At 71.1% G+C, this 57671-nt stretch carries 46 protein-coding genes (1 of these 46 cut by a window edge); 17 read left to right on the top strand and 29 right to left on the bottom strand.

Annotated elements, in window-relative coordinates; all coding sequences use genetic code 11:
- Positions 1-196: 196 nt before the first annotated feature.
- Positions 197-1204: a stage II sporulation protein M gene (locus ACTWOL_RS14785; RefSeq protein ID WP_474297155.1), complete on the bottom strand. Its 1008-nt coding sequence runs from the start codon at positions 1202-1204 to the stop codon at positions 197-199.
- Positions 1205-1390: 186 nt separating this feature from the next.
- Here ACTWOL_RS14785 and ACTWOL_RS14790 point away from each other — a divergent pair, with 186 nt between their 5' ends.
- The gene (locus ACTWOL_RS14790) at positions 1391-2392 is read left to right on the top strand and encodes an RDD family protein (RefSeq protein WP_474297156.1); all 1002 of its coding nucleotides are present in this window, start codon (positions 1391-1393) and stop codon (positions 2390-2392) included.
- A 27-nt stretch (positions 2393-2419) separates the two neighbouring features.
- On the opposite strand, the gene ACTWOL_RS14795 is transcribed toward ACTWOL_RS14790, so the two are convergent.
- The 8 genes from ACTWOL_RS14795 to ACTWOL_RS14830 all read right to left on the bottom strand — a co-directional run bounded on the left by ACTWOL_RS14795 (position 2420) and on the right by ACTWOL_RS14830 (position 11146).
- Positions 2420-3034 (bottom strand): hypothetical protein, encoded by a 615-nt coding sequence (locus tag ACTWOL_RS14795; RefSeq protein WP_474297157.1) that lies wholly within the window; start codon positions 3032-3034, stop codon positions 2420-2422.
- A 100-nt stretch (positions 3035-3134) separates the two neighbouring features.
- On the bottom strand, positions 3135-4592 hold the full coding sequence (gene ahcY / locus ACTWOL_RS14800) for an adenosylhomocysteinase (protein ID WP_474297158.1): 1458 nt from the start codon (positions 4590-4592) through the stop codon (positions 3135-3137).
- A gap of 546 nt (positions 4593-5138) precedes the next feature.
- Positions 5139-6116 carry a cation diffusion facilitator family transporter gene (locus ACTWOL_RS14805; RefSeq protein ID WP_474297159.1) on the bottom strand — a complete coding sequence of 326 codons (978 nt, stop codon included), beginning with the start codon at positions 6114-6116 and terminating at the stop codon, positions 5139-5141.
- Between the two features lie 100 nt (positions 6117-6216).
- Positions 6217-7368, bottom strand: coding sequence for a mannose-6-phosphate isomerase, class I (gene manA / locus ACTWOL_RS14810; RefSeq protein ID WP_474297160.1), 1152 nt, complete (start codon positions 7366-7368; stop codon positions 6217-6219).
- Between the two features lie 257 nt (positions 7369-7625).
- Positions 7626-8765 (bottom strand): SIS domain-containing protein, encoded by a 1140-nt coding sequence (locus ACTWOL_RS14815; protein ID WP_474297161.1) that lies wholly within the window; start codon positions 8763-8765, stop codon positions 7626-7628.
- A 42-nt stretch (positions 8766-8807) separates the two neighbouring features.
- A complete protein-coding gene (locus ACTWOL_RS14820) occupies positions 8808-8990 on the bottom strand; it encodes a Trm112 family protein (protein ID WP_474297162.1) in 183 nt (60 codons plus the stop codon).
- Positions 8991-9257: 267 nt separating this feature from the next.
- Entirely contained in the window at positions 9258-10634 is a 1377-nt protein-coding gene (locus ACTWOL_RS14825) for a phosphomannomutase/phosphoglucomutase (protein WP_474297163.1), read from the bottom strand.
- Positions 10635-10768: 134 nt separating this feature from the next.
- Positions 10769-11146 (bottom strand): DUF3499 domain-containing protein, encoded by a 378-nt coding sequence (locus tag ACTWOL_RS14830; protein ID WP_474297164.1) that lies wholly within the window; start codon positions 11144-11146, stop codon positions 10769-10771.
- Positions 11147-11568: 422 nt separating this feature from the next.
- Between ACTWOL_RS14830 and ACTWOL_RS14835 the strand changes: the two genes are divergently transcribed.
- Positions 11569-11928, top strand: a complete 360-nt coding sequence (locus tag ACTWOL_RS14835; RefSeq protein WP_474297165.1) for a metallopeptidase family protein — start codon at positions 11569-11571, stop codon at positions 11926-11928.
- 87 nt (positions 11929-12015) lie between these two features.
- Here the strand turns inward: ACTWOL_RS14835 and ACTWOL_RS14840 are convergent, their stop codons facing one another.
- From ACTWOL_RS14840 to ACTWOL_RS14850, 3 genes are all read right to left on the bottom strand, one after another.
- On the bottom strand, positions 12016-13635 hold the full coding sequence (locus ACTWOL_RS14840; RefSeq protein ID WP_474297166.1) for a DUF5719 family protein: 1620 nt from the start codon (positions 13633-13635) through the stop codon (positions 12016-12018).
- Positions 13632-17435 carry a glycosyltransferase gene (locus tag ACTWOL_RS14845; RefSeq protein WP_474297167.1) on the bottom strand — a complete coding sequence of 1268 codons (3804 nt, stop codon included), beginning with the start codon at positions 17433-17435 and terminating at the stop codon, positions 13632-13634. The genes ACTWOL_RS14840 and ACTWOL_RS14845 overlap by 4 nt, the downstream gene beginning before the upstream one ends.
- A gap of 249 nt (positions 17436-17684) precedes the next feature.
- Positions 17685-17948: a WhiB family transcriptional regulator gene (locus ACTWOL_RS14850; protein ID WP_077974550.1), complete on the bottom strand. Its 264-nt coding sequence runs from the start codon at positions 17946-17948 to the stop codon at positions 17685-17687.
- Between the two features lie 679 nt (positions 17949-18627).
- Here ACTWOL_RS14850 and ACTWOL_RS14855 point away from each other — a divergent pair.
- From ACTWOL_RS14855 to ACTWOL_RS14865, 3 genes are all read left to right on the top strand, one after another.
- A complete protein-coding gene (locus tag ACTWOL_RS14855) occupies positions 18628-19128 on the top strand; it encodes a cysteine dioxygenase (protein ID WP_474297168.1) in 501 nt (166 codons plus the stop codon).
- Between the two features lie 80 nt (positions 19129-19208).
- Positions 19209-20189 (top strand): 2-phospho-L-lactate transferase, encoded by a 981-nt coding sequence (gene cofD, locus ACTWOL_RS14860; protein WP_474297169.1) that lies wholly within the window; start codon positions 19209-19211, stop codon positions 20187-20189.
- Positions 20186-21505 (top strand): coenzyme F420-0:L-glutamate ligase, encoded by a 1320-nt coding sequence (locus ACTWOL_RS14865; RefSeq protein ID WP_474297170.1) that lies wholly within the window; start codon positions 20186-20188, stop codon positions 21503-21505. The genes cofD and ACTWOL_RS14865 overlap by 4 nt, the downstream gene beginning before the upstream one ends.
- Positions 21506-21579: 74 nt before the next feature.
- Here ACTWOL_RS14865 and ACTWOL_RS14870 read toward each other — a convergent pair whose 3' ends face one another.
- From ACTWOL_RS14870 to ACTWOL_RS14880, 3 genes are all read right to left on the bottom strand, one after another.
- Positions 21580-22599, bottom strand: coding sequence for a DNA-3-methyladenine glycosylase family protein (locus tag ACTWOL_RS14870; protein WP_474297171.1), 1020 nt, complete (start codon positions 22597-22599; stop codon positions 21580-21582).
- A gap of 168 nt (positions 22600-22767) precedes the next feature.
- Positions 22768-23859, bottom strand: a complete 1092-nt coding sequence (gene manB, locus ACTWOL_RS14875) for a mannose-1-phosphate guanylyltransferase (protein ID WP_474297172.1) — start codon at positions 23857-23859, stop codon at positions 22768-22770.
- Positions 23860-23957: 98 nt separating this feature from the next.
- Positions 23958-26012 (bottom strand): peptidoglycan recognition protein family protein, encoded by a 2055-nt coding sequence (locus ACTWOL_RS14880; protein ID WP_474297173.1) that lies wholly within the window; start codon positions 26010-26012, stop codon positions 23958-23960.
- A gap of 127 nt (positions 26013-26139) precedes the next feature.
- On the opposite strand from ACTWOL_RS14880, the gene ACTWOL_RS14885 reads away from it, so the two are divergent.
- From ACTWOL_RS14885 to ACTWOL_RS14900, 4 genes are all read left to right on the top strand, one after another.
- Positions 26140-26892: a TIGR03089 family protein gene (locus tag ACTWOL_RS14885; RefSeq protein ID WP_474297174.1), complete on the top strand. Its 753-nt coding sequence runs from the start codon at positions 26140-26142 to the stop codon at positions 26890-26892.
- Between the two features lie 139 nt (positions 26893-27031).
- Positions 27032-28612, top strand: coding sequence for an LCP family protein (locus ACTWOL_RS14890; RefSeq protein WP_474297175.1), 1581 nt, complete (start codon positions 27032-27034; stop codon positions 28610-28612).
- 245 nt (positions 28613-28857) lie between these two features.
- The gene (locus ACTWOL_RS14895; RefSeq protein WP_474297176.1) at positions 28858-30615 is read left to right on the top strand and encodes an LCP family protein; all 1758 of its coding nucleotides are present in this window, start codon (positions 28858-28860) and stop codon (positions 30613-30615) included.
- Positions 30616-30669: 54 nt separating this feature from the next.
- Positions 30670-32358: an LCP family protein gene (locus ACTWOL_RS14900; RefSeq protein WP_474297177.1), complete on the top strand. Its 1689-nt coding sequence runs from the start codon at positions 30670-30672 to the stop codon at positions 32356-32358.
- 197 nt (positions 32359-32555) lie between these two features.
- Here ACTWOL_RS14900 and ACTWOL_RS14905 read toward each other — a convergent pair whose 3' ends face one another.
- Positions 32556-33596 carry a glycosyltransferase family 2 protein gene (locus ACTWOL_RS14905; RefSeq protein ID WP_474297178.1) on the bottom strand — a complete coding sequence of 347 codons (1041 nt, stop codon included), beginning with the start codon at positions 33594-33596 and terminating at the stop codon, positions 32556-32558.
- Between the two features lie 184 nt (positions 33597-33780).
- Between ACTWOL_RS14905 and ACTWOL_RS14910 the strand changes: the two genes are divergently transcribed.
- On the top strand, positions 33781-35274 hold the full coding sequence (locus ACTWOL_RS14910; protein WP_474297179.1) for an LCP family protein: 1494 nt from the start codon (positions 33781-33783) through the stop codon (positions 35272-35274).
- Between the two features lie 271 nt (positions 35275-35545).
- Here the strand turns inward: ACTWOL_RS14910 and ACTWOL_RS14915 are convergent, their stop codons facing one another.
- Positions 35546-36094: an acyl-CoA thioesterase gene (locus ACTWOL_RS14915; RefSeq protein WP_474297180.1), complete on the bottom strand. Its 549-nt coding sequence runs from the start codon at positions 36092-36094 to the stop codon at positions 35546-35548.
- Between the two features lie 119 nt (positions 36095-36213).
- On the opposite strand from ACTWOL_RS14915, the gene ACTWOL_RS14920 reads away from it, so the two are divergent.
- Complete coding sequence (locus ACTWOL_RS14920) at positions 36214-37473, top strand: LCP family protein (RefSeq protein ID WP_474297181.1); 1260 nt, start codon at positions 36214-36216, stop codon at positions 37471-37473.
- Positions 37474-37566: 93 nt separating this feature from the next.
- On the opposite strand, the gene ACTWOL_RS14925 is transcribed toward ACTWOL_RS14920, so the two are convergent.
- Both ACTWOL_RS14925 and ACTWOL_RS14930 read right to left on the bottom strand, forming a co-directional pair.
- The gene (locus tag ACTWOL_RS14925) at positions 37567-38856 is read right to left on the bottom strand and encodes a hypothetical protein (protein ID WP_474297182.1); all 1290 of its coding nucleotides are present in this window, start codon (positions 38854-38856) and stop codon (positions 37567-37569) included.
- Positions 38857-39028: 172 nt separating this feature from the next.
- Positions 39029-39850: a hypothetical protein gene (locus ACTWOL_RS14930; RefSeq protein ID WP_474297183.1), complete on the bottom strand. Its 822-nt coding sequence runs from the start codon at positions 39848-39850 to the stop codon at positions 39029-39031.
- Positions 39851-40229: 379 nt separating this feature from the next.
- Here ACTWOL_RS14930 and ACTWOL_RS14935 point away from each other — a divergent pair, with 379 nt between their 5' ends.
- The gene (locus ACTWOL_RS14935; RefSeq protein WP_474297184.1) at positions 40230-40889 is read left to right on the top strand and encodes an RNA polymerase sigma factor; all 660 of its coding nucleotides are present in this window, start codon (positions 40230-40232) and stop codon (positions 40887-40889) included.
- Positions 40886-41758: a hypothetical protein gene (locus tag ACTWOL_RS14940; RefSeq protein WP_474297185.1), complete on the top strand. Its 873-nt coding sequence runs from the start codon at positions 40886-40888 to the stop codon at positions 41756-41758. The genes ACTWOL_RS14935 and ACTWOL_RS14940 overlap by 4 nt, the downstream gene beginning before the upstream one ends.
- A 258-nt stretch (positions 41759-42016) precedes the next feature.
- Here ACTWOL_RS14940 and ACTWOL_RS14945 read toward each other — a convergent pair whose 3' ends face one another.
- On the bottom strand, positions 42017-43174 hold the full coding sequence (locus ACTWOL_RS14945; protein ID WP_474301165.1) for an acyl-CoA dehydrogenase family protein: 1158 nt from the start codon (positions 43172-43174) through the stop codon (positions 42017-42019).
- Between the two features lie 193 nt (positions 43175-43367).
- Here ACTWOL_RS14945 and ACTWOL_RS14950 point away from each other — a divergent pair, with 193 nt between their 5' ends.
- Positions 43368-44696 (top strand): UDP-glucose dehydrogenase family protein, encoded by a 1329-nt coding sequence (locus ACTWOL_RS14950; protein ID WP_474301166.1) that lies wholly within the window; start codon positions 43368-43370, stop codon positions 44694-44696.
- Between the two features lie 72 nt (positions 44697-44768).
- Here the strand turns inward: ACTWOL_RS14950 and ACTWOL_RS14955 are convergent, their stop codons facing one another.
- Positions 44769-45131, bottom strand: coding sequence for a VOC family protein (locus ACTWOL_RS14955; protein ID WP_474297186.1), 363 nt, complete (start codon positions 45129-45131; stop codon positions 44769-44771).
- A gap of 112 nt (positions 45132-45243) precedes the next feature.
- Here ACTWOL_RS14955 and ACTWOL_RS14960 point away from each other — a divergent pair, with 112 nt between their 5' ends.
- Positions 45244-45750, top strand: coding sequence for a CGNR zinc finger domain-containing protein (locus ACTWOL_RS14960; protein WP_474297187.1), 507 nt, complete (start codon positions 45244-45246; stop codon positions 45748-45750).
- Positions 45751-45874: 124 nt separating this feature from the next.
- On the opposite strand, the gene ACTWOL_RS14965 is transcribed toward ACTWOL_RS14960, so the two are convergent.
- The 3 genes from ACTWOL_RS14965 to ACTWOL_RS14975 are packed head-to-tail and all read right to left on the bottom strand — an operon-like array spanning position 45875 to position 48727.
- The gene (locus ACTWOL_RS14965; protein ID WP_474297188.1) at positions 45875-47062 is read right to left on the bottom strand and encodes a dipeptidase; all 1188 of its coding nucleotides are present in this window, start codon (positions 47060-47062) and stop codon (positions 45875-45877) included.
- 10 nt (positions 47063-47072) lie between these two features.
- Entirely contained in the window at positions 47073-47612 is a 540-nt protein-coding gene (purE, locus tag ACTWOL_RS14970) for a 5-(carboxyamino)imidazole ribonucleotide mutase (protein ID WP_474297189.1), read from the bottom strand.
- Positions 47609-48727: a 5-(carboxyamino)imidazole ribonucleotide synthase gene (locus tag ACTWOL_RS14975; protein ID WP_474301167.1), complete on the bottom strand. Its 1119-nt coding sequence runs from the start codon at positions 48725-48727 to the stop codon at positions 47609-47611. Before ACTWOL_RS14975 ends, purE begins: the two co-directional genes overlap by 4 nt.
- A 183-nt stretch (positions 48728-48910) precedes the next feature.
- Here ACTWOL_RS14975 and ACTWOL_RS14980 point away from each other — a divergent pair, with 183 nt between their 5' ends.
- Positions 48911-49420 carry a GtrA family protein gene (locus ACTWOL_RS14980; protein ID WP_474297190.1) on the top strand — a complete coding sequence of 170 codons (510 nt, stop codon included), beginning with the start codon at positions 48911-48913 and terminating at the stop codon, positions 49418-49420.
- A gap of 537 nt (positions 49421-49957) precedes the next feature.
- On the opposite strand, the gene ACTWOL_RS14985 is transcribed toward ACTWOL_RS14980, so the two are convergent.
- Together ACTWOL_RS14985 and ACTWOL_RS14990 are read right to left on the bottom strand one after the other, a co-directional pair.
- The gene (locus ACTWOL_RS14985) at positions 49958-51235 is read right to left on the bottom strand and encodes an ATP-binding protein (RefSeq protein ID WP_474297191.1); all 1278 of its coding nucleotides are present in this window, start codon (positions 51233-51235) and stop codon (positions 49958-49960) included.
- A gap of 143 nt (positions 51236-51378) precedes the next feature.
- Positions 51379-52056, bottom strand: a complete 678-nt coding sequence (locus tag ACTWOL_RS14990) for a response regulator transcription factor (RefSeq protein WP_474297192.1) — start codon at positions 52054-52056, stop codon at positions 51379-51381.
- A gap of 485 nt (positions 52057-52541) precedes the next feature.
- On the opposite strand from ACTWOL_RS14990, the gene ACTWOL_RS14995 reads away from it, so the two are divergent.
- Entirely contained in the window at positions 52542-54047 is a 1506-nt protein-coding gene (locus ACTWOL_RS14995) for a peptide MFS transporter (protein WP_474297193.1), read from the top strand.
- Between the two features lie 75 nt (positions 54048-54122).
- On the opposite strand, the gene ACTWOL_RS15000 is transcribed toward ACTWOL_RS14995, so the two are convergent.
- The 3 genes in view from ACTWOL_RS15000 to ACTWOL_RS15010 are tightly spaced (at most 14 nt apart) and all read right to left on the bottom strand, a layout consistent with a single transcriptional unit that may run on beyond the window.
- Positions 54123-55517, bottom strand: coding sequence for a hypothetical protein (locus ACTWOL_RS15000; RefSeq protein WP_474297194.1), 1395 nt, complete (start codon positions 55515-55517; stop codon positions 54123-54125).
- Positions 55518-55531: 14 nt separating this feature from the next.
- Complete coding sequence (locus tag ACTWOL_RS15005) at positions 55532-56785, bottom strand: neocarzinostatin apoprotein domain-containing protein (protein ID WP_474297195.1); 1254 nt, start codon at positions 56783-56785, stop codon at positions 55532-55534.
- Positions 56782-57671: the 3' portion of a COG1470 family protein gene (locus tag ACTWOL_RS15010; protein WP_474297196.1), read on the bottom strand. Its footprint extends 100 nt past the window's final position; 890 of the gene's 990 nt are visible here — the last part of the coding sequence; its start codon lies beyond the right edge, outside the window; the stop codon is at positions 56782-56784. The genes ACTWOL_RS15005 and ACTWOL_RS15010 overlap by 4 nt, the downstream gene beginning before the upstream one ends.

Consider the following 57671-nt stretch of genomic DNA (forward strand, 5'->3'; position numbering starts at 1 on the left):
TCGTGATCCGAATAAGGAATCGAGTGGCTCCGATGGGAATCCCATTCCCGTCAGGAGCGAGAGAGATGCTACTCGTGATCCCGGAGGGACTCATCCACTCCGAGGCAACCGTTAAAATCTACCTCCCCAGTCGGGCCGTGTCAACGGTCCTCGTGGGCGAAGAGGAGACTAGCAGCTCAGAGGCGCCTTATGCACATCAGGCCGCCGTGGGGAGCTCGGCGCTCCGCTCGGACGCGTCGATGTCGCCGGCCTCGCCCGCGCGGGCAGCGCGGCCGCCGAGTACGTAGACGTACGCGAGGAAGGCCAGCTCGGCGAAGATCCCGATGGCGATCCGGGCCCAGGTCGGAAGCCCGGACGGGGTGACGAAGCCTTCGATCAGACCGGACACGAAGAGCACGAGCGCGAGACCCACGGCCATGCCGAGTGCCGCACGGCCCTGCTGGGCGAGCGCGGAGCGGCGGGAGCGGGGGCCGGGGTCGATGAGGGTCCAGCCGAGCCGGAGGCCGGTACCGGCGGCGACGAACACCGCGGTGAGTTCGAGCAGGCCGTGCGGGAGCACCAGCCCGAGGAACGTGTCGAGACGACCCGCGGAGGACATCAGGCCGATGCCGACACCGAGGTTGGCCATGTTGAGCAGCAGGATCCACACGACCGGCAGGCACAGGAAGGCGCCCAGGACCAGGCACATGGCGGCGGCCTGGGCGTTGTTCGTCCAGACCTGGGCCGCGAAGGACGCGGCCGGGTGGCTCGAGTAGTACGTCTCGTACTCGCCGCCTGGGCGCGTGAGCTGCCGTAGTTCCTCGGGAGCGGCAATGGCCGACTGGACTTCCGGGTGGGTGCCGATCCACCAGCCGATGATCGCGGCCATGACGATGGAAAGGACGGCCGTGGGCACCCACCAGTGGCGCGACCGGTAGACCGCGGCGGGGAATCCCGCGCTCAGGAAGCGGGCGGCGTCGCGCCATGAAGCGCGCCGGGTGCCCGTCACAGTGGCACGGGCACGCGCGACCAGCTGGGTGAGCCTGGAGGTGACCATGGGGTCGGGGGCGCTGGACTGGATGAGCGAGAGGTGCGTGGCGGTGCGCTGGTAGAGCGCCACGAGTTCGTCGGTCTCGGCCCCGGTGAGGTGACGCCCGCGCCTCAGGAGGTGGTCCAGCCGGTCCCACTCCGCACGATGGGTCATCACGAAGACGTCGAGATCCATGATCGGCTGCTGCTCCCGTGGCGATACCAGGCACTGGGTCCGTACGGACCATGCGAACGGACGGCTCGTACTCCTGCTCGTACTACTGCGGCGCTCTTCGGATCAGCTTGGCAGACTGGCGTACTGCGGGAGCGTGCAGGTCGGAGAACCGTCCTGGGCGGCAGAGGCCGAGGAGAGGGTGGGCGCGTGAGCGGGATTGTGACGGGGGACGCCGTCGTACTGGGGCTTCGCCCGGCGAAGCTGCCCAGTCGGGCGCTGGCGCTCGTGATCGATCTTGCTGTGGTCTGGGCGGTCTATCTGCTGATATCCATCGGCCTCGCGATTGTGACCGCCTCGCTGGACGAGGCCGCGGTCATGGCCGTGTCGATCGCGACGTTCCTGTTGGTGCTGGTGGGGGCGCCGATCGCGGTGGAGACGCTCAGCCACGGGCGTTCGCTCGGCAAGGTGGCGTGCGGGCTGAGGGTGGTGCGCGACGACGGCGGCCCGATCCGCTTCCGGCACGCACTGGTCCGGGGGGCCATGGGTGTCGTGGAGATCCTGATGACGTTCGGGGTCGTCGCGTGTATCGCGTCGCTCGTCTCCGCCCGGGGACGGCGTATCGGGGATGTGTTCGCCGGGACGCTGGTCGTCAGGGAGCGCGTGCCGGCGGCGTCCGTCGTTCCGGTGCCCCCGCCGCCGCCGTGGCTGGCCGGGCGGTTCACCGAGCTGGATCTGTCAGGGGTGCCGGACGATCTGTGGCTGGCGGTACGTCAGTACCTGACACGTATGCGTCAGCTCGATGCGGAGGTGGGCCGTTCGCTGGCGGAGCGGCTGGCCGCTGATCTGGCGGCCAGGACGGGAACGCCGGTTCCTGCCGGTGTGCCCGCGGCGGCCTATCTGGCTGCCGTGGTGAGTGAGCGCCAGGCACGGGACGTGCGGAGGGCGCATGCCGCCGTGGTGGGGGCCCCGGGGTTCGCGGGGACGACCGGGGCCGGAGGGATGTCGGAGCCCGGGCCTGTGGATCGCATGGCTGCGTGGGCTGCCCCGGTGGGACCTGCCGCCGCGAGCGGGGCCGTGGCGCAGTACGGAGCTTTCGGTCCGGCGGGTTCACCGCCGGACTCGTCCCGCGGTGAACAGCAGCCCGCTCCCGGCGCGGGACAGGGCGAGAAGACCTCGCCGCCCGCGACCGGGTTCGCTCCGCCTGTCTGAGTCCCCAAGGCGTCCCTCACGGCGGGGTCAGGGGAAGGCCGAGGGTGGGGTCTCGAGGTCCTCGAGCTCGATGCCGGGAGCGGACAGGACGACGTCCCCGGCTATGTGGACGGTGTGCTGCTCGCCGGTGTCCAGGGCGCTGACCTGGTACTCGTCCACGCGCAGGGGGCCACTGTCAGTGGTGTGCGCTTCACTCTTCACCAGGGCCCAGGACTGGTCGACGGTACGCGGGGCGAGTACCGGGTCCGTGAAGGCGACGAGCCGGACGCGGGTCGCGGGGGCACCGGGAGTGAGCCGGAGCAGCCGGGACGTCGCGACGAGGAAGGCGGGGGATGTGCCGGTGAAGGCGTGGGCGCGGACATTGCCCTCGGTGGCGTGTGTGCCGGTGGGATCGGTGCGGACCCAGGTCACGCCGTCGAGGGCGGCGCCGCGGACCTGCCAGCTCGAGGCATGGAGCTCGAGGCGAATAGGGCGGCCGAGTTCGTCGAGGGCCAGGTCGACGGAGCCCGCGTGGTCTCCGGAGGGAGTGGTCAGCTGCGAGACGTAGCGCCAGCCGGAAGGACCGGGCGCGCAGTGGAAGTGCTCGTCACCGAGGGGGGTGTGATCGTGCGGATCATGGAGCGAATAGCGGCCGCGAGGCATGGGGGTGTGTGAGTCCTCCGCGTGCAGGGCAGGCCCCCGGCACGGGGGTGCGGGGGCCTGCCTGGTGCGCTGGGCCTGCCGGCTGGTGACCGGCGGCTGATCAGTACCGGTAGTGGTCCGGCTTGTACGGGCCCTCGACCTTGACGCCGATGTACTCGGCCTGCTCCGGGCGCAGCGTCGTCAGCTTGACGCCGAGGGAGCCGAGGTGGAGGCGGGCGACCTTCTCATCGAGGTGCTTGGGCAGCACGTAGACGTCGGTCGGGTAGTCCTCCGGCTTCGTGAAGAGCTCGATCTGGGCCAGGGTCTGGTCGGCGAACGAGTTCGACATGACGAAGGACGGGTGGCCGGTCGCGTTGCCGAGGTTCAGCAGGCGGCCCTCGGAGAGGACGATCAGGACCTTGCCGTCGGCGAAGGTCCAGGTGTGCACCTGGGGCTTGACCTCGTCCTTGACGATGCCGGAGATCTTGGCGAGTCCGGCCATGTCGATCTCGTTGTCGAAGTGACCGATGTTGCCCACGATCGCCTGGTGCTTCATCTTGGCCATGTCCGAGGCCATGATGATGTCCTTGTTACCGGTCGTGGTGACGAAGATGTCGGCGGTCTCGACGACCTCGTCGAGGGTCGTGACCTGGTAGCCGTCCATCGCGGCCTGCAGCGCGCAGATCGGGTCGATCTCGGTGATGATGACCCGGGCGCCCTGGCCCCGCAGCGACTCCGCGCAGCCCTTGCCGACGTCGCCGTAGCCGCAGACCACAGCGGTCTTGCCGCCGATGAGGACGTCGGTGGCGCGGTTGATGCCGTCGATGAGGGAGTGGCGGCAGCCGTACTTGTTGTCGAACTTCGACTTGGTGACGGCGTCGTTCACGTTGATCGCCGGGAAGAGCAGGGTGCCCGCGGCCATCATCTCGTAGAGACGGTGGACTCCGGTGGTGGTCTCCTCGGTGACACCGCGGATCTCGGACGCGAGCTGCGTCCACTTCTGCGGCGACTCCTTCAGCGTGCGGTTCAGCAGGCGCAGGATGTGGCCGTACTCCTCGCTGTCCGCGGTGGAGGGGTCCGGGGCCTGGCCGGCCTTCTCGAACTCGACGCCCTTGTGGACCAGGAGCGTGGCGTCACCGCCGTCGTCCAGGATCATGTTCGGGCCGCCGGTGGGCGTGTTCGGCCAGGTCAGTGCCTGCTCCGTGCACCACCAGTACTCCTCCAGGGTCTCGCCCTTCCAGGCGAAGACGGGAACGCCCTGGGGCTTGTCGGCGGTTCCGTTCGGGCCGACGGCGATGGCCGCGGCGGCGTGGTCCTGGGTGGAGAAGATGTTGCAGGACGCCCAGCGCACCTCGGCGCCCAGAGCGACCAGGGTCTCGATGAGCACGGCCGTCTGCACGGTCATGTGCAGCGAGCCGGTGATACGGGCACCGGCCAGCGGCTGCGATGCGGCGTACTCCTTGCGGATGGACATCAGACCGGGCATCTCGTGCTCGGCCAGGGTGATCTCCTTGCGGCCGAATTCGGCGAGGGAGAGGTCGGCGACCTTGAAGTCCTGGCCGGCGGCGACAGTCGTCATTGCGAGCTGCTCCTCAGAGGGGTCGAGGGATGGTTGGGCTCGTTCGGGGCTTGCTGACAGCTGCGGTCGCGGTGGCGAAGCGGGTGCGCGTACGAACACACGCAAACCCGGCACGTGCAACGGACGTCCGCAGCGCAGTCCGTCGGAGGCCCTCTCTCCCTCGGCCGGTCCGCAGTCTCGGACCGCCCGACCGCCATCAGCAGCGACGTCTGGCTCTGGTCACGAATCTACACCGCTCGCCACTCAGGGCCACAGCCCGCCCATGGGCCTGTCCTGGCCGGAATGCATGCCGCCTACGTGTCCGAGCTCCGCACGGCATCGCGGAAAGGGCAGCGGGCGAAGGACGTCCCACCGGGTCCCGGGACCTCCCACGCGTCGGCCGAGCCGGGCCCCGCCCGGGCGAGGCGTGGGAGGCACACAGGAAGGCGGGAGGCGCACAGGAAGGTCGCTTGGGACGGCCCCCGGACCGCCGTGGTCAGGCCACAGCCGGCGGTCCGGGGGCCGTCCCGGCGGTTGCAGGTGGGTGCAGTGGGGTGCGGGTGGGTGTCAGTGACCGAGTTCAGGCCCCGGGCCGCCCGGGGATTTGGCCGGATCGGGGCCCGCCGCCGCTGCGGCCTCGCTGTAGAGGTCCGGCTCCACGTAGACGACCCTGGCGATCGGCACGGCGGCGCGGATGCGGTCCTCGGCGGCGTTGATGGCCGAGACGATCTCGGCGGCCGTGTTGTCGTCCCGTACGCCGACCTTGACCGCGACGAGGAGCTCCTCCGGGCCGAGGTGGAGCGTACGCATGTGGATGATGCGGGTGACGGACTTGCCGTCGACGACCGCGGCCTTGATCTTCTCGACCTCCTCCGCGCCGGCCGCCTCGCCGAGGAGCAGCGACTTGGTCTCGGCGGCGAGCACCAGGGCGATCAAGATCAGCAGGACGCCGATGCAGAGCGTGCCGATGCCGTCCCATACGCCGTCGCCCGTGAGGAGCGCGAAGCCGACACCGCCGAGCGCGAGGATCAGACCCACCAGTGCGCCGAGGTCCTCGAGGAGGACGACGGGCAGCTCGGGGGCCTTGGCGTGACGGACGAACGCCCTCCAGGAGCGGCCGCCGCGCAGCCCGTTGGACTCCTTGATGGCGGTGCGGAAGGAGAAGCTCTCGGCGATGATCGCGAAGACGAGCACGCCGATCGGCCAGTACCAGTCCTTGATCTCGTGCGGATGGACGATCTTCTCGTAGCCCTCGTAGACGGCGAACATGCCGCCGACCGAGAACAGGACGATCGAGACGAGGAAGGCGTAGATGTAGCGCTCGCGGCCGTAGCCGAACGGGTGCTGGGGCGTGGCCTCGCGCTGGGCCTTCTTTCCGCCGAGCAGCAGCAGTCCCTGGTTGCCCGAGTCGGCCACGGAGTGCACGCTCTCCGCGAGCATCGACGAGGAGCCGCTGAAGAGGAACGCCACGAACTTGGCTACCGCGATGGCGAGGTTCGCGGCGAGTGCCGCGACGATCGCCCTGGTTCCGCCTGACGCGCTCATGAGTGCGGGATGTCCTTCCTCGAGGCTCCTGATGTCCTGCGTGCCTGGCTGCGCCGCGGCACGGCGGGCCATTGTTGCAGCAGCCGGGGCGGAGGGGATCTCAGACCACCACAGTGGCACGGAAGACGGTGCCGGTACCGGACAGTTCGACCGTTTCGCCCGCCGGTACGAAGACGGACCCGCCGGGGGCGAGGGGGAGCTCGCCCGCCTGCGGCCGTCCGGCCGTCGCCAGGAGGATCTGCGGGGTGGCGGCGGTGACGACGGTGGGCGCCGCGCCCGGTGACAGCACGAAGCGGGACAGGCGGAACTCGTCGGCCGGGGTGTCGTACACCTCCTCGCCCGAGGGAGACGCTTCCGGGCGCAGCACGGCGGGGTCGGAGGCCTCGAAGCGGACGACGCGCAGGAGTTCGGGTACGTCCACGTGCTTGGGGGTGAGCCCGCACCGCAGGACGTTGTCGGAGTTGGCCATGATCTCGACCCCGAGTCCGGAGATGTACGCGTGCGGGACGCCGGCGCCGAGGTAGAGCGCCTCGCCCGGCTGCAGCACGACATGGTTGAGCAGTGTCGCGGCGATGACGCCGGGGTCGCCGGGGAAGTGGTGGGCCAGCGTGGCGTAGGGGGCGTAGGGGCCGCCGATGCGTGCTGCGGCGGTCGCGGCCTCGTGGACGGTGTCGGCGAGCTCGTCCCGGTCCGCGATGAGGACGGCGGTGAGGACCTCACGGAGGGCGGCGTCCTCGGGGTGGGCGTGCAGCAGGTCGACGTACGGCTTGAGGGAGTCGACGTCCAGGCCCGCGAGGAGGTCGGCGGCCTCGACCGGCGGACGGAAGCCGCACAGGCCGTCGAAGGGGGTGAGGGCGCAGATCAGTTCGGGCTTGTGGTTGTCGTCCTTGTAGTTGCGGTGCGGGGCGTCGAAGGGGATGCCGGCGCGCTCCTCGGCGGCGAAGCCCTCCTCGGCCTGAGCTCGGTCCGGGTGCACCTGGAGGGAGAGCGGGCTGCCGGCGGCGAGCAGCTTGAGAAGGAAGGGAAGGCGGGGGCCGAACCTCGTGGTGGCCGCCCGACCGAGTTCACGTACGGGATCGGCGGCGATGACATCGCTCAGCGCACCGCGGTCCGTGCCGGACGGCGCCCCCGGGTGGGCGCCCATCCACATCTCGGCCTGGGGTTCGCCGGTCGGCGCGACGCCGAGGAGGTCCGGGATGAGGGTCGTCGAACCCCAGGCATAGGGGCGCACGGTATTGGTGAGGCGGTCCATGGAGGGGGATCCTCGGCTCGGTACGTGGCTGGTACATGGCTTGCGGATGGCAGCGGGGTGGCGGATACCGCTCCGGCTGCCGGGGCGTTCGCGGTGCGGCCGGCACGGTGGGGGCGCACCGGACGCCGCCCGGGTGCGGGGTGCCGGTCCACTCACCGGGTTCGAGGACGCGAGTGGTACGGCACGACGGGGACGGGGGTGGGGCGACGACACGTCCGGGTCCGGGCGTCAGGTGGCGGACATACGGGTCCGGGGCGTCAGGCCTGGGCGCCGGCGCTGGTCGCGAGGGCCAGATAACCGGCGGCGAAGTCGGTGACGGCGAGCAGCTCGGCGAGGGTCTCCAGCTCACCACCCTCCTCGGGTTCCAGTTCGCTGATCGCCGTGTCATGGCTGAGCGCCAGCTCCCGGGCCGCGGGGGCCGCGGTGAGTCCGCCGTCGATACGGTCGCGCAGCAGCAGGACACGGGCACGCAGCGCCTGGGGCTCTTCGACCCGGTCGCGGAAGAAGTCCCCGGGGTCGGCCCCGGCGGCGAAGTCACCGGCCAGGAGGATGCCATGGGCCGGAAGCGCCTCGGGGAGCTCGGCGGAGAGTGCGGGAAGACCGGCGAGCTCGGCGAGTACCGCGGCGAAGCGGCGGCCGACCGGGGCTGCGGTGCCCTCCGTCCAGATCAGCGGAAGGGTGTCGGCGAGTTCGGCCGCGAGCGTCTTGGCGGGATTGCTGTACGTGGCGATGGCGGGCCCGCAGCGCTCGGCCATGCTGTCGAGCCGGTCGGCGACGCTCTGGAGCGCGTCGGGGGGTGCGTTGACCAGGCCCACCCGGTCGAGGAGCGCGAGCAGCGGGGTGAACAGTGCCCAGAGCGCACCCGGGCTCGCGGCGGCCTGGGTCTCGTCGTAGAGCTCGTACGGCGCCGTCGCCATCGGCACCACCAGGCCGTGGACACTCCCCATGGCCTCGGAGAGCGGAGTGCGCTGCGGGGCGACGGCGACGACGGTGCAGCCGCGGCGGTACGCCTGCTCGGCGAGCAGGGCGAGACCCGGCTCGCTGCCGTCGGTGGTGGCGATGAGGAGCAGGTCGACGGAGCCCGCCCAGCCGGGGAGGGCCCAGCGCAGCGCGCCCGCCGCGGGGGCTACGCCGCTCGGATGCAGCCGGGTGACCGGAGCGGATGCCCCGGCGAGTGCGGTGATGAGGTCGGCAACGCCGGTCGCGGCGGTGCCGGGGCCCGCGATGAGGACGGCCCGGGGGCGGCCCTCCGGCGTCAGCTCGGCGATCCCGGCCTCGGCCGCGTACCGGGCGGCGGTGCGTACCCGCGCGCCGGCCTCCGCTGCGCCGCGGAGCAGCTCGCGGCGATCGGCGCGGGCGAGGGCTTCCGGAGCGTCGAGGAGTGACTCGTCGAGCATGTTGGTGGGCCTCCGATTCGCCGTACGGGTGCGGGGGCGGGCTTACGCGGGGCGGCGGGCCTCGTCGACGAGGAGGACGGGGATGCCGTCACGTACGGGGTACGCCAGGCCGCAGTCCTCGCCGGTGCAGATCAGCTCGGGCGTGTCGGCTGCCGTTCCGTCGTTGAGCGGGGCGTGGCAGGCCGGGCAGGCGAGGATCTCCAGAAGACCGGCTTCGAGCGGCATGGGGCGTCCCTTTCGAACATGCGGTTTGGGCCACGTCAGCCTACCGCCGGGGGGCGGTCGGCGCGGCTCGGCGTGTCGGGGCGACGGCGAGCCCGAGCGCGTGCGCCGGTCGGTGAGCCCGCCGGGCGCACGCCTGTGTGGAAGCGCCGACGTGGAAGCACCGACGTGGAAGCACCGACGGGACCGCGCCGGGCGTGCGCACGGATCCATGGGGATCCGTGCGCTCTGCTCGTGCCTCGTTCGCGATCACGTCCCCGCCGCAGCTCGTCATGCGCCCCGGACGATCTCCAGGACCTCGTCGCGTACCGCCGCCATCGTCGCTTCGTCACGGGCTTCGACGTTCAGACGCAGCAGGGGCTCGGTGTTCGAGGGGCGGAGGTTGAACCACCAGTCACCGGTCGAGACCGTGAGGCCGTCGAGGGTGTCGACGGTGACGCCTTCACGGCCTGCGAAGGCCTCGCGGACCTGGGCGGTGCGGGCGGTCTGGTCGGCGACCGTGGAGTTGATCTCACCTGAGCCGCGGTAGCGGTCGTAGCGGGCGACCAGGGAGGACAGGGGTCCGTCATGCGTGCCGAGGGCGGCGAGGACGTGCAGGGCGGCCAGCATGCCCGTGTCGGCGTTCCAGAAGTCGCGGAAGTAGTAGTGGGCGGAGTGCTCGCCTCCGAAGATCGCACCGGTGACGGCCATCTCCTGCTTGATGAAGGAGTGTCCGACACGGGTGCGCACCGGCGTGCCGCCGTGCTCACGGACGACCTCCGGCACCGACCACGAGGTGATGAGGTTGTGGATCACCGTGCCGCCGGGGTGCTTGTCGAGCTCACGGGCCGCGACCAGCGCGGTGATCGCCGACGGGGAGACCGGCTCGCCCCGCTCGTCCACGACGAAGCAGCGGTCCGCGTCCCCGTCGAAGGCGATGCCGATGTCCGCGCCCACGGAGCGCACCCGGTCCTGGAGGTCCACGATGTTCTTCGGGTCCAGCGGGTTGGCCTCGTGGTTCGGGAAGGTGCCGTCGAGCTCGAAGTACATCGGTACGAGATCGACGGGCAGCGACGCGAACACGGTCGGGACCGTGTGCCCGCCCATGCCGTTGCCCGCGTCCACCACGACCTTCATCGGGCGGATCGCGGACAGGTCCACCAGGGAGAGGAGGTGGGCGGCGTAGTCCTCGAGCGTGTCCCGCTCGGTGACCGACCCGGGCGTCCCGACCGGGGCCGGCGTACCGTCGGCGAGCCAGCCCTCGACGAGGGCGCGGATCTCGGCGAGGCCGGTGTCCTGGCCGACCGGCGCCGCCCCGGCCCGGCACATCTTGATGCCGTTGTACTGCGCCGGGTTGTGCGACGCCGTGAACATCGCGCCGGGCAGTCCGAAGTGCCCGGACGCGAAGTACAGCTGGTCCGTCGAGCACAGCCCGATCAGCGTGACGTCGGCACCCCTGCTCGCCGCACCGCGCGCGAAGGCGGTGGACAGGCCGGGCGACGACGGGCGCATGTCGTGGCCGATGACAATCGCGTCCGCGGCCGTCACCTGGACGAACGCGGCCCCGAACAGTTCGGCCAGCGACTCGTCCCACTGGTCGGGCACCACCCCGCGGACGTCGTACGCCTTCACGATCTGCGACAGATCAGCAGCAGCAGATGCAGCCACGGCCCAACCTTCCTGAAGTCTGTGCGGTCACCTCAAACTACCCGCAGAACGCGGCACGGAGGGCTCACACAGATGCTGCAAAGGAAGGTAACGGCGAATACCGGGCCGGGAGGAAGATCCGGGGTGGCGTTCGGTCAGGAGTCCGGTGACCGGAGCACTCGCAGATGGCCGCGGCGTGCGACCTCCATCGGGTCCGCCCTGCGTACGCCGCCTCCGCCTGCCTGTGCGGCGCGCTGCTGGGGGCGGGCCGCCTCGCGGACCGCGTTGGCCAGGGCTTCGAGATCGTCGCCGCTGGGCCGGGCCGGAGCGGATCCGTCGGAGAGCCGGACGACCTCCCAGCCGCGCGGCGCGGTGAGGCGCTCGCTGTGCTCGGCGCACAGGTCGTAGCAGTGGGGTTCGGCGTAGGTGGCGAGCGGGCCGAGGACCGCGGTCGAATCGGCATAGACGTACGTCAGTGTCGCGACGGCAGGGCGGCCGCACGCGGTGCGCGAACAGCGACGTACAGGGCTCACGACGTTGGACGGTACCGCACTCTTGAGCGGGCCGCGACGACTCTCCACCAGGTCACTCCACCGTGTCGTGCTGTGACGTCCGGCACAGACGTCGTCAGGACGGCCATTCTGACCTGCGGGGGAGCAAGGGCGCGCACGGGGTCGCCCTATGTGATCCGGTCATCGATTAACACATTTCGCGTCAATCACGATGCCATCTGCGGTCGTATGGAGCCGCGGAATCGAGCCCAAGCTTGGCCGGAATGCTCAATAACAGACACGTCGCCCAGGTGAAAGCGACATGCCGCGTGGTGGACGGACGGGCCCGGTATCGGGGCACTCCGGAGAGCTACCCTGCGTCAGTGATGGACAGTCCCGTACCGCCCCGCCCCACCGAGCCCAGGGAGCCGCGGCCGCGACGCCGCGACCGCCACGGACGCGGTATGCGAGGCCCCGTCGCCCCGCCTCAGGTGCCGCTCTCCGCGAGCCGGGGCGAGACGTTCCGCGATCTCGTGCAGGACTCGGTCGAACGTCTGGAGCGGCGCTGGCCCCAGCTGGCCGAGGTGGAATTCCTCGTCCTGGACGTGCCGGGGCCGCAGGGCGAATCCGTGCCGCTGGGTACGTCGGTGCCCTCCGGCAAGGGCCGGCCCGCCCGGATCGTCGTCTACCGGCGGCCCGTGGAGATCCGCACCAAGAACCGTGACGAGCGTGCGCTGCTGGTCCACGAGGTCGTCGTGGAGCAGGTCGCGGATCTGCTGGGGCTCGCGCCGGAGTCGGTCGATCCCCGGTACGGCCAGGACTGACACACGGGAGCTCTCCGGGTGCCCGGCACCGGGCCCCGCCGATCGGTCCCGGGCAGAGCCTGGGCCCGATCGGCGCCCGGCAAGCCCCTACGGGCGGGTGTCCCCGAGCACCGAGAGATCTTCCTCCGCCACCGGGACCTCGACCGTGCCCCGGTCGTCCGGGAGCGTCTGGACCGTGAACATCTCGATCCCGCCCTGCGGCAGCATCAGGGTGCGCGCCGCATGGACCGGTCCGCCGGACTGGGGTTCCACGGTCAGGGCGTACGAGCCCTTGAGGCCGCTCGGCACGGGCGGCGTGACCGCCAGCGTCGTCCCGGCCTTCACCGTGTAGGTCTGGACGACCTTCTGGCCCCCTCCGGTACCCGCCGACGCCGTGACCTTGACCTCTGCGGCCGCGGCGGGCGCCGTCAGCGACAGCACCGAGCCCTTGGCCCGGTTGTCGGCGACCGTGGCGCGCTCCGTCACCGGCGCCGTCGCCGGGAGAAAGGCGAACTCCTGCTTGGCGCCCGTGCCGCGCGTGACCTGGAGAGCCGCGACGACCGGGGTCGGCCTGCCGCTGTCCGAAGGGCTGAGCAGCAGCGAGCCGGGCTCGCCTCTGGTGACGGCCTTGAGGTCGAGAGTGGCGGTCATCCCCGACTTCACCCGCAGGTTCTCGCCGCCCGCCGGGGTGATCGTGCCCGACGCGGTCGCGAGGCGCAGCTTCAGATCGGCGTCGGAGTCCCCCGGCGCGAAGGCGACGAGCCGTACGGACGTCGCGTCCTTGGGGATCCCGGGAAGCACCAGTGTGCTCGACTGGTCGGCGGAGGCCGGCAGCCAGTCGCTGCCCGTCTTGTCGCCCGCTCCCCGCACCACGGCGCCCACCCGCCCGGTGCGGGTCTTGACGTGCACGGTGACGTCCTCGGCCTTGTCGGTCGTCAGGGTCGGGAGCAGCACGGGGACACTCGCCCCGGCAGGCACCGGGATGCCGTCGGTCAGCTGGGACTTGAGGGCGCCGCCCTTGCCGTAGAGCTCGATGTCGGCGAGGGCGGCGACGTCGTCGGGATTGGTCAGATACACATAGTCCTGCCGGTCCTTGGCGAGGCTGGCGCCCGGGAACCAGAACTCGGTGTCCGGCGCGCTGCAGCTGACTCCGAGCACCCCGCGTCCGCTGCCGGCGGAGACCGTGGTGGTCTGCTGGGTCGTCCAGCCGGGGGCGAGCCGTCCCGTGGCCGAGCCGACCAGTGCGGGTGCGTCGCTGCCGGACTTCTCGGCGCCGACCGGCTTACCGGCTTCCTTGAGGACCAGGAAGGGCTTCTCGGGCGCGGGCTGCTTCGCGGCGCCCTTGTCGCCCGTCTTCGTCTCGCCCGCCTTCTTGTCGTTCGCCGCCGACTCCCCTGCCCCGCCCTTGGGCTTCGCCTTGTCCGGCGCCGCCTTGGGGTCGGCCGTCGTCGCCGCGGACGGCTTCAGCGCGGCCGTGGACTGCGCGTCGCCGTCCGCCGCGGCACCCGCCGGGGTGAAGGACGTGTACACGGTCTCCGCGACGTCCGACGTGCTCGGCGCCGGGCACAGCAGGCTGGACCGCTCGACGGGGAGCCGGGCGGGCGACGCCGCGCCGGTCGTGGCCTTTCCGTCCGTCTTCCCGCCGTCGGGCGCCGTCAGCGCGGCCAGCCCGGTCACGGCGGCGAGGGCAGTAGCGGCTGCGAGGAGCGAGAGGGTGGTGCGGTTCACTGGTTACTGCTCCCGTCGGGACGCTGCTCGGTCTCGTAGCCGTAGGCGTCGTACTGGCCGGTCCGGTACGGGTCGTGCTGCTGTCCGTACTGGTCCTGCGCGTACTGCTGCGCGTACGGGTCCTGGGGGTACCCGTCCTGTGCGTACGGGTCGTACTGCTGTGACCCCTGCGGCTGCTGCGGCTCGGCGTACGACTGCTGCCCGGCGTATCCGTAGGGCTGCTCGTACGTCTCCTGCTGCTGCGGATACGGCTGCTCGCCGTACGAGCCGTAAGTGCCGTACGCGTCGGCGGCCTGACCTGTGTCGCCCGGGTACGCCGGGTCGCCGTCCCATTCGTCGTGCCGCTGCTGCGGCACCGCCGCGTACGGCTCGCTCCCGTCCTGCTGCGGAACGGCCGCCTGCGGTTCCGGCTCCACCGCGTCACCCGCTTCACCGGGCACCGCGGCAGCCGCGGCCTCGGCCTCCGCCTGGGCACGCAGCCTGCGTGCCCGGCGGCCCTCGCCCTCGACGGGCTGGGCGGGGACGGCGGCGGCCTCCTCCTCCGGCATGTCGTCGTCGATCTCACGGCGCCGGCCGGGCAGGGCGAGGACCACCAGCACCAGGGCGAGTCCGCCCTGGGTCCAGATCCATGCGGTGTGGGTGACGGGCTCGTCGTAGGTGAGGTCGAGCCGGCCGCCCTCCGTGGGGAGCTCGAAGCCCTGGGCCCAGCCGTCGACCGTGGTCTTCGGCAGCGCACGGCCGTTCAGCGTGGCCCGCCATCCGTCGTCGGCGCGGTCCGCGATGCGCAGCACCCGGCCGGAGGGGCCGGAGGGCACTTCGGTGTGGGCCTCGACGGGACCGGAGGCCACCGGCAGCGGCTCCGCCTTGCCGGCCACGATGACCGCACGGGCGATCTGGCGGTCGACGCGCCACAGCGCGCTGCCGTCGAGCTGGCTCAGCCGGCTGAGGCCGGGCGTGGCGTCCAGGACACGGCTCATCTGACGTGGCGCGCCGTCCCGTACGAGTACGTAGCGGATCGCGAAGCCGCTGAGCTGGCGGGTCTGGTCGGCTCCGGAACCGGCGACGAGACGGGCGACGACCTTGCCGAGCCGGGGGTCGCCGCCGCCGGCCTCGGTCAGCTCGGCGTCGCCGAGGCGGGCTCCGGAGCCGCGGACCAGGCTGTACGACACCGTGGCGGGCGAGGTGCCGCCGAGGACCAGGGTGCGGGGCTGGTCGCTCGTGTCGCTCTCTTCGGCGACGAACGCGGGCACCTGTACCGGGTCACGGCGCTCCAGTGGCCCGGCGGCGCCGCTGATCATCCAGTTGACGGCGGCGAGCACGGGGGCAGCGGCCGCCGTGAGGGCGATGAGTCCGGCGACGGGCTGACGCCAGCCGAAGGACTGGGCGGCGACCCGCTCCCGGACGCCCTCCGCACCCATCACTGCGGCGGCGAGCAGGGCGATGCCGTACACGAGGGTCGCCGGTCCGGCCCAGCCGGAACCGTTGGCGACGACCGCGAAGACCAGGCCGACGAGGGCGACGGCCCAGGCCGTGCGGATGGCGTGCCGCCGCTCCTCGCGCAGCAGGGCGCCCAGCGCGGCGAGCACGATGCCGATCAGCACCAGACCGCCGAGTGCCTTCGGGCCGCCCGGGCTGACGCCGAGCAGATCCAGCGCGGACGCGGAACCGGCCCCGACGTCCAGACCCGCCTCGCGGAAGAAGCCGGAGGGGCCGGTCAGCAGGGACAGCGACCAGGGGGCGAGGACCAGCAGAGGGGTGGCGACGACGACGAAGAAGCGCAGGAGGTAGGCGACGAGGTCGTCACGCCGCAGCACCACGGCGGCGATGCCGAGCACGACGGCGATGGGCCAGATGATCGGGGTGAAGGCCATGGCGAGCGTCAGCAGCAGGGCATGGGCCCAGGCGGCGCGCCAGCTTCCGCGCGCGCCGTCCTCGCGGCCGATCCCGTACGCGGCGAGTGCCGCGCGGGCGATCAGCGGCAGGACGACCACCAGCACGGCGGTGCCGAGCCGGCCGGTGGCGAGAGCGCCGGTCGCGGCGGGCAGGAAGGCGTAGGCGACGGCGGCCCAGGCGCGCAGCAGCCGGGACTCGACGAGCGGTCGCGAGGCGAAGTAGGCCGTGACGCCGGCGAGCGGGACCGAGCAGACGAGCAGCAGGGTCAGCGCGATGCCGTTGGAGCCGAGCAGGAGCCCGGACAGGAATGACAGGACGGCGAGGTACGGGGGTGCCGACTGGGTGCCGCCGGTCCCGACCGGGTGCCAGGCGTCGGCGAAGCGTCCCCAGAGGTCCGGCAGCGCCTCCGGGGCGGGGAGCAGCGCCCCGCCCGCGAGTGCCCCGCCGGTGAAGAGCCCGCGGCAGGCGACGAGCGAGACGAGCAGGAGGACGGCGAACAGGACGGGTCCCGGCTTGCGTGCGACGCGCTTGAGCCGGGCGAACTGCTCGATCTCCAGGAAGTCGGCGTCGTCGCCGCCGGGGCCGGACTCCACGGCGCCGTGCCGTGAGCCGGAGGAGTCGGTGTCGCTGCCGGATCCGAGACTGCTCGCGATCTGTTCCACGGTGGCGCGGATGGTGGCGCCGGGCGGCGGGAACAGCGGCCGCAGATCGGCCGGGTGCACCACGGCTTTTCCGCGGCTGCGCCGGGCGGCGAGGATCCTCCCCGGCCGGAGCAGGGTGCCGAAGAGGCCCATCACCTCGTCGACGGCCTGGCCGGGCGCCTTGCCGACGAGATAGGCGACCGTCCTCAGCAGGGTACCGAGGACGAGCCGGAGCAGGACGAAGGGGAGGGCGCGGCCCCGGGCGTTGGCGAGCAGGGTGTAGACGGCGCCCGCTTTGTCGACGCGGTGGGGCGAGGCGCCCTGCCGTCCGAAGGGGTTCGACGGGCGGCCGTCGTCGGCAGGGTGGGACGACGGGCGGGAGAAGGACCGGCCGGCGCAGTCGACGGTCCGGCGCTCGCGCGCGGCAGCCTCCGCGTGGCGCAGTACGGCGCCGGGCGCGATCAGGACCCGGTGTCCGGCGGCATGGGCGCGCCAGCACAGGTCGACGTCGTCACGCATGAGGGGCAGACGGCGGTCAAAGCCGCCGAGCTCCTCCCACACGTCACGGCGGATGAGCATGCCGGCGGAGGAGACGGACAGCACGGAGCGGACCTGGTCGTGCTGGCCCTGGTCCTGCTCGCGGCGGTCGAGTCCGGTCCAGCGGCGGCCGCTGTTGGCGATGGAGACTCCGGCCTCGAGCAGCTGCTTACGGTCGTACCAGCCGCGCAGCTTCGGGCCGATGATCGCCGCGTAGGTGTCGGAGTCGGCGACGCGCAGGAGTTCGGCGAGGGCGTCGGGGGCCGGGGCGCAGTCGTCGTGGAGCAGCCAGAGCCACTGCACCGGTTCGCCGTACGGCAGTTCCGGCATGTCGTACGCGTCGTCGCGCCAGGTCCTGGTGACCGGGTCCCAGCCGCTGGGCCGCTTCAGATAGGGCAGTTCGTCGGGGGTGAGCACCCCGGCGGTACGGACGGCCTCTTCCACGGCGGCACCGAAGCCGGAGCGGCGTGCGAGGTGCAGCACCCGATCGGCACCGAGCGCCTCGGCGATCAGCCGTGCGGAGTCGTCGGCGCTGCCGGTGTCGGCCGCGACGACGTTCTGCACGGGACGTTCCTGGCCGAGCAGTCCGGTGAGGACGTCCGGCAGCCAGCGGGCGCCGTCGTGGGACACGAGGACGGCGGTGACGACGTGCCGTGGGAACTCGGGTGGGGGGGCGGGTGCGAGCTCGCCGGTGGGGGCGGGAACGAACGCGCCGGTGGTGGCGGACATCGAGGTACGGGCCCTCCGGCCGGGTCACCCCGCGAGGGGGCGCTGAAGCGTCTGGGACGGGCCCCCACACTAACGGTAGGAAAAAGCGGCGGAGAGCAGAGCGCTGCGATGGAGGGCGACGACCTCACATCGAGGCACGGAGACGGACAGGAACGGACGGAGACGGCCCGCGCCCGCGGACGGTCGGGCCGGTCGGCCTCGCCGTGACGGGGAAGCCGTGCTAGGCGATCGGACGGCGACGCTAACCGGTCAGACAGCGGCCTTCTTCAGACGGCGCCGCTCACGCTCGGACAGACCGCCCCAGATTCCGAATCGCTCGTCATTGGCAAGGGCGTACTCGAGGCATTCCGAGCGGACTTCACAGGCGAGGCAGACCTTCTTGGCTTCGCGAGTGGAACCGCCCTTCTCCGGAAAGAAGGACTCGGGATCGGTCTGGGCGCACAACGCGCGCTCCTGCCAGCCGAGTTCCTCTTCCGCGTCCTCGACCAGCAGTTGCTGGAACAGCTCGGTCATGTGCGCCCCTCGTCTGTCTTTGCGTCCCCGTGAAGCAGTCGTTACCGATTTCGGCCGAACGACACGAGTGAAATTACAAGTGTGTGGATCCGGGCCAGTCAAGCCGAGATCTGCTATTGAGCCCGGTATTCACTCTGCGGAACCAAGGCTATGCGGAAAGTGTGCAAATCATCAAAAACAAGACACTCACCGACGGCCCGTCCCTGCGCGCCCCGCGCCCTCCCCCCTCTCGCGCGGAACCGGTGTGCGCCGATTCACTACCGGGGAGGACGCCGAATCGCTCGCTCCTGTTGCAATCCAGCCACACAAGCGATCCGGATCACAGTCTGGTCACGAAGACCCAACGGCGTTTGAGAGCACGGTTGCTGCGCCATGTCTCCGGTCGCCTCGATGCACAAACCTTTCTCCGAGTGGAGTAACCGGAAGAGGTGAAACATTGCCGCCAAATCGGTCATTGAGTTGACATCCTGGGTCTGGTTGGCCACCTTGGAGGGCATGCCAGCGACCGCAGCGCACATCGCGACCCACCTCGGTGGGGTCCGCCGCGCTGCCCGGACCCGCTGTTGCTGTTGCTGTTCCAGCTGTTGATGCCCACGCGCTCCGGCTCTCTCCTCCCCGCCCTCCGCGGGACCGCGACACCCCTGCACTGACCTTTCTCTGCCGAGGAACCACCGCACCCATGAACAGCAACAGCGACCTGCAGATCGCCGGCGACATCCTCGAGGTCCAGCACCTCCTCCAGCCCGCACGCGAGCACCCGGCGACCGTCGCCGAGTTCGCAGGGCTCGCCCGCTCCATCGCCGCCGACCGCGCCCAGTGGGCGCACCTCGTCCGGTACGACGCCACCACCCGCTGGTACCACCGGCTGCGCACCGGCCCGGGGTACGAGGTCTGGCTGCTCTCCTGGGTCCCGGGGCAGGGCAGCGGACTCCACGACCACGGCCGGTCCTCCGGTGTACTGACCGTCCTGGACGGCGAGTTGACGGAGCGCACGGCCACGGCGGCGCGTGCCCTGGCCTCCGGTGCGCAGCGGGTCTTCGCACCCGGATATGTGCACGAGGTGGTCAACGACTCACTCGAACCCGCGGTGAGCCTCCACGTCTACTTCCCGGGGCTGACCGAGATGCCGATGCACACGGCCCACTGCTCCCCGACCCGCCCGGCCGGCGTCACCGCCTGACGCACAGGCTGGCCGAGGCCCTCCCCGTCGCCCGACCACCACCCCGCTCGACGACAGCCTGCGGCTGACAGACTGTCTTCATGCGCATTGTGGTTCTGGCCGGTGGCATCGGCGGTGCTCGTTTCCTGCGTGGCCTCAAGGCCGCCGCACCCGAAGCCGACATCACGGTCATCGGCAACACCGGTGACGACATCCATCTGTTCGGGCTGAAGGTCTGCCCCGACCTCGACACGGTGATGTACACGCTCGGCGGCGGCATCAACGAGGAGCAGGGCTGGGGGCGTACGGACGAGACCTTCCAGGTCAAGAGTGAGCTCGCGGCGTACGGAGTGGGCCCCGAGTGGTTCGGGCTCGGCGACCGCGACTTCGCCACGCACATCGTCCGTACCCAGATGCTGGGCGCGGGCTATCCGCTCAGTGCCGTCACCGAGGCGTTGTGCGCGCGGTGGAAGCCTGGTGTGCGTCTGCTCCCGATGTCCGACGACCGGGTCGAGACCCATGTCGCCGTCACCCTGCCCGACAGCGACCCCGCCGGTGCCCCCGGCGAACGCAAGGCGATCCACTTCCAGGAGTACTGGGTCAGGCTGCGGGCATCCGTCGACGCCGAGGCGATCGTGCCGGTCGGGGCCGACCAGGCCAAGCCGGCCCCGGGTGTACTCGAGGCCATCGGGGCCGCGGACGTGATCATCTTTCCGCCGTCCAACCCGGTGGTGAGCATCGGGACGATCCTCGCCGTCCCCGGCATCCGGGAGGCGATCGCTGACGCGGGCGTACCGGTCGTCGGTCTGTCCCCCATCGTCGGCGGCGCTCCGGTGCGCGGGATGGCCGACAAGGTGCTCGCCGCGGTCGGGGTCGAGTCCACGGCGGCCGCCGTCGCCAAGCACTACGGCTCCGGGCTGCTCGATGGCTGGCTGGTCGACACGGTGGACGCGGGTGCCGTCGCCGAGATCGAGGCGGCGGGCATCCGATGCACGTCCGTGCCGCTGATGATGACGGACGTCGAGGCGGCCGCGGCGATGGCGCGTGAGGCGCTGGCGCTCGCGGCGGAGGTGCGCGCGTGACATCACCGGATCCCTATCCGTCTCCGTCCTACCGGGTGTGGGCTCTGCCCGGCATGCCCGAGGTCCGGCCCGGCGACGAGATCGCCAAGCTGATCGCGGCCACCGAACCGGGACTGGTGGACGGGGACGTCCTGCTCGTCACCTCGAAGATCGTGAGCAAGGCGGAGGGGCGGATCGTCACGGCGGAGGACCGTGAAGCGGCCATCGACGCGGAGACCGTACGGGTCGTGGCACGCCGCGGCGCCCTCCGCATCGTGCAGAACCGGCAGGGGCTGATCATGGCCGCGGCAGGGGTCGACGCCTCCAACACCTCTTCCGGAACGGTGCTGTTGCTGCCCGAGGATCCGGACGCCTCGGCCGCGCGTATCCGTGAGGGGCTGCGGGACACCCTCGGCGTCGAGGTGGGCGTGCTCATCACCGACACCTTCGGGCGGCCCTGGCGTACCGGACTCACGGACGTCGCCATCGGGGCGGCGGGAGTGCGGGTCCTCGACGATCTGCGGGGCGGCACCGACGCGTACGGGAACCCGCTGAGCGCGACCGTGGTCGCCACGGCGGACGAACTCGCCGCGGCCGGCGACCTGGTCAAGGGCAAGGCGAACGGGCTGCCGGTGGCGGTGGTGCGCGGGCTCGGCCATGTGGTCGCGGCCGACGAGGCCGAGGGGGCCCGCGCACTGGTGCGGCCGGCCGCGGACGACATGTTCCGGCTCGGCACATCGGAGGCCGTACGGGAAGCGGTGGCGCAGCGCCGCACGGTGCGCGCGTTCACGGACGAGCCGGTGGACCCTGGGGCGGTTCGGCGTGCCGTCGCCTCGGCGGTGACCGCTCCGGCGCCCCATCACACGACGCCGTGGCGCTTCGTACTCCTGGAGTCCGCCGAGTCGCGGACGCGGCTGCTCGACGCGATGAGGGACGCGTGGATCGCGGACCTTCGGGGCGACGGCAAGTCGGAGGAGTCGATCGCCAAGCGGATCAAGCGCGGTGACGTACTGCGCCGTGCGCCGTACCTGGTGGTGCCGTGCCTGGTCATGGACGGCTCGCACAGCTACGGCGACGAGCGCCGGGACACCGCGGAACGCGAGATGTTCGTCGTCGCGGCGGGTGCCGGGGTGCAGAACTTCCTGGTGGCCCTGGCCGGCGAGGGCCTCGGATCGGCGTGGGTGTCCTCGACCATGTTCTGCCCCGAGGTCGTGCGCGAGGTGCTGGGCCTGCCCGGGACCTGGGACCCGATGGGGGCGGTGGCCGTCGGGCGCGCGGCTGAGCCCCCGAGGGAGCGGCCCGCGCGGGACGCGGAGACGTTCATCACCGTGCGCTGAGCCATGGCGCCGAACCGTCGGCGCTGTGCCGTGGGTGGTGAACTGTCGGCGGTGAACTGTCGGCGGCCGAAGGCTCAGAGTGAGGCGATGTCCCATCGTGGCATCTTCGGCTGACGGCGCGCCGGGGTGCGCCCGCTCAGCATGATCAGCCGGGCGGCCCGGTGGCGCTGGCCCGCGTACGGCTCCAGGAGCTCGAGCATCGCGGCGTCGTCGGCGTCGCGGTCGCCCGCGAGTGCGTAGCCGACGATGCCGGGCAGATGCAGATCGCCGACGGTGACGGCGTCGGGGGCGCCATTGCTGCGCTGGATCGTCTCGGCGGAGGTCCAGGGCCCGATGCCCGGAATCAGCTCCAGACGTGCCTGGGCCTCCTCGGGGGTCATCGCGGCGGCCTCCTCCATCCGCCGGGCGACGCGTACGGCACGCAGGATCGTGGAGGCACGTTTGTCGTCGACACCGGCACGGTGCCATTCCCAGGACGGGATCAGGGCCCAGGTGCGGGGTTGCGGCATCACGGCCATGCGCGCCGGCGCCGGACCGGGAGCGGGCTCACCGTACTTCCGTACGAGCAGCCGCCAGGCGCGGTAGGCCTCGTCGGTGGTGACCTTCTGTTCCAGGATCGACGGGATCAGGGACTCCACGACCAGCCCCGTGCGGGTCAGCCGCAGCCCGGGGCGACGGCGCTGGGTGATCGCGACGAAGCGGTGGCGGGGTTCGAAGGCCTCCGGGTCGTCGGCCTCACCGAGCAGCGCGGGGAGCTGCTCCAGCAGCCATTCGGCCCCGGCCCCCCAGGCTTCGGCCTGCACGGCGCCGTCATCCGCGACGACCCGAAGGGTGCCGGGGCCCGCGGGGGTGCGGGTGGCCCGCCACACCGACCCGTCCGGTGTCGTACGGAACGTCGGGTCCGCCGGACCTCGCCGCAGGGGCCCGAGCACCAGTCCGAGGTCGAGCGGCCCCGGCGGCACATAGCGCCTCCGCAGTCCGCTGGATGCCGCGGGCTGCGCCGTGCTTCTCGGCGCGGGCACCGGCACGGCGACCTCGCCGCCACGCGTGGTGACGCGGGTGACGGGGGGACGGGGGGCGAAGCGTCCAGCCACGGATCGGGTCCTCGGGGTCGGGGTCTCTTCGAGAGTAGGGGGTGGCCGGCCCGCCGGGGCAGGTCTCCCCCGTTCCCTCTTCCTTCCGCGTCCCTTTCCTTCCTCTTCCTTCTTCGTCCTTCTTTCGTCCTTCTTCGTCCTTCGTCCTTCTCCGCCCGCCCGTGGCGGCTACTGGTCGGACGAGAAGCGGATCGCCCCCGCGGGCAGCGTCATGTCGCACCACACCCGCACGCCGTCGCGCAGTTCGTTGTCCGGGCCGATGTCCGCACCGTCGCCGATGACCGCACCCGACAGGACCGTCCGCGCGCCCACCCGGGCCCGGGCGCCGATCAGCGAGTCCGTGACGAGCGCCCCGGACTCGATGACCGCACCGTCGAGGATCGTGCTTCCGCTGATGCGCGCCCCCGCGCCGACGGACGCGCCGTCGCCGACGACCGTGCCGTCGGTGAGCTTGGCGTCGGGCGCGACCCTGGCCGTCGGGAGGACCAGCCGGTCGCCGCAGCGCCCGGGGACGGCCGGGGAGGGCGCACGGCCGAGGACGAGATCGGCGGAGCCGCGTACGAAGGCCTGGGGAGTGCCCAGGTCCAGCCAGTACGTGGAGTCGACCAGACCCTGCAGATGCGCGCCGGCCTCCAGCAGGTCGGGGAAGGTCTCCCGCTCGACGGAGACCGGGCGGCCCGTGGGGATGCCGTCGATGACCGAACGGCGGAAGACGTACGCCCCCGCGTTGATCTGGTCGGTGACGATCTCCTCCGGGGTCTGGGGCTTCTCCAGGAAGGCCGTGACCCGCCCCTGCTCGTCCGTCGGCACCAGGCCGAAGGCCCTGGGGTCGGCTACCCGGGTCAGATGCAGCGAGACGTCCGCACCCGACCGCTCGTGGGTCTCGACCAGGCTCCTGATGTCCAGGCCGGTGAGGATGTCCCCGTTGAAGATCAGCACCGGCTCGTCCGGTCCGGACCTCAGCCGCGAGGCCACGTTCCGGATCGCCCCGCCGGTGCCGAGGGGTTCCACCTCGGTCACGTACTCCAGATGCAGACCCATCGAGGAGCCGTCGCCGAAGTGAGGCTCGAAGACCTCCGCGAGGTAGGACGTCGCCAGCACGATGTGCTCCACACCCGCCGCGCGCGCCCGGGCCAGCTGGTGCGTGAGGAACGGCACTCCGGCCGCCGGCACCATGGGCTTGGGCGTGTTCACGGTGAGCGGGCGCAGCCGGGTGCCCTTACCGCCGACCAGGAGGATCGCTTCTCGGGCCTGAGTCAATGCTTTCTCTGCTTCCTGCTGGGGCCGGGCACTTTGCGTGTGACCGGCCAGTCTATGCAGCGTGTTCGTACGTACGTACGCGATGGGGCCGTACGGCGTCAGCGGCCCTGCAACTTCGCCGCCGTACTGCGCGCCGTACCGAGCTTGTTGTAGAGGCGGCCGCCGGGGCAGTCCGTCGAGAAGCCGTCGCGGTGCCCGGAGATGACGTTGAGCCTGGCCTTGGTGCCCTTCTTGAACTTGTTGCCGCCACCGGATGTGAGATACGTCGTCGCCTGCGGATTCACCCCGAACAGCCCGAGCTTCCAGGCGGTGAGCCGGGCGATCGCGTTCACCGAGGCTGCGGGCGGTTCGGCCGAACTGAAGGTGCCGATGACCGCGATGCCCATGCTGTCGGTGTTGAAACCGAGCGTGTGCGCCCCCATGACGGGCTTGGTCACGCCACCGGCGCGTCCTTCGTAGATGTTTCCGCACTTGTCGACGGCGAAGTTGTAGCCGAGGTCCCGCCAGCCACTGCTCACGACGTGGTAGCGGTAGATACCGCGGAGGACGGAGGGAGCCTGCTGGCACGTATAGGCGTTGCCCGTCGCGGTGTGGTGCACGAAGGCCGCTTTGACCGTGTTCGTATAGATGAACTGCTTCTCGCGGAGCGACTCGTCCGCTCCCCAGCCCTTGCGGGTGATGATCGCCGGACGGGGGCCGATGTACGGATTCAACGCACCGTACAACTGGGCCTGGGCGTCCGTCTGGGCCTTGGTGAGAGCGGTGATCCGGTCGGCGCCGAGCGGCGCGAGATCGGCGTTCACGGCCGAGGCGGCGGCGGCTTCGGGCGTCATCGCCGCCAGCTGAGCGGCTTCCGCGACGGACTGCTGGCCCGGCATCGCGATCTCCTCCTCGCCCGCGAGGGGGTCGGCCAGGGATTCGCCCGGGATCTCGGGTGTGCCTGCCTCCGGGGTCGTGGCAGGAGTGGTCGCGGGACCGGTCGCCGTACCCGTGGCCGGACCGGTCGCCGTACCCGTGGCCGGACCGGTCGCCGTACCCGTGGCCGGCTGCTGGCCGGAGGCGTTGCCGGGCTGCGGGGCCGTACCCGTGGCCGGCTGCTGGCCGGAGGCGTTGCCCGGCTGTGCGGCAGAGGTCCCGGGTTCCGTCACCGGCGTGGTCCCGGGCTGCGCGGCAGGGGCGGTTCCGGGCTCCGTGGCCGGGGTACTGACAGGCGCGGAATCCGGGGTACTGGCGGGCGCGGAATCCGGCTGCTGCGCCACGGGAGCGGCCCCGGGGTCCGTGGCAGGAGGGTTCACCGGCGCGGATTCCGGCGGTGCCACCGGAGAGGTACCCGGCTCCGTGGCAGGAGCGGCACCACCGGGTGGGTTCTCCGGCACGGACCCCGGCTGGGTCGCGGGCGCATCCCCGGCCGCCGGCGCCGGTGCGGCACCGGGTGGCGCCGCGGGTGCCGTACCCGGCGCGCCACCGGGAACCGGCCCGGCCCCACCTTCGGGAGTTTCCTGCACCGCCGGAGCGCCCTGCGTCTCCTGCGCCCGCTGCGTCTCCTGTGTCTCCTGCGGCCCCTGCAAAGTGCCGGCGTCCGGCATCGGAGCAGCCGCCTCCGGGGCCTGTCCCGGGTCCACGAGTTCCACGCGCAGTCCCGACGGCAGCGGTGCGCTCGCGCTGCGCGCCGCCCCCGCCCCCGTCCCCTCCGGCCCGGGGCGTACGCGAACCGCCACACCGTCCGAAGGACCGACCCACAGCGGCGCGGTCGATCCGCGCACCCCGCGGCCTCCGGTCCGTTCCGCCGAATCCGGGTCGGCACCGTGCTCGTGGTCGTCGGTCTCCAGGTCCTGCCATGCGGACCAGACCGTGGATCCGGCGGGGCGGGTGCGGACCTGCACCGTTCCCTGCAGAACGAGGTCGGCATCGTCCCAGACGACTCCGACGAGCGAGAACGGCTTGACGTCACGCTGTGTCAGACCCTGTGCGGGCGAGCCGCCCGCCCGCTCGAAGCCCGGCAGCAGACCCAACGGCAGGGACTGGGTGGAGCCCGGCAGTTCCGGCCGGGACGACGTGGCGGCCGCAGCGGCGCCCGTCTGGAGCGTGAGCACGGGAAGGACGAGCGTGGCGGTGCACGCGACACTGATCGAGGATGCAAGGAAGGCACGCATGAATACGATCCTTGGGGGCGCGACCCGCCCTCGCTGCCTGGGAAAATGACGGATCGTTGGCCCGACCGTGGGCGCCGTCACCGGGACGGCCGGAGCGGCTTCCACGGCCCGGCGTACCCTTGCGCGGGTGAACCCCAGCGACCGCACCCCCGCCGACCTGCTGCAATCCGCCCTGGCCGGGGACCCTTCACGCCCTTTGATCACTTTCTATGACGACGCCACCGGTGAACGTGTCGAATTGTCCGTCGCGACCTTCGCCAATTGGGTGGCCAAGACAGCCAATCTGCTCCAGGACGGGCTTTCGGCCGAGCCGGGCCTGCGCGTGGCGCTGCTGCTGCCCGCGCACTGGCAGAGCGCGGTGTGGCTGCTCGCCTGTGCGTCCGTCGGTGTCGTGGCGGACGTGGGCGGCGCCCCCGGGAGCGCGGATCTGGTGGTGAGCGGTCCGGAATCGCTCGACGCGGCCCGCTCCTGCCCCGGCGAACGGGTCGCCCTTGCGCTGCGCCCCCTCGGCGGCAGATTCCCGCAGCCGCCCAAGGGCTTCACCGACTACGCGGTGGAGGTCCCGGGCCAGGGCGACCGCTTCTTCCCTTACGAGCCGGTCGAGCCGGACGCCCCGGCGCTCGCCGTCGCCGGAAGGGAACTGACGGGTACCCAGCTCGTGGAGCAGGCTCGTGCCGACGCAGCGGAGCTCGGCCTCACCGCCGGGTCCCGGCTGCTGACGGGACGGACGTACGACACCTGGGACGGACTGTCCCGCGGGCTGTACGCCCCGCTCGCCTCGGGGGGCTCGGTCGTCCTGTGCCGCAACCTCGACCAACTGTCTCCGGAGGAGCTGGAGAAGCGCGCCGAGAGCGAGCGGGTCACCCACCGCGCGCTGTGAGCGGGGCTCGGCCGGGGCGGAGCGCGGTGCGGAAGACCACCCGTACGGCTCACCGCCCTGCCGAGCCCACAGGCCGGAGCGCCGGGTCCGGGACATGATCGGCGGTACGTACGCATAACGACCGCGAGGATGGACCCACGTGACCGACAGCGCTGGCACGCCCGCCGAACCGGACGACCAGGACGCGGCCGCCGCGGACCGCGGCGATGCGCTCGGTCCGGACGCGGACGGCCGGGACACCCACGCCCCCGGCGCGAACGGCCACCATGACGCACTCGGTCCGGACCCGGACGGCCAGGACACCCACGCCAGCGGCGCGAACGGCGACGACGATCCGCTCGGTCCGGACGGCCAGGACATCCACGCCCCCGGCGTGAACGGCGACGAAGCGGCACTCCCCCCACCCGCCGCCTCCGGCCCCGTGGGTATGGCCCCGTCGGGCCTCGGCACCGCGCATGTCGGTCCCGGCGGCGCCGGTGCCGGTTTCGGCTCGGCGCGTGGGGGCCCGGTGGCCGGCGGCCCGCCCCTGACCGGCCGCCTCGGCTTCGGCGCGGTGGCCCCCGGCAGCGGCGCCGGGCACACGGGCGACGGCACCGGCCGGCGCAGACGTCACCGGCTGCGCTGGGCCGCGCTCACCGTTGCGGTCCTCCTGCTCGGAGTCTCCGCGGTGAGCTGGTGGTTCTACCGGAAGCTCGACCACAACATCACCACGGACATCACCGCCGCCGAGGAGCTCGCCCGGTACGACAAGGAGCGCCCGCTACCCGCCGCCCACGGCGCACTGAACGTCCTGCTCATCGGCTCCGACACCCGGTCGGGCTCCGGCAACCGCGCGTACGGCAAGACCAAGGGACAGCGGTCGGACACGACGATCCTGCTCCATCTCGCCCGTGACCGGCGCAGCGCGACCGCCGTCTCCGTGCCGCGCGATCTGATGGTGGCGGTCCCCAGCTGCCGCACGTCCTCGGGTACGCGTACCGCCTACCAGGTCGCGCAGTTCAACTCCGCGTTCCAGTACGGCGGGGCGGCTTGCACAATCCGCACCGTCGAGCAGCTGACCGGGATCCGGATCGACCATCACATGGTGATCGACTTCCGTGGTTTCAAGGGCATGGTCGACGCCGTGGACGGGGTGACGGTCTGCCTGAAGAAGCCCATCGACGACAAGGACGCACACCTCAAGCTGAAGGCGGGCCGCCAGACTCTCAACGGTGAGCAGGCCCTCGGGTTCGTGCGCGCCCGCAAGACGCTCGGCAACGGCAGCGACACCGAACGCATGGGCCGGCAGCAGCAGTTCCTCGGCGCCCTGGTCAACAAGGTGCAGAGCGACGGCGTGCTGCTCAACCCGGCGAAGCTCTTCCCGGTGCTGGACGCGGCGACCAAGTCGATCACCACGGACCCCGGTCTGAACACACTGCGGGATCTCTTCGACCTGACCCGCGCGATGCGGAGCGTGCCGACGGAACACGTGCGGTTCCTCACCGTGCCTCGGCAGCCGTACGCACAGGACCCGAACCGGGACGCGCTGGTCGAGCCGAAGGCCAGTCAGCTCTTCGAACGGCTGCGCAAGGACCAGCCGGTGATGGTCGCACCGGCGGACCCGGACACCACGTCGAGCACCGACTCCACCACGGAGCGTGACGGCAGGGCCTCTTCGTCGAACCCGCGGGCGACGCCGACGTTCACCGGCACCAACGCGGCATCCGGTGGCTGTAAGTAACCTCCGGTGGCCGCGAGTAAAGCGGTAGCCAAAGCGCGACGCTCGGTCCACGAGGTTTGGGCATATTGCCCGGTTGTAAGGTGCGTGGAATTTGTCACGGACGTCGCCCGGCGCTGAGCTGGGCGGATAGTGTGACGCGATCCGGTACAGCCGACTGTGAATTCCCAGACAACCGGATCGACGAATCGAGCATCTCCCGGGGGGAGGGATGCCTCGCGTGGCACCGACGGAGGACTCGAACAACCGTGGACGCGCACAGCCGTGGACGGGCGGACGACATCGATCCCGCCGACCAGTGGGTACTCAACCCGCAGACGGGTAATTACGAATTGCGACTGGACCGCTCCGCTGGGCACACGGCCACCTCTCGTTCCGCCGGCGTCTCCGCACCGAGAGCGGGCGGCCGGCGGAGCGCGACGGAGACCGCGAGCCCGCGTACGGACGTCCCCGGCCAGCGCACCCGCCGCTCGCCCCAAGGCACCGGGACGTCCGGCGACGGTGGCGGCGGCACGCCGCCCACCGGCCCGGGCCGCCGCAAGCGCAAGCCACAGAAGTCCCGCAAGAAGAAGGCGCTGCTGTGGACCGGCGGCATCATGGCGTTCGTCCTCGTCGGCGGTTCTGCGGCGGCCTACTACGTGTACGACCGTCTCAACGGCAATCTGAGCACGGTGGACGTGGGCGACGCGGGCGCGAGCAGCGTCACGAAGGACGGGCCGCTCAACATACTGGTGCTCGGCACCGACAAGCGGACCGGCGCGGGCAACGAGGGCTACGGCGACAAGGGCAGCACCGGCCACGCCGACACAACGTTCCTCTTCCATGTCTCCGAGGACCGCACCAACGCGACCGCGGTGAGCATCCCGCGCGACCTGATCACCGACATCCCGGACTGCCCCACCAAGCAGCCCGACGGCTCGACCAAGATCATCAAGGGGCAACGGGAAGTCCGCTTCAACACCAGCTTCGGTGTGGACGGACGGGACCCCGGCTGCACGATGCGCACGATCAAGGAGATCACCGGCGTCCCGGTCGACCACTTCATGATGGCCGACTTCAACGCCGTGAAGACCCTGTCGACCGCGGTGGGCGGGGTGGAGATCTGCCTGGCCAAGCCCATCAGGGACAAGCAGTCGGAGCTCGATCTGCCGGCCGGACAGCACCGGGTCGAGGGCGAGCAGGCGCTGGCGTTCGTCCGCAACCGGCACGGTCTGGGCAACGAGAGTGACCTCGACCGGATCAAGATGCAGCAGCAGTTCGTCGCGTCGATGATCCGGCAGATGAAGGAGGACACCCTCGGCAACCCGAAGAAGATGTTCGCGCTCGCGGACGCCGCGACCAAGGCGCTCACCGTCGACAAGGCCATCGGGGACATCCCGAAGCTGACGGACCTCGCCAAGGAGCTCGGCGCGATCGACATCAAGAACATCAGCTTCGCGACGGTGCCGGTGATAGACAACCCGGCCGAGGGCAGGATCAAGAAGACCGTCGTCCTGGACCCGGTCGCGGCCCCGCAGGTCTTCAGCATGCTGCAGAACGACGTCTCCTTCACCGAGGTGAAGAAGAAGGAGTCGGAAGCGAAGCAGGACGCCAAGAACAAGCAGGACGCCCTGCTCAAGGGCACCCGTGCGAAGGCCTCCGACGTACGCGTCGACGTCTACAACGGCAGCGACACCAACGGGGCCGCCCAGGCGACCCTCAACTGGCTGCAGAACGACAAGGGCGTGCTCAAGTCCTCGAACAAGAGCAACGCTCCGGAGAAGATCGCCAAGACCACTCTGGAGTACGCCCCGAACCAGGCCGATCAGGCCCGCACGCTCGCGGACTTCATGGGTCTGCCTGCCGAGGCACTCAAGCCCGGCACGGCGAACGCCGAGGGGCGGCAGGCGATGGTCCTGACCCTCGGCGCCGACTTCAAGGGCGCGGGGGTGCCCGTCAACGGTCCGGCGAAGGTGCCGGACGGAGTTCAGAAGGTCGAAGCCGACAAACAGGTGTGTGCCAAGTGAGCCCGGACGTCCGGGCCACCTGGTACGCCTGACACGAATACAAGGGGACCAGGGGTGGCACAGAACAGCGTGCGTGGGGAGGGGACGCGGGAACGCGTCCGGCACGCCGGTGAGCAGGGCTGGCACGACAGCCCTCATGAAGGCGACGCCGACGGCGGCACAGCCGCATGGGCCGGCGCCGCATCCGCATCGGACGGCGGTCCGCCTGCCGGCGCGGCCGGAGGACGGCACAACGGCGGGTCACCGCCCGGGCGGGGCGGGAAGCGGAAGGTACTGCGCTGGGTCGCCTCCGTACTGTCGCTGCTGATACTCGGCACGGCAGGCGCCGGGTACCTCTACTACCGCCACCTGAACAGCAACATCAAGAAGGACGATCTCAACCTCGGCAAGAACCCGATGGCCGAGCACAAGGCGAACGCCGCCGGCCAGACACCGCTCAACATCCTGCTCATCGGGTCGGACGCCCGTAACTCCAAGGCGAACCAGGACCTCGGCGGCGCACGGGACACCTTCGACGGTCCACCGCTCGCCGATGTGCAGATGCTGGTCCACGTCTCGGCGGACCGGAGCAACATGTCGGTGATGAGCATGCCCCGGGACACCGTCCTGAAGATCCCGGAGTGCAACGACAACGGCAAGGTCTACCGGGCCACCGGCTGGGTGCTCACCAACGAGTCCCTCAGCCGCGGCGGTCCGGGCTGCACGGTGGCCACCTGGTACCAGCTCACCGGCATCACCATCGACCACTTCATGATGGTCGACTTCTCGGGGGTCGTCTCGATGGCCGACGCGATCGGCGGCGTGCCGGTCTGCGTCAAGCAGAACGTCCACTCGCGCACGAGGGACGGCAAGGGCTCCGGTCTGAAGCTCCCCGCGGGCACCCACCCGATCAAGGGCGAGCAGGCGCTGCAGTGGCTGCGCACGCGCTACGGGTTCGAGGACGGCACCGACCTGGCCCGTACCCACGCGCAGCACATGTACATGAACTCGATGGTCCGGGAGCTGCGCAATGGCACCAAGCTCACCGACCCGAACAAGCTGAGGTCGCTGGCGGAGGCCGCCACGTCCGCGCTGACGGTCGACAAGGGTCTGGACACCGTGGGGAAGCTCTACGACCTCGCCGAAGTGATGAAGCAGGTGCCCACGGACCGCATCACCATGACCACGATGCCGAACTTCTACTCCCAGCGGCGCGGTTTCGACGGCAAGGTCGAGCCCAAGCAGCCGGACGCGGAGCAGGTGTTCCGGGCGATCCGCGAGGACATCCCGCTCGACGGCAAGGCGTCCACGCGCAAGGCCCCGGCGCCTTCGAAGGACGCGGCCGCACCCGCCGGGGAGATCGGCGTCCAGGTGCGCAACGGCACGTACACCGACAAGTTGGGTGCCGCGAAGGGCCGGGCCACCGAGATCGCGGGCGTCCTGTCCGGCAAGGGATTCACCCAGGCCAAGGCGGACCGGCAGCAGGCCGATCCGCTGGAGCGCACGCTCGTGTACTTCCCGAGCGCCGAACTGGAGGGCGATGCGCAGGCCGTCGCCAAGGCCCTCGGCGTTCCCGTCACTTCGGTGAAGAAGTCCGCCGACGTGTCGGGGGTGACGGTGGTGGTCGGTGCGGACTGGCGCAAGGGCACCGCCTATCCGAAGGCCTCGGGCAAGGAGGACGGCAAGGCACCCGAGTCGGCGCGGCCGCTCAACGGCAGTGACACGTCGGCCTGCATGGAAGTGCAGGACGGGTTCACCTGGTAGCGGCGGAACGGACGATGACAGCGGGGCCCCGGATGCATGTGCACGCATCCGGGGCCCCGCTGTCGTGGTGTCCGCCGGCCGTCGCGGCCGTTGTGTTCCCGGGAGGCCGCGGCGGCGGAGGGGTCACGGCGTACCGGCCTCGGGCGTCCTGCTCGTCCCGGCTTCGGCCGCCGCGGGATTCAGCCGCCGCGGGCTACTCAGGCGTCCTGCGCCCCGGCCTCGGCCGGGGCGGTGCGCACCGCCGGACGGCGGCTCGCGATGACCTTCCTCGCCAGGGAACGCGGGCTGGTCAGGAAGCCGAAGCCCCAGGACATGTGCATGGTCGCCAGCGCGACGGGGATCTGCAGCCGGGCCTTCAGCGGCAGCCCGCGGCCCGCCGGCACCGACCCGGCGAGTATCGCCGCGAGATAGCCGGCCGGGACGACGAGGCCGAGCGGGGTGAGGGTGGCGCCCACGACGGTGCCGGCGACGATCGCGCAGAGCGCGACCGGCGGTGCGAGGTAGCGCAGATTGATCGAGCCCTGGTGGTAGCGGGCGACGACATGGCGCCAGCGACCGTAGTCCTTGTACTGCTTGGCGAGCGCGCGGACGCTCGGGCGCGGCCTGTACTGCACCCTCAGCTCGGGCGAGAACCAGATCAGACCGCCGGCCTCACGGATGCGGAAGTTCAGCTCCCAGTCCTGGGCGCGGATGAACTCCTCGTTGTAGCCGCCCTGCTGCTCCAGCGCCTCGCGCCGGAAGACACCCAGATACACGGTGTCGGCCGGTGCCGCCTGGCCGCCGGTGTGGAAGGCGGCGTTGCCGACACCGACCTTCGAGGTCATCGCGGCGGCGACGGCGTGCTCCCAGTCGTTCTCGCCCTCGGCGTGCATGATGCCGCCGACGTTCTGCGCGCCGGTCTCCTCGAGCAGCCGGACGGCGGTGGCGATGTAGTTGGGCGACAGCATGCCGTGACCGTCGACCCGAACCACGACCGGATGACGCGAGGCCTTGATGGCGGCGTTGAGCGCGGCCGGCGTACGCCCGGTGGGATTGGGCACGGTGTGCACGCGCGGATCCTCGCGCACCAGCTCGGCGGCGATCTCGTCGGTGCGGTCCGTGGACGGGCCGAGGGCGATGACCACCTCCATCTCACCGGCGTACTCCTGCTGGAGGATGTGGCGGACGGAGTCGCGCAGATGCCGTTCCTCGTTGAGGACCGGCATGATCACGGAGACGGCGGGAGCAGGGGTGGGCATGGCTTCCTCGATGGTCCGGGGAAGGCCCCCGGGAGACTGCAGCGTCGCCCGCCACGTTACCGCGAACGGGCGACACCGTTGCGCGCCGCCCGGTCCGCCTCCCGCTGGCGCAGATCGTATGGGCCTACGGTTCTGAGAATCTCCCGAACGCCCCCGCCCCCGGCTCCCAGCGGAGGTGCCCCTCGTGCCCACACCACCCCGCTCGCCCCGTCCCAGGCCCGTGGTCCGCGCGCAGCCGCCGCGCCGCAGACCACAGGCCCGGGCCGCGGCGCGCCGGCCCGACTGGAGGATGCGGGTGGTGACGTCGCTGTCGATGCTGGTGCTCGGGGTGGGCGGGATCGGCCATGCGCTGGTGACGGGCGTGGACGGCGGTATCGGCCGGGTCGACCCGTTCAGGGACATGAAGAACCGGCCCGACTCGGGCCGCGGGACGAACATCCTGCTGGTGGGCACCGACGGCCGGGACCGGATCACCCCGGCCGAGCGCCGCGCCTACCGTCTCGGCGGCGCCCCCTGCCGCTGCACCGACACCATCATGCTGGTGCACATCTCGGAGGACCGGGAGCGGGCGAGCGTGGTGAGTCTGCCGAGGGACTCGTACGTCCGGATTCCCGCACACAAGGACCTGAGCACCGGGAAGCGCCACGCCGAGCATCCGATGAAGCTGAACGCGGCGTATTCGGAGGGTGGTCCCTCGCTCACGGTGCGGACGGTCGAGCGTCTCACCGACGTGAAGGTCGACCACTATCTGGAGGTCGACTTCACCAGCTTCATGAAGACGGTGGACGCGGTCGGCGGCGTGCGGATCTGCACGGCCCGCCCGATGAAGGACGCGTACACGGGTCTGAACCTGCGCGCGGGCACCCATGAGCTCGACGGGGGAAGGGCGCTGCAGTACGTGCGCTCCCGGCACGTCGACGAGGCGGCGGACCTCGGTCGGATGCAGCGGCAGCAGCGGTTCATGGCGGCCCTGATCGAGCGGGCGACGAGCAGCGGCGTCCTGCTGAACCCGGTGAAGCTGCACCGGGTCAGCTCGGCGATGCTGCACTCGGTACGGGCCGACCGGGCCTTCGGCTCCGACCAGCTGCTGGCGCTGGCCAGGACGATGCGCGGCTTCACTCCGGCCTCGTCGGAGTTCACCTCGGTGCCGCTGCGGGACTCCAGCCATCCGATCAAGGGCATCGGCTCCACGGTCCGGTGGGATCCGGTGAAGTCGAAGGCGCTCTTCCACGCGCTGCGCGAGGACCGGCCGCTGTCGCCGCCCGGCTCCCGGAGAGACTCCCGGGCGGCCGACGCGGCGAAGGTCGTCGTCGACGTGCCACCGGGGCAGGTGCGGGTCCAGGTCTACAACGGGACCGGCATCGGCGGTCTCGGTGCCCGGGTCGACGCGGGGCTGCGCGCCACCGGCTTCGCCACCAGCCGCAGACCACGCAACAACGACCGCCGTGACGTACGCCGCACGGTCGTGACGTACGACCCCCGCTGGGACCGCTCGGCCCGGTCGCTGGCCGCCGCGCTGCCGGGGAGCGTACTGCGCCCGGTCAAGGCCCAGGGGCCCGTGCTGCGAGTGCTGGCGGGGACTGACTTCACGAGGGTCACCCCGGTGCGCGCGGAGACTCCCGCGGCGGGCAGGGGGGCGTTCGGGGTGGTGACGGGGGACGAGGCGGTGTGCCGCTAGGTCCTGTCCGGGCGATCTTTGAGGACCAGCCCGCGGCGTCAGATGCGGTGCATCGCAAGGCGAAGGATCGTCCTCGTACTGGACGTACTCGGACGACTCCGACAACGCAGCGAGGCGCCGTAGCTGACGCCGCGGGCCCGAGAAGATCGCCCGGACAGGACCTAAGGGGAACGGGGCGGCGGAGACGGTGTGCCCCCGGGGAAGCACACCGTGGGCACACCGGAGGCGTGGCGGCCGCCGGCAGCCCCGTCGTCAGGGCACAGGCCCCGGCTCAGTCCCCGTAACCCTCGGCGATCCGCTGCTCGCGGAGTTCCTTGATCGCGCGACGGCGGGACAGCCGGTGGGTGCGGCGGATCTGTGCCTCCTGGTAGCGCCGCTTGTCGCGCTCGGTCTCGGGAGTCACCGGCGGCACCGTCCGCGGCTTGCCGTCCGCGTCGACCGCCGCGAAGACCAGGTAGGCGGAGCCGACGTGCGTCGCGGGGCTCGACTCGTTCCAGCGCTCGGCGAGCACGCGCACACCGACCTCCATCGATGACCGGCCGGTCCAGTTGACCTGGGCCTTCACATGGACCAGATCACCGACCCTGACCGGCTCGAGGAAGACCATCTCGTCCATCGACGCGGTGACGGCCGCTCCGCCCGAGTGGCGTCCGGCCACCGCGCCTGCCGCGTCGTCGACCAGCTTCATGATCACGCCACCGTGCACGGTCCCGAGGAGATTGGTGTCCATGACGGTCATGATGTGGCTGAGGGTGGTGCGTGAAGCCGATACGGGCTTACCCGGAATAGAGCCCTCCGGGCGCTGGGCCTGGTGTGTCATGTCATCCACCCTAGGCGCCGGCCTGCGGGCCCTCGCATTGCATCAGCTTCGCTACAGGGGCGGTGCGATTCGTCACCCACCCTGTCAGCGGACGGGGCACGGACTGCACACTGTTCCGCATGAATGATTGGCCCGATGGATACGGACGCGGCAGCCGGGGCCCCGAGCCCGAGGGCGCTCGCGTGATGCGCCAGGTGCAGCGAGGACCGGTTCCGCAGCAGCAGTCGCAGGGGTACGACGACTACAACGCCCCCTACGACAGCGGTTACAACGCGGGCCAGGTCTACGGCGGCGCCCCCTCGAACCACCACGCCGGCCACGGCGGCGGAGGTGCGTACGGTGGCGACGGCTACGGCAACGGCGGGTACGACGACGGGTACGCGCCCGGCCGTCCCACGCCGGACTGGCGCCGCCGCGTCAAGATCGGGTTCATATGCGTGCTCGTCATCGTGCTCGGCGTCTCCATAGGCACGTACTTCTGGGCCGACTCCAAGATGCGCCGTGAGGTGGATCTCTCCAAGGTGATCGAGCGGCCGGAGGAGGGCGCCTGCACGACGTATCTGATCGTCGGCTCGGACAGTCGCGAGGGCCTGACCGCCGAGGACAAGAAGAAGCTGCACACCGGCTCGGCCGAGGGCAAGCGCACCGACTCGATGATGATCCTCGCGGCCTGCAGCAGCGGGAACACGATGGTCTCGCTGCCCCGTGACTCGGACGTGGAGATACCGACGTTCGTCGGTTCCGAGTCCGGCAAGACGTTCAAGGGCACCGGCCGCCGGGTCAAGCTGAACGCGGCGTACGCGGAGGACGGCCCCGAGCTGCTGGTCCGCACCGTGGAGTTCAACACGGGTCTGCGCATCGACCACTACGCGGAGATCGGCTTCGCCGGCTTCGCGAACATCGTGGACTCCCTCGGCGGTGTCGAGATGGACATCCCGAAGGCCTTCAAGGACAAGAACTCCGGTGCCGACTTCCAGGCCGGCAAGCAGACCCTCAACGGGGAGCAGGCCCTCGCCTTCGTCCGCACCCGCTACGCCTTCGCGGGCAGCGACCTGGACCGGACGAAGAACCAGCAGAAGTTCCTTTCGGCCCTCGCCAACCAGGCGGCGACGCCCGGCACCATCCTCAACCCGTTCACGCTGTACCCGATGCTCGGCGCGGGTCTGGACACCCTGATCGTGGACAAGGACATGTCGCTGTTCGACCTCGGTGAGATGTTCTTCGCGATGAAGAGCGTCAACGGCGGCGACGGCAAGTCCATGAACATCCCGATCTCCGGGAGTCGCGGCGGCAACCTGGTCTGGGACAAGGACAAGGTCAAGCAGCTCGTGCAGCAGCTCAAGAACGACGAGCGGGTCACGGTCACCTCGGACCGCTGACACGACCGTCGCAGCCTCGCAGCCGGAGGGCCCCGCCACACGATGTGGCGGGGCCCTCCGGCGTCGGTCCCGGTGTCGGCCCCGGTCCCGGTGTCAGCTTTCGTCGTCGTCGCTGCGGCGGTCGTCGGAGCGACGACGGTCGTCGGAGCTGCCGCCCTCGTCGGACCGGTGGGTGTGCTCCGTCTTCTCGCCGCGCTCGGCCTTCTCGCCGGCGTTGGCGTGGGTGGCGTCGGTGTCATCGGTGTCGTTTCCCTCGGCCTCCTCGGCGCTCGTTCCGGTGGCCACGAAGGTCACATAGACCGACCCGTTCCCCGAGCTGTTGGGGTTGGAGATGACGGGGACGTCCGCGACCGACTCGGTGTCGGCGGCCGCCCAGCTTCCGCCTCCTCCGCCACCACCGCCGGTGACGGCCTCGCCGCCGCCACCGCCACCACCACCGCCGCCCCAGCCACCGCCGCCGCCACCGCCGCTGCCGTAGTTGGTGCCGTTGACGCGCCACTGGCCCTCGCCGCCCTGTCCGGCGCTGCCGAAGGAGAGCGAGGAGTTGTCGGTCCAGGCCGCGCCCGCGTTGGGACCGTTGGACGTGTGCACGGGGCCTCCCAGACCGCCGATGCCGTCCTGGCCGTCCGTGCCGCTCTTGCCGGAGACGCCCGAACCTCCCCTGCCGCCGTCACCACCGTCGCCGTCGGCTCCGCCCTCCCCTCCCCGGCCGGTCCGGGTGAGCGTGCCCGTGGTGGCCCGGCCGTTCCGGCCGTCGGCACCGGCGGAGATGATCTGGCCGGACACGGCGGTGCCTCCGTCGCCGCCGGCACCGCCGTCACCGTTGGCATTTCCCTCTCCGCCACCGCCACCGCCACCGGCGTCAGCCAGCAGTGTGGTGCTCGGGCAGCCTCCGTAACCGCCGATGCATGGTTCCTGCTCGGTCAGATCGACACCCGAGACAAGGGTCGAGGCGCCACCACGGCCGCCTGCGGACGTAGCGCCCAGCTCACCCACGTAGTAGTGGAGGGTGGTGCCGAAGGCCTCCCGGAAATCGCTCACGGTGGTGACGGTCTGGGCCTTGCCGCCGAGGCCGCCACTGCCGCCCCGGTAGAGACCGCCACCGTTGTCGCCGTACCGGCCGGCTCCGCCGAAGGCCGTGATGACCATCGGAGTGGACGTGCCGAGGGTGGTCTCCGTCGCAGCCTGGGCGGCACTCAGCAACGAGGTCGTACTGAACTGGGAAAGACCGTCAGGAAGCAGACAGGAGACCACTCCCGACTGGATCTCGGTGCAACTGACGACCGCCGTCGACGCCGTGGCCGCCGGTGCGGACAGCGCCAGGAGCGAGCCCAGGCACACGCAGGTGCCCAGTGCTCGTGCGGCGCCCTTTGATCTGGACATGCGAATCCTTTCGGCAAGGGGAAGAGAAGCAGGTGTCCCGTCGTCCGAGCGGCTCGGGGACGACCGCGGCCGCAGCCGGATCGCGCGGGAAAGAGCCGGAGCGAGCCTGACGGGCGGCGCACCGGGGCGGGTGTGCGGCGAGGGTGCGCGGCGGGTGTGCGCAGCGGGCGGGTCAGGCCCGGGGCTTGCTGTGGCCTTCCGTGGGTCGGCTCTTCTTGGGCTGGCCCTTCTTGGACTGGCTCTTCTTGGACTGGCTCTTCTTGGACTCGCTCTTCTTCGGCCGGCTGTCCTTGCCCTGGCTCTCCTTGGGCCGGCTTTCCTTGCCCTGGACTTCCTTGCCCTGGCCGTCTTTGTGCTCGCCTTCCTTGTGCATGCCTTCCTTGTGCATGCCTTCCTTGTGCATGCCGTGCTCGTCGCGGCTGTGCTTGTGCCGGCCGTGCTCACCGTGGCCCTGCTTGCTCTGACCTCGCTCACCGCGGCCGTGCTCACCGCGGTCTCCCCGCGGCTCCACGACCGTCACGCGTACGTGCTGCCACAACTGCGACTCATCTCCTGCGGCCTGGAAGAGATAGTCACCAGGGAGGACCTCGTGGCCCCTGCGGAAGCGGTCGCGGATGGTGACCCTGCCCGACACCACGCCCTCCTCGTCGGCGATGAAGATCCCGAGCAGCACGATGTGGCGGTCGTGTCGTGGATCCCCGAAGTCGTCGACGAACGGGTCGCCCCCTTCGTCATCGCGCGCCGGCCCGAGCGGCGCGGTCGGGACCAGCCGGACGTACACCTCTTCGCCCGGCAGATATCCCGTCCCCCTAAAACGAACCTTCTCCCCCGAGACCAGGACGTGGTCCTCGACGGCCATGGGCCGGCGATCCACGTCGGACACGGCCGTCGCATCGGGCGTGGCTATCTGCTCGGTCGCCACCGCGGGCGCGGCGGAGGCGGCGACGGCCGTGGCCGCCGCCAGAGCGACGAGCCAGCGCGAGTGTCTGGGCATGGCGGGGGATCTCCTTCGCACGAAGTGGGCGAGCCGTGATCTCCTTGCTCGCGCCGGGATCCGTAGACCCGGGAGATCCACTTCAAACAGGCGCGCCGTGGCGCTGCGCAGGAAGGCTGAACAACTGCACCCGGGCGGCCGCTCCCCCGCGGATGCCCCGGTCGCGCGGGGCTCGCTCAGGTGCCGCCCAGGAAGGCGCAGACGCACTCGGGGCCCACACCCCCACCGGCGTCCGGCCGGCCGACATGATCCGGTTCCTCGGCCGCGTACGCTCCTCTGAACACTGGCGCAACACCCTCCCCGCCAAATTGAGCGCCATCCCCCGGCGGCGTGACGCGCATCACAGGAACTCTCCGGGCTGTCACACCAGAGGAGGAGCATGGACTATTCGCATCCTGAGATACGGGCGAGAGTGCGGGACGGTGACCGGGACGCGTTCGGGCGGCTCTTCGACGCGTACGCGCGCTCGGTGTACAACCACGCGTACCGGCTCACCGGGGACTGGTCTGCGGCGGAGGACGTGATGTCGCTGACCTTCCTGGAGGCCTGGCGCCAGCACGGCCGGGTCGGGGCGGAGGGCGGGTCGCTGCGGCCGTGGCTGCTGGGCATCGCGACCAACCTGGTCAGCAACCAGCGTCGGGCTGCTCGGCGGCACCGGCAGGTGTTGGCCCACCTGCCGCGGGTGCCCGAGGGCGTTCCCGACTTCGCGGAGGAGACGGCCGGGCGGATCGATGACGCTGCGCGGATCGCCGCCCTCCAGGAGGCGATGGCGCAGTTGCGGCGACCGCAGCGTGAGGTGTTGGCCCTGTGCGTGTGGGCGGGCCTGGACTACCAGGAGGCCGCCGAGGCGCTCGGCGTGCCGGTGGGCACCGTCCGTTCCCGGCTCTCCCGCGCCCGTGCCAAGCTGCACCGCCTCACCGAGGCGGCGGCTGCCCGTGGGGGCACGCAGAAAGGAAGTGTGGAACCCGCCCTCGCCGCAGACCAGTTCAAGGGTGGGTCCGCGACCGCGGGCCTGTCCCCCAAGGAGGCACACCTATGAACGCCGACCAGCGGCCGGAACCGGTCGAGCGCGCCGGACTGCTCGCACAACTCCCTGCGCCGGCCGAGCGTGACCTCCCGGCAGGACGCCACGCCCTACATCGGGAGCTTCTGATGAGCCAGATCGACCTCACCCGCCCTGCCGTACAGCCCGACAGGCGTCCTGCCCCGCAGCGACTGCGGCGACGGCTGGCCTTCACTGTCGTCGGCGCCCTCGGCGCGGCCGCGGCCATGGGCGGCGTCATGCTCTACGACCAGACGACCGGTGTTCCCGTGAGCCCCTCCGACCAGACGACCGGTGTTCCCGTGAGCCCCTCCGACCAGGTGACCAGTGGTTCCTTGAGCTCCTCCGAGCTCGCCAGTTGGACCGCCAAACCGCACCACGTGGACGCCTCGACGGCCCGGAGCGCCAGCATTTCGAAGTGGTGCCTGAAGGGGATGCCGGGCGACGGCGGACCCATCACGATCACCAACGCGGACCTCCGCGGCAAGGTCGCCTCCATGGTCGTCAGCCGTGGCGGCACCACCGTGCTCTGCTACGTCGGCTCGAACAACAAGGGCATGGCGGAGGTGACCGGGAACGCGCAGACCGTCGCGCACAATGCGATCACCGGTGACTCGGCCGGTTCGCACGGCAGCGGCTCGGCCACCTTCAACTACGCATCCGGCTTCGTCGGTTCCGGCGTCAAGGCGGTCACCATGACGGCCCAGGGCCGCACATTCGAGGTCACCGTGGAGAAGGGCCGCTGGACTGCCTGGTGGCCCGGCAAGGCCCCGCAGGGCAAGGAAGGCCTGCCCGACGGTGCCACCCTCACCCTCAACGACGGCAGCACCCGCACCGTCACGGGGTCAGCCATGTTCCACAGGTGAGCCTTCCGGTCCATCAGCAGTACGGATCAACTGCTCGGTGGCGGTCGGAGGTGGCGGCCTGAGCAGGGCCACAGCCGCGGCCCCCGGCATGACGCCGGGGGCCGCGGTGTTTGTACAGCTCAGAAGCTGTTTCAGTCTCAGCGTCGGCCCAGGACTTCCCCGGCATGACGCCCGGGATCACCCGGAAGGGTCGAGCGGACCGGACCCGGGCTGTCTTCCCCGGCCGGGCTACGGGGCTCCTGACCTGCGAAAGCCCTGCTACGGCAGGTTGCGGGCCATCACGATCCGCTGGACCTGGTTCGTGCCTTCGTAAATCTGGGTGATCTTGGCATCGCGCATCATGCGCTCGACCGGGTAGTCGCGGGTGTAGCCGTAGCCGCCGAGAAGCTGGACCGCGTCCGTGGTGATCTCCATCGCCGCGTCGGAGGCGAAGCACTTGGCCGCGGCGCCGAAGAAGGTCAGGTCGCCGTCGACACGCTCCGACTTGGCGGCCGCCGCGTAGGTGAGCTGACGGGCGGCCTCCAGCTTCATGGCCATGTCGGCCAGCATGAACTGGACGCCCTGGAAGTCGGCGATCGGCTTGCCGAACTGCTTGCGCTCCTGCACATAGCCCTTCGCATAGTCCAGCGCGCCCTGCGCCACGCCGATCGCCTGGGCGGCGATGGTGATGCGGGTGTGGTCCAGAGTCTTCATCGCGGTGGCGAAGCCGGTGCCCTCGGCGCCGATCATGCGGTCCGCGGGGATGCGGACGTTGTCGAGGTAGACCTCGCGGGTCGGGGAGCCCTTGATGCCGAGCTTCTTCTCCGGGGCGCCGAAGGAGACACCCTCGTCGCTCTTCTCGACGACGAAGGCGGAGATGCCCTTGGAGCGCTTCTCCGGGTCGGTGACGGCCATGACGGTGTAGTACTCGGACACACCGGCGTTGGTGATCCAGCGCTTCACACCGTTGAGGATGTAGTGGTCGCCGTCGCGGACCGCCCTGGTCTTCATTCCGGCGGCGTCCGAGCCGGCGTCCGGCTCGGAGAGGCAGTACGAGAACATCGCGTCGCCCTTGGCGAGCGGCCCCATGTACTTCTTCTTCAGCTCCTCGGAGCCGGAGAGGATCACCGGCAGCGAGCCCAGCTTGTTCACGGCCGGGATGAGGGAGGACGAGACGCAGACGCGGGCGACCTCCTCGATGACGATCACGGTGGCCAGGGCGTCGGCGCCCGCGCCGCCGTACTCCTCGGGGACGTGAACGGCGTGCAGGTCGGAGGCCACGAGCGCGTCGAGCGCCTCCTGCGGGAAGCGGGCCTCCTCGTCGACCGCCGCCGCGAAGGGGGCGATCTTCGCCTCAGCGAGCGAGCGGACCGTCTCGCGGAGCATGTCGTGCTCTTCGGACGGGCGGTACAGGTCGAAGTCAGGCACGGTGCTTATCTCCCTCAGGCGCCAAGGTCTCTCGCTCACCAAGCGCTGCTAATTACCGTTAAGTAACACAAATTTTAGTGGTCGGTACGGGGCCAGGCATACGTGAGCTATCTGACAGCGGGAAAATGCCCTGGGTCCTGCCCGACTATGCTCGGCCCGGCACTCCCCCCGCACCCTTCAGGAGCACTGAATGGCCCTCAAGATCACCGTGATCGGCACCGGATATCTCGGCGCCACGCACGCAGCGGCCATGGCGGAGCTCGGTTTCGAAGTCCTCGGCCTCGATGTGGTGCCCGAGAAGATCGCGATGCTCGCGGCGGGCCGTGTCCCGATGTACGAGCCGGGGCTCGAGGACCTGCTGGCGCAGCATGTCGCGGGCATCGCCGGATCGACCGGCCGGCTGCGCTTCACGACGTCGTGGGACGAGCTCGAGGAGTTCGGCGGCGATGTGCACTTCGTGTGTGTGAACACCCCGCAGAAGCACGGTGAGTACGCGTGCGACATGTCGTACGTCGACGCGGCCTTCGACGCGCTCGCCCCGCGGGTGAAGGGCGGGGCGCTGGTCGTGGGCAAGTCCACCGTGCCCGTCGGCTCCGCGGACCGCCTCGGCCGGATGCTCGCCGAGCGCGCCCCCGAGGGTGTGGACCTGGCCTGGAACCCGGAGTTCCTGCGGGAGGGCTTCGCGGTCCAGGACACCCTGCACCCGGACCGGATCGTCGCGGGTGTGCAGAACGAGCGCGCGGAGAAGCTGCTGCGCGAGGTGTACGCGACGCCGATCGGCGAGGGCTCGCCGTTCGTGGTGACGGACTTCCCCACGGCGGAGCTGGTGAAGACCTCCGCGAACTCCTTCCTGGCGACGAAGATCTCGTTCATCAACGCCATGGCCGAGGTCTGCGAGGCGGCGGGCGGGGATGTCGCGAAGCTCGCGGAGGCGATCGGCCACGACGACCGGATCGGCGCGAAGTTCCTGCGGGCGGGCATCGGCTTCGGCGGCGGCTGCCTGCCGAAGGACATCCGGGCGTTCATGGCGCGCGCCGGGGAGCTCGGCGCCGACCAGGCCCTGACCTTCCTGCGCGAGGTCGACTCGATCAACATGCGCCGCCGTGGGCACATGGTGGAGCTGGCCCGGGAGGCCGTGGGCGGTGACTCGTTCCTCGGGAAGCGGGTCGCGGTGCTCGGCGCGACGTTCAAGCCGGACTCGGACGACGTACGCGACTCGCCGGCGCTGAACGTGGCCGGGCAGATCCATCTCCAGGGCGGCCAGGTCACGGTGTACGACCCGAAGGGCATGAACAACGCCCGCCGGCTCTTCCCGACGCTCGGCTACGCGGAGACCGCCCTGGATGCGGTGCGCGGCGCGGATGTGGTGCTGCATCTGACGGAGTGGCGCGAGTTCCGCGAGCTGGACCCCGCGGAGCTCGGCGAGGTGGCGTCCCGCCGGATCGTGCTGGACGGACGGAACGCCCTGGACGGGGCGAAGTGGCGCGAGGCCGGGTGGACCTACCGGGCCATGGGCCGGCCGCGCGCATAGTGCTGTGGCCGGGTGACGCCGAGCCGGCCGTGCCCCGGCGCCACCCGCCCCGTCCTGCCGCCGGCTTCGCCGTCAGCAGGCGCAGAGGCAGAACGGATGTCCCGCCGGGTCCGCGTAGACCCGCCAGCCACGGGCGCGGTTGTCCACGTCCAGCGGCTTGGCGCCGAGCGCCAGCACCTGTGCCTCCGCGGCGTCCAGGTCCTCGACGGTCAGATCGAGGTGGAACTGCTGCGAGGCGTCCGGCGCGGGCCACTGCGGCGGCACATGGCCCGGTGCGGCCTGGAAGGCCAGGGGTGTGCCCTCGTACCCAGTGAGGTGGACCCATTCGTCGTTCTCCGCTACCGCCTGCGCGCCGAGGATCTCCGCGTAGAAGGCGGCCAGTGCGCGCGGGTCGGGACAGTCCAGGACGACGGCTCCCATGGTGGCGATGGCCATGGTGCTTCCTTTCGGATGACGGGGATGGCGCATGACTGCTCAGTTACCGGTGCTCGCGCTTAACCGGTAACGAGTTACCTCATGCTCTCGCATGGGAGGTAACGTCGCAACCATGAATGACAGGGCTCCCGCACCCGGGGGTCTCGCGCTGATCGAGTCCCTGGTCAACACGTTGAACATCGAGTCCGGCGCGGACTCCCTCGACACCGCGGAGGGGCGTGCGGCCTTCGGGCTCACGGAGGACGGGGCCGGGGCGGCGAAGGAACTGCGCGAGGCGCTGCGCGCGGCCTGTCTGGCCCACGCGGGGCACCGGGCGCCGGGCGCCACCGGCGCACTGGAACGGCTGCTGTCGGCGGCACCGCTGCTGGTCGGGGTGGACGAGGCGGGTGCGGCGGTCCTCAGACCCGAGAACCCGGACGCGCTGGTGTCACGCGTCGCCGCGGCCATCGCCACCGCATCGGCCGACGGGACATGGCTGCGGCTGAAGGCGTGCGAGGCGGAGGACTGCCAGTGGGCTTACTACGACCGCAGCCCGGCGGGGCGGAGCCGCTGGTGCTCGATGTCGGTGTGCGGCAGCCGGGCGAAGATGCGGGCGTACCGGGCACGGAAGTCGGGATAGCGGAACACGGGCAGGTCGGCGGGCTCCGGACGACCTGCGCGGGGTGGCGCCGCAAGACGGCGGCCCCGGGACCGACCGGCGGTCCCGGGACGGCATGCCCCGGGACCGGGACCCCGAGCCTGACTCAGGCTCCGTCCAGTGACTCCAGCGTCGCGTTCGACGGCCCGCGCACCGAGCGGAGCTCCTGGGCGACGGCTTCGGCGTCCCTCAGCACCCTGACCGCGTTCTGCCAGGTCAGCTTGGCCAGATCGGTCGTCGACCAGCCGCGCCGCAGCAGCTCCGCGACCAGGTTCGGATAGCCCGCGACGTCTTCGAGCCCGGCCGGGGTGAACGCCGTGCCGTCGAAGTCGCCGCCTATGCCGATGTGGTCGATGCCGGCCGCCTCGCGCATGTGGTCCAGATGGTCGGCGACCGTCGACGCCGTGGCCATCGGGCGGGGGTTGGCCGCCTCGTAGGCCCGCTGGACCACCATCGCGGCCTCGGTGGTGTCCAGGGGGTGCAGCCCGTGCGCCTTCATGTTCTCGTCGGCGCCGAGCGTCCAGGCGACCGCCGCGGGCAGGATGAACTTCGGCACGAACGTGGCCATCGCCACGCCCCCGTTCACGGGCAGCCGCTCCAGGACATCGTCCGGGACGTTCCTCGGGTGGTCGCAGATGGCACGCGCGGAGGAGTGGGAGAAGATCACCGGCGCCGCGGAGCTGTCGAGCGCGTCCCGCATGGTCGTGGCGGCCACGTGCGAGAGGTCGACGAGCATCCCGATGCGGTTCATCTCCCGCACGACCTCGCGGCCGAACGCCGACAGACCGCCGACGCGCGCCTCGTCGGTCGCCGAGTCCGCCCAGTCGTTGTTGTCGTTGTGCGTGAGCGTCATATAGCGGACGCCCAGCGCGTACAAGGCCCGCAGGGTGGCGAGCGAGTTGTTGATGGAGTGCCCGCCCTCCGCGCCCATGAGCGAGGCGATACGGCCCCCGGACCGTGCCGCCTCCATGTCGTCGGCGGTCAGGGCCCGGACCAGGTCCCCCGGATAGCGGGCGAGCAGCTGGGCGACCGCGTCGATCTGCTCCAGCGTGGCACTGACGGCCTCGTCGCCGGAGTAGTCGCTGCGGACGAACACGGACCAGAACTGCGCCCCGACCCCGCCCGTGCGCAGCCGCGGGATGTCGGTGTGCAGCCGGCCGCTCTGGTCGGCCGCGATGTCCAGACGGTCCAGGTCGTAGCGGACCTGCGAGCGCAGCGCCCACGGCAGGTCGTTGTGACCGTCGACCACGGGATGGGCGGCGAGCAGGGTCCGGGCTTCCGCGAGGTAGTCCACTGGACGCGCCCTACTTCCCGAAGCCGAAGGCCGGCGAGCCCTCGACCTTGGCACGCAGCCGCTTGCCCTTCTCCGTGGCCTGGTCGTTCAGCTCCTGCTGGAACTCCCGCATGCGGGCCGTCAGGTCGCGGTCCTGCGTCGCGAGGATGCGGGCCGCGAGCAGTCCGGCGTTGCGCGCGCCGCCCACCGACACGGTCGCCACCGGCACGCCCGCGGGCATCTGCACGATGGAGAGCAGCGAGTCCATGCCGTCGAGGTACTTCAGCGGGACCGGGACACCGATGACCGGAAGCGGGGTGACCGAGGCCAGCATGCCCGGCAGATGCGCGGCACCACCGGCGCCCGCGATGATCGCCTTCAGTCCCCTGCTCTCGGCTTCCTCGCCGTACGTGATCATCTCGCGCGGCATCCGGTGCGCGGAGACCACGTCGACCTCGTACGGGATCTCGAACTCGTCGAGTGCCTGCGCCGCGGCCTCCATGACGGGCCAGTCGGAGTCCGAGCCCATGACGATGCCGATGCGGGGCGCCGAGGCGGGAGGGTTGGTCATTCGGTGATCGTTCCCCTGAGGTAGTCGGCTGCGTGACGCGCGCGCTCCAGCACGTCGTCGAGATCGTCGCCGTAAGTGTTGACGTGCCCCACCTTGCGGCCGGGCTTCACGTCCTTGCCGTACATATGAATCTTCAACTGCGGATCCCGTGCCATGCAATGCAGGTAGCCCGCGTACATGTCGGGATAGTCCCCGCCGAGGACGTTCGCCATGACCGTCCATCTCGCCCGGGGGCGCGGGTCGCCGAGCGGGAGGTCGAGCACGGCCCGCACATGGTTGGCGAACTGGGAGGTGACCGCGCCGTCCTGGGTCCAGTGTCCGGAGTTGTGCGGGCGCATGGCGAGTTCGTTGACGAGGATTCGCCCGTCCGTGGTCTCGAACAGCTCGACGGCGAGATGACCGACGACGCCGAGTTCCTTGGCGATCCGCAGCGCCAGCTGCTGTGCCTGGCCCGCCAGCTCGTCGTCCAGCTCGGGTGCGGGGGCGATCACCGTGTCGCAGACACCGCCGACCTGGCGCGACTCGACGACGGGGTAGGCGACGGCCTGGCCGTGCGGGGAGCGCACGATGTTCGCCGCCAGCTCACGCCGGTAGTCGACCTTCTCCTCGGCGAGGACCGGTACGCCTGCGCGGAACGGATCGGCGGCCTCCTCCTCGCTGCGTACGACCCACACGCCCTTGCCGTCGTAGCCGCCGCGGACGGTCTTGAGGACGACGGGGAAGCCGCCGGCCTCGGCCGCGAAGGCCGCCGCGTCCGCCGGGTCGGCGACGATGCGGTGGCGGGGGCTGGGCGCGCCGATCGCGTCGAGGCGGGCCCGCATCACCCCCTTGTCCTGGGCGTGCACCAGGGCGTCGGGGCCGGGGCGGACGGGGATGCCGTCCGCTTCCAGGGCCCGGAGATGCTCGGTCGGCACATGCTCGTGATCGAAGGTGATCACATCGCAGCCGCGTGCGAAGTCACGCAGCGTGTCCAGGTCGCGATAGTCGCCGATGACGACCTCGCTGACCACCTGGGCCGCCGAGTCCTGAGGAGTGTCACTGAGGAGCTTGAACTTGATGCCGAGCGGGATGCCCGCCTCGTGTGTCATACGAGCGAGCTGGCCACCGCCGACCATACCGACTACCGGGAACGTCACTCTCTCAGGGTATCCGGAGCTCCGTACGGTCCTGACCTGCGTGCATTTTCGTACGATGTCACAGGTCGGGGACAGCTTCACGATGGTCCCCAGGCAACTCCGGGGGGTGCTGGTTAGAGTGGTCGCGTTGACGACACCGACCGGACGGGGCCAGCGATCACCATGAGCGAACGAGCCGCACTGCGTGTGCGACTGGACAGGCTCGCGCGCGAGGTCGCCAAGTTCGGCGCTGTGGGCGGCCTGGGTCTGCTCGTCAACATGGCGGTCTTCAACCTGCTGCGGCACACCACCGAGATCCCGGTGGTGCGAGCGAGTCTCCTCGCGACGTTCATCGCGATCCTCTTCAACTACGTCGGCTTCCGGTACTTCACCTACCGGGACCGCGACAAGAGCGGCCGCACCAAGGAACTGACCCTGTTCCTGCTGTTCAGCGCGGCCGGAGCGGTGATCGAGAACGGCATTCTGTACACGGCGACGTACGGCTTCGACTGGGACGGCCAGCTGCAGAGCAACTTCTTCAAGTTCTTGGGGATCGGCGTCGCGACGATGTTCCGCTTCTGGTCGTACCGCACCTGGGTGTTCCGGGCGCTGCCGGCTCGGGAGGCCGTACAGACGGCGGAATCGTTCCTGGAGCAGCGCCGGGCGGAGCAGCCGGACCGGGTGAGCTCCTGACGGTTGCGGTCTGCGCGGCCGGTTCCTTGGTGGCGCCCGGGGTGTTTGTCCTCAGGCGGCGGACGGCCTTGGGGTGTGCGGGGGCCTTGGCGGCGCCCGGGGTGTCCGTCCTCAATCGCCGGACGGGCTTGGGGTGCGGGGCGTGCCCGGGGCGTGTGCTGGACGTTGGGTGCCGCTGCGGGCCTCGCGCCTTGGACGGCATGATTTACGTCGCGCCCCCTAGCCATACCGTGAAGGCGTCCCTTGCATTGGGGCGCGCCACAATGGGGGTCCCCCCGGACGGAGTCTGGGGGAGCTTGAGTGTCCCGGACACGATCCCTCCGCGTCCCCCCTTCCCGCGGTCGGCAGGCGGCCCGGGGTGGGGCCGTGCAGGGTCGGCCCCGTAGGGAGTGGTGGCATACCACCCACCACCCCACCCCAACGCACCGGGCGCGCCTATCAAGCCGGTCCGGCGTTTGAGGACGGACACACCGGGCGCCAACCCGGCACCGGCCAAGCCCAACAACCGCACCGCCAGCGCAGCGTCACCGCACCCGCTCAGCGGATCGGGCGTTGCGCTTCCGACGTCCGGTCCCGGGGACCGTTCGCCTCCCGGCTCAGGAAGAGCGCGAAGACCGCCGGCTGCTGCTGCAGCAGCTCCAGCCGGCCGCCGTCCGCCTCCGCCAGGTCCCGGGCGACGGCCAGCCCGATGCCCGTCGAGTTGCGCCCGCTGATCGTCCGCTCGAAGATCCGCGCACCGAGATCGGCCGCCACTCCCGGCCCCTCGTCCGTCACCTCGATGACCGCCTGGTTGCCGGTGACCCGGGTGCGCAGGGCGACCGTGCCCCCACCGTGCATCAGTGAGTTCTCGATCAGCGCGGCCAGCACCTGCGCGACCGCGCCCGGTGTGCCCACGGCGCGCATGCCCTGTTTGCCCGAGCAGACGATCGCCCGTCCCACGCTGCGGTAGGCCGGACGCCATTCCTCGATCTGCTGCTTGACCACCTCGTCGACGTCGAAGGCGACGGCCGAGCCCGACCTCGGGTCGCGTGCGTTGGTGAGCAGCCGCTCCACGACATCGGTGAGCCGCTCCACCTGGGTGAGCGCGACGGTCGCCTCGTCCTTCACCGTCTCCGGGTCGTCGGTGACGGCGATCTCCTCCAGCCGCATGGACAGCGCGGTCAGGGGCGTACGGAGCTGGTGGGACGCGTCCGCCGCGAGCCGCCGCTCGGCGGTGAGCATCCGTGCGATGCGCTCCGCGCTGGAGTCGAGGACGTCGGCCACCCGGTCGAGCTCGGGTACGCCGTATCTCCGGTGACGGGGCCGGGGGTCGCCCGAGCCCAGGCGCTCGGCGGTCTCGGCGAGGTCGGTCAGCGGCGAGGCGAGTCTGTTCGCCTGGCGCAGGGCGAGGAGGACGGCGGCCACGACGGCGAGCAGGGCGACGGCACCGATGATCAGGAGGGTGCGGCCGACCTCCCGGGTGACGGTGGAGCGGGACTCCTCGACGGTGACGCGCTCCCCCTCCTCGCCGGTGGCCGTGCCGCGGATCACGCCGCCTGAGGGACGCGCACCGATCTCGATCGTGTCGCTTCCCGGGATCCGGATCTCCGCATGACGCTCGGGACCGATCTGCTGGGCGAGCGCCTCGGCGTCGACGGGCTCCCGTGCGGCGACCCTGGACTCGATGACGCTGACCAGCCTCAGCGCCTCGGAGTCCACGCTCTCCTGGGCGCTGTTGCTGATGGTGCGTGTCTCGACGATGACCAGGGAGATACCGAAGACGGCGATGACGACGAGCACCACTGCGAGCGTGGAACTGATGAGGCGGCGGCGCACGGTGCCCTCCGGGCGGGTCTGGCGGTAAGGGGGTCGCGGGAGCGCGGAGCCCCCCGTCCCTCGAGCTCGTCGGGTGAGCTCAGCTCCTCAGCTCCTCAGCTCTTCGGCTCTCCTGGTCGGCTTGTTCCGGCTCGGTTCCCGGATCAGTTCTTCTCGAAGCGGAAGCCGACGCCGCGGACCGTCGCGATGTACCGGGGGTTGGCCGCGTCGTCGCCGAGCTTCTTGCGGAGCCAGGAGATGTGCATGTCCAGGGTCTTGGTGGAGGACCACCAGGTCGTGTCCCAGACCTCGCGCATCAGCTGGTCGCGCGTCACGACCCGGCCGGCGTCCCGCACCAGGACACGCAGCAGGTCGAATTCCTTGGCCGTGAGCTGGAGCTCCTCGTCACCCATCCAGGCGCGGTGCGACTCGACGTCGATCCGCACGCCGTGGGTCGAGGGCGCGGCGGTCGGCTCCGTGGCACCCCGGCGCAGCAGCGCCCGTACCCGGGCGAGCAGTTCGGCGAGCCGGAAGGGCTTGGTGACGTAGTCGTCCGCGCCGGCGTCCAGGCCGACCACCGTGTCCACCTCGTCGGCACGGGCGGTCAGGACCAGGATCGGCACGGTGTGCCCGTCGGCGCGGAGCCGCCGGGCGACCTCGAGGCCGTCCATTCCGGGCAGTCCGAGATCCAGCACGACCAGGTCGACCCCGCCCTGGAGCCCCGCGTCGAGGGCGGTCGGGCCGTCCTCGCGCACCTCGACCTCGTACCCCTCCCGGCGCAGGGCACGCGCCAGCGGCTCGGAGATGGATGCGTCGTCCTCGGCGAGCAGTACACGGGTCATGGGCTGATGGTAGTCCGCAGGAGGGATACGCCGGAGCATGATCCACAAGGCCTGTGGGTATGCGATGCGATTCTGATTGACACCTTCGATTCTGGGCAGGCGGTTGCTGGAAAACCTGTGATCCTGATCTCAAGTCCTACCAGAGTCCTCCATATGCCCTTGTGTCGTGACGTATGGTGACCCAACGCCTGAAGTACAAGACGGAGACCTTTGGCCGCCTGGTTCGCCAAGGGTCTCTTTTCTGCCCGGATCCGGCCACCGCCGTGCCCGGGCGGGAATTGACCTGTGGGCCGGGCCTCGTGCGCAGGAACTGAGTGCGGGGTGGGTTCCCGGTGCGGACGAGTCCCTCGTCTCCGTAAACAGAATCAGCGGAGGCGACCCCTCGGGCGTGGGGCCGGACCACTCCTCGCCGGTACCGGCCGCCCCCCACACCGAGCGCGGAGTCCGCTGACGAAGCGGCAGCGTCCCGAGCAGCGAGGAACGACATGGCGTCCAGCCTGACGAAGGGCACGGCCGGGTCCCCTTCCGGCGAGAAGACCTTCTTCGGCCACCCCCGCGGAATGGCCACCCTCTTCATGACGGAGATGTGGGAGCGCTTCTCCTGGTACGGGATGCGCGCCATCCTCACCCTCTATCTGGTCGCGGGAGTACTCGACGGCCCCCTGGAGGACCGGGAGGCCCTGGCCGCCTCGATCTACGGTGTCTACAACGCCGTCGTCTACATGGCCGCGATGCCCGGTGGCTGGATCGCCGACCGTCTCTGGGGGGCCCGCAAGGCCGTTCTGGTCGGCGGCATCATCATCGCCCTCGGCCACTACACGCTGGCGATTCCCTCCAACACGGCCTTCTTCGTCGGCCTCGTGCTCATCGCCGCCGGTACCGGTCTGCTGAAGCCCAACATCTCCGCCATGGTCGGCGGTCTGTACGAGGGCCAGTCGAGCGCCCGCCGCGACGCCGGCTTCTCGCTCTTCTACATGGCGATCAACATGGGCGCCCTGGCCGCCCCGCTGGTGGTGGGCTACCTCGGCGAGAACGTCAACTGGCACCTCGGCTTCTCCGTCGCCGGTATCGGTATGACGCTGGCCGTCGTCCAGTACGTCCTGGGCAGCCGCCACCTCGGTGACGTCGGCAAGGAGCCCGGCACCCCGGCCACACCGGAGGAGAAGCGCACGGCGCTGCGCAGGGTCCTGTTGTGGGGCGGTCTGGCCGTCGGCGCCCTCGTCGTAGACGTCGTGCTCGGTACATACGACATCGAGCACATCGTGAACGTGCTGGCGGTCCTCGGCATCGTGGTGCCCGTCGTGTACTTCGTCGCGATGTACCGCAACCCCCAGCTGTCCGCCACGGACAAGCCCAAGATCCAGGCCTTCGCCTGGTTCTTCGCCACCGCCGTGCTGTTCTGGATGATCTACGACCAGTCCGGCTCGCTGCTGACGCTCTTCGCGGACAACAAGACCGACCGCACGATCTTCGGCTGGGAGTTCCCGGCTTCCTGGTACCAGTCGGTCAACCCGGCGATGGTCATCGTCCTGGCGCCGCTCTTCGCCGCCCTGTGGGTCAGGCTCGCCAAGCGCAACCGCGAGCCCAGCACCCCGACCAAGTTCGCCCTGGCGATGCTGCTCATCGGCGGCTCGTTCGCCATCATGGGCCTCGCGGGCGCGGCGGCCGCGAACAGCGAGACCGGCAAGGTCACCGTCTTCTGGCTGCTGAGCGTCTACCTCGTCCAGACCCTCGGCGAGATGTGTCTGTCCCCGGTCGGCCTCTCGCTGTCGACGAAGCTCGCGCCGAAGCAGTTCGTCGGCCAGATGCTGGGGCTGTGGTTCCTGGCCACCGCCACGGGCAACGCGCTCAACGGCTGGACCACCAAGCTCAACGAGCCGCTGGGCGATGCCATGTACTACTCGATGTGGGCGGTCGTCGCGGTCGTCGCAGGCCTCACCTTCATGATGGCGGGCAAGAAGATCCGCTCGCTCATGGGTGACGTGCGCTGACGTCACGTCCACGGCAACGGGACCGGCCCGGCACGCGAGGCGCGTGCCGGGCCGGTCCCGTTCAGCCGCCTCCCGCTACCGGGTCTGCCGCAGCCTGCGCCACGGTGTGAACGTGAACACCGCGCCGCCCAGCAGGATCACCGTGCCCGCCGCCAGGGCCAGGGCGTGCAGCGCCCCGCCGTTCTCGGCGCCGGTGTCGGCGAGTCCGCCGCCGGACGCGTCACCGCCGCCCGCGGAACCGGAGCCCGAACCGCCCGCCGCACCGGAGCCGCCGGCCGCGCCGCCCGGCTGGGCGGAGGTGTCGAGCTCCAGGGAGACCTGCACATCGGCGGGCGGGGTGCAGGTCGTCGTCGTACCGAGCGCCTTCACCGTGAGCACTCCCGGGCTGAGCGTGGACTTGCCGCTCGCACCCGGCTTGTAGGTCCCCTTGAGATCCGGGATCGCGATGGGCTGACCCGACTTGATGGGGTCCTTGTTCGCCGGACCCTCGACATGGACGAAGCCCTTGTCCGCGCCGCCCAGCTTGACCTCCATGGACGGCTTGACCGAGTTCGCCGGGATGTCGGCAGGGCTGTCCATGACGGACTTGGCGAACTTCACGGTGAGGTCGAAGCCGCCGCCGTTCTTCCTGGCATTGATCTTCACCGGGGAGACGGCCTGCTTGTCGCCGATGGGAGTCTTGCAGGAGTAGGCGACCTGGACTTCCTTGCCCTCGAAGTCGGTCTGGCCACCACCGCCGCCGGAGCCGCCGCCCGAGGCCGTGGAACCACCGGACGCCGTGGAACCGCCCGAGCCGGTGCTGCCGCCGGAGGTGGTCGTCCCACCGGACGTGGTGGTACCGCCCGATGTGGTGCCGCCCGACGCCGTCCCGCCCGAGCCACCGGAGGTGGACCCGCCCGAGCTGGTGCCGCCCGATGTGGTCGTACCGCCCGAACTGCCGCCGCCGTCCGTGACCTTGACCTTCGCGCCCGGCTGCACCGTCTCCTTCGGCGCGCACTTGGTGTCCGTCGAGATCGGCTTGGAGACGTTGATGGTGTACGTGTCCGGCGTCAGCGTGATCTCACCGGCCGCCGTCAGCTTGAGCTTCCCCTTCATCTCCGACAGCACCATCGGGCTGTTCTTGGGGATGGGCGGGTTCTGCCGCGGCCCCTCCACCGCCAGATCGGCGGTCTGGGCACCGGCCACCTTGACCGTCCCCGTCGGCTTGACGGTGTCCTTCTCCAGATCGAGGACGTCCGGATTCTTCGAAGCGGCCTCGACGGTCTTCCAGACCACTTCGATCTCGTCGCCGACCTTCGCCTCCGCGGGCGCGGTGATCTGGACCTTCGTCGTGCCCTGGACGGGCGGCATCCCCGAGATCGGCGGGGGGATGCACTCCGTCTTGTACGACACCTCGGCGGCGTGGGCCGGACCCGCGGTCAGCAGGATCCCCGCGCCGCAGAGCATCAGCGCGACCCCTGCCGCGCTCATCCTCCGTTGCGTGCTCACGTGTGTCCCTTCGTCGTGGATCGGTTCTCTGACGGTGCGGAGTCGGGGGTGAACCAGGGCAGCACGGCAGGGCCTGCCGGGCCGCGCGGCGCCGTGGTGCCGTTCGCCGCCGTGGCGGCGGGCGAACCGGCGGTGCCGGTGGAGGAGGGGCGGGCCGTACGGTGCCGTCCACCGGCACGCAGGGGCTGCCCGGCGCGCGGCCGTACCCGGTCCACGATCGCCATCCCGGTGCGGAACAGACCGGCGGGCACGACCACGGCGAGCAGCACCCAGAACAGCGTCACGCCCCACGGCCGGCTCACGCCCCACGGCTGTTCGGCGAGGACCTTGGAGCCGTACCGCACGGAAATCTGGTAGTCGCCGTGTGCACCGGCGGGGAGTTCGACGGGGAGGCGGACCTGCGCCTTCTTGCCGGGCTCGACGGTGCCCCGCCACTGCCGTTCCTCCCACTGGGGAGCGAACACACCGTGCGCGGTGCCGACGTGGAAGACCGGGTCCCGGACCGGTGCGGAGCCGAGATTGCCGACGGTGAAGGCGAGTTCACGGCCGGGAGGGGCGCCGAACCACACCAACAGGCCGCTGGAGCCGCGTAGTTCGACCGTGGCGAGTACGGCGAGCCGGCCGCCGCCGGAGGCCGGCTGGGGCAGCGGGGCGCTGGGATGGCCCGCGACGGTGAACGGGGCGTCCACGGCGGCCTGTTCACCGGTGACGGTGGCCACGTGCACCACACACGGGCAGGGCTTCGGGGGCTCGGCGACGGGCAGTTTCTTGCTGAAGGTGCCCTTGGCGTCGGTGGTGACGGCCCGGCCATCGGCGTTGGCGCAGGCGTTGGTGCCGCCGATGACACCGCGGTCGGGCGCTGACTGGCCGCAGATCAGCAGCATCAGCAGGGCGTTCGGCCGCCATCCGGTGCCGCTGACGGTGATGTCGCCGCCCTTGCCCGCCTGGCTCGCCGAGAGCCGGACATCGGGCCTGGTGTCCGCGGCGGCGTGCGGGGTGGGCGTGACGAACGGAGCGGAGAAGGCCAGAGCGCAGACGAGCAGCAGCGCGGGCAGCCGGGGACGGGTCCGGGACCAGGGCCGGGACCAGGGGCTGGGCCGACCAGGCCCGGTCCGGAGAGAGGGCCAGGTCCGGGTCAGAGGCCGCGTCCGGGTCAGGGGCCATGTCCGGGTCAGGGGCCATGTCCGGGTCAGGGGCCATGTCCGGGTCAGGGGCCATGTCCGGGTCGGCGTGGTCGCAGGGCCGTTCACCGCGTGACTCCCACCGTCGCCGTGTCCTGTCCTGCCGTGGTCTGCTCCGCGGCCGCCGCGGGGCGGCCCGCGCGCCGGTGCCGTACCCGCCACAGCGCCGTTCCCCCGGCGACGGCCGCGAGCGCGAGCACACCGCCCGTCACCGCGCCCCGGGAGACGAACAACGCCGAGGTGGTCGCCTCGGCATGGACGCCTCCCGCGGCCGTCACCCGGAGGAAGACCTCGGCGGATTCGAGCGGGGGAGGGTCGGGCCAGGGCTCGCTGAGTTCGACCCGGCGGCCCGGCGGCAGTGTGACGGGCAGCGGTCCGGCCGGGGGTGCGAGGAGTTCACCGGTGAGTCCCTCGGCACGCAGCGCCAGCCGCGGCGCGAGCACCGTGTTACCCCGGTTGACCAGGGTGTAGTGGATCCGCTCGCCGTCCACCCGGACGTCCTCGACGGTGAGCGCGGCGAGCCGGGGGCCGGTGACGCGCAGATGGACCCGCACGGCGGACTCCCGGCCGTCTGCCGTCGCCACGATCACGGCGGTGTGGTCGCCGGGCGTCGCGGACGACGGAACGGTGACGGCGAAGGGGACGTCGGCGCGGGTGCGGGGCGGGACGGTCAACCGGTCCGAGGCGAGCGTGAGCCGGTGAGCGGTGCCGCCGTGGTCCGCCCGGCTCCCCGTACCGCCGTGTCCGGGGCGGCTTCCTGCCCCCACCCCTGCGCCTTCCCCGCCGCTCCCCCGCACGCTCAGCCGCACGGTCAGCGGCTTGTCGCCGGGGTTGGTCACGGACAGTGCGTCCTCCTGCACAGTGCCGGGCGGACCCTCCAGATAGGCGTACGGCCTGCCACCCGCGGCGGGCTGCGCCGTCCACGGGGGCCGTGCGCCCGCCGCCCCCGGGGCGG

Source organism: Micromonospora sp. IBHARD003 (assembly GCF_056106285.1).

Coding starts and splice junctions, on each gene's coding strand:
- ahcY (WP_474297158.1), bottom strand. CDS start 4,592: ATGACGACTGTCGCCGCCGGCCAGGACTTCAAGGTCGCCGACCTCTCC.
- ACTWOL_RS14795 (WP_474297157.1), bottom strand. CDS start 3,034: ATGCCTCGCGGCCGCTATTCGCTCCATGATCCGCACGATCACACCCCC.
- ACTWOL_RS14990 (WP_474297192.1), bottom strand. CDS start 52,056: ATGACCCGTGTACTGCTCGCCGAGGACGACGCATCCATCTCCGAGCCG.
- ACTWOL_RS14980 (WP_474297190.1), top strand. CDS start 48,911: ATGAGCGAACGAGCCGCACTGCGTGTGCGACTGGACAGGCTCGCGCGC.
- manA (WP_474297160.1), bottom strand. CDS start 7,368: ATGGACCGCCTCACCAATACCGTGCGCCCCTATGCCTGGGGTTCGACG.
- ACTWOL_RS14940 (WP_474297185.1), top strand. CDS start 40,886: ATGAACGCCGACCAGCGGCCGGAACCGGTCGAGCGCGCCGGACTGCTC.
- ACTWOL_RS14820 (WP_474297162.1), bottom strand. CDS start 8,990: ATGCCGCTCGAAGCCGGTCTTCTGGAGATCCTCGCCTGCCCGGCCTGC.
- ACTWOL_RS14935 (WP_474297184.1), top strand. CDS start 40,230: ATGGACTATTCGCATCCTGAGATACGGGCGAGAGTGCGGGACGGTGAC.
- ACTWOL_RS14785 (WP_474297155.1), bottom strand. CDS start 1,204: ATGGATCTCGACGTCTTCGTGATGACCCATCGTGCGGAGTGGGACCGG.
- purE (WP_474297189.1), bottom strand. CDS start 47,612: ATGACCAACCCTCCCGCCTCGGCGCCCCGCATCGGCATCGTCATGGGC.
- ACTWOL_RS14835 (WP_474297165.1), top strand. CDS start 11,569: ATGCGAGGCCCCGTCGCCCCGCCTCAGGTGCCGCTCTCCGCGAGCCGG.
- ACTWOL_RS14905 (WP_474297178.1), bottom strand. CDS start 33,596: ATGCCCACCCCTGCTCCCGCCGTCTCCGTGATCATGCCGGTCCTCAAC.
- ACTWOL_RS14925 (WP_474297182.1), bottom strand. CDS start 38,856: ATGTCCAGATCAAAGGGCGCCGCACGAGCACTGGGCACCTGCGTGTGC.
- ACTWOL_RS14975 (WP_474301167.1), bottom strand. CDS start 48,727: ATGGTCGGCGGTGGCCAGCTCGCTCGTATGACACACGAGGCGGGCATC.
- ACTWOL_RS14955 (WP_474297186.1), bottom strand. CDS start 45,131: ATGGCCATCGCCACCATGGGAGCCGTCGTCCTGGACTGTCCCGACCCG.
- ACTWOL_RS14930 (WP_474297183.1), bottom strand. CDS start 39,850: ATGCCCAGACACTCGCGCTGGCTCGTCGCTCTGGCGGCGGCCACGGCC.
- ACTWOL_RS14845 (WP_474297167.1), bottom strand. CDS start 17,435: ATGTCCGCCACCACCGGCGCGTTCGTTCCCGCCCCCACCGGCGAGCTC.
- ACTWOL_RS14855 (WP_474297168.1), top strand. CDS start 18,628: ATGAACAGCAACAGCGACCTGCAGATCGCCGGCGACATCCTCGAGGTC.
- ACTWOL_RS14920 (WP_474297181.1), top strand. CDS start 36,214: ATGAATGATTGGCCCGATGGATACGGACGCGGCAGCCGGGGCCCCGAG.
- ACTWOL_RS15000 (WP_474297194.1), bottom strand. CDS start 55,517: ATGAGCGCGGCAGGGGTCGCGCTGATGCTCTGCGGCGCGGGGATCCTG.
- ACTWOL_RS14850 (WP_077974550.1), bottom strand. CDS start 17,948: ATGACCGAGCTGTTCCAGCAACTGCTGGTCGAGGACGCGGAAGAGGAA.
- cofD (WP_474297169.1), top strand. CDS start 19,209: ATGCGCATTGTGGTTCTGGCCGGTGGCATCGGCGGTGCTCGTTTCCTG.
- ACTWOL_RS14915 (WP_474297180.1), bottom strand. CDS start 36,094: ATGACACACCAGGCCCAGCGCCCGGAGGGCTCTATTCCGGGTAAGCCC.
- ACTWOL_RS14995 (WP_474297193.1), top strand. CDS start 52,542: ATGGCGTCCAGCCTGACGAAGGGCACGGCCGGGTCCCCTTCCGGCGAG.
- ACTWOL_RS14960 (WP_474297187.1), top strand. CDS start 45,244: ATGAATGACAGGGCTCCCGCACCCGGGGGTCTCGCGCTGATCGAGTCC.
- ACTWOL_RS14805 (WP_474297159.1), bottom strand. CDS start 6,116: ATGAGCGCGTCAGGCGGAACCAGGGCGATCGTCGCGGCACTCGCCGCG.
- ACTWOL_RS14880 (WP_474297173.1), bottom strand. CDS start 26,012: ATGCGTGCCTTCCTTGCATCCTCGATCAGTGTCGCGTGCACCGCCACG.
- ACTWOL_RS14815 (WP_474297161.1), bottom strand. CDS start 8,765: ATGCTCGACGAGTCACTCCTCGACGCTCCGGAAGCCCTCGCCCGCGCC.